Below are 55,063 nucleotides of genomic sequence, written 5' to 3'. Positions count from 1 at the left end.
CGCTTGATCTGGTCGACGGCCGTGTGCCGATGGTTGTCGAGCTGAAAGGTGCTGCCGGGCACGACGAAGGCCTGGTCGAAAGCGTCGGCAAGATGCTCAAGCATTACAAGGGCAAGACCGCGATCATGTCGTTCGACCATTGGCTGATCCGCGAGTTCCCGAAATATGCACCCGGCATACCCGGCGGGTTGACCGCCTACGGCAACGACAACCACCTGATCGAGGCGCATTTCGCCATGCTGGCGCATGACATCGCCTTCACCTCCTACGCTGCCGGCGACCTGCCGAACCGGTTCGTCTCCTTCGTGCGAGAGAGACTCGGTATGCCGGTGATCACCTGGACCGTGCACGACCAGCCTGCCGTCGACCTGACCTTCAAATATGCCGACCAGATGACGTTCGAAGGATTCGAGCCCGATCTGGTACGGCTTGCCTGAGCGGGCTTGTATGGGTCCGCAGCGAGCTTAAGTAAGCCTCATGGATCAAGGGGACGACTGCGAAAGACAAACGGCGAATGCGGAGCTGTCGATCCGCATCGCCGCGGGCATCGGCGCCTTTACCAGCGCTGAATGGGACAGCCTCGGCGGCACTACACGCGGCGATGCAGAATACGGCTACAACCCGCTTGTTTCATTGGCTTTTTTGAGCGCGCTGGAAGATTCCGGCTGCGCTGTTCGGCGCACCGGCTGGCAAGGCCATCACCTCAGGCTGGAAACCGCGCGAGGCAAGTTGCTCGGAGCGGTCCCCTGCTATCTGAAGTCGCACAGCCAGGGCGAATATGTCTTCGACCATGGCTGGTCGGACGCGTTCGAACGCGCCGGCGGGCGCTACTATCCGAAGCTGCAATGCGCGGTGCCGTTCACACCCGTCACCGGCCCTCGCCTGCTGGTCGGCAGGGGCGAGGACAGCCCCACCGTCAAGGCCGGTCTTGCGGCCGGCCTGAAGGCGGTGACGGATAAGCTCGGCGTGTCTTCCGCGCATGTTACTTTCGCGCCGGAGGACGACGTCCAGATATTGGCGGCGGCCGGCTTCCTGCATCGCACCGACCAGCAGTTTCACTTCTTCAACGAAGGCTTCTCGAGCTACGACGATTTTCTCGCAACGTTAGCCTCGCGCAAGCGCAAGGCAATGAAGAAAGAGCGGCGCGAGGCCCTCGCCGACGGCATCTCGATCGACTGGCTGACCGGCAAGGATCTGACCGAAAAGGCCTGGGACGACTTTTTCGCGTTCTACATGGATACCGGCAGCAGGAAATGGGGCCGGCCCTACCTCAACCGCGATTTCTTCTCGCTGATCGGCGAGCGCATGGCCGACGACATCCTGCTGGTCATGGCCAAACGCAACGGGCGCTACATTGCAGGTGCCATCAACTTCATCGGCTCAGACGCGCTCTACGGCCGCAATTGGGGCTGCATCGAGGACCACCCATTCCTGCATTTCGAGGTCTGCTACCATCAGGCAATCGATTTCGCCATCTCGCGCAAGCTGAAGGTGGTTGAAGCCGGTGCGCAGGGCGAGCACAAGCTGGCGCGCGGCTACCGGCCCGTGACGATGCATTCGGCGCACTACATCGCCCATCCAGGTCTGCGCAATGCAGTGGCCGACTACCTCCAGCGCGAGCGGCGCGAAGTCGAGCGGATGAGCGAATATCTGGAAGAGCACACCCCGTTCCGCAAGGACATGGCGGAGTAGGGTAGCGAGCCCAATCGCTCAGCCGAGCGGGCCGGCACGGCCGATGTCGACCGATCGTCTTGCCCGCCCGGAACAGCTTCGCTACACGAGACAGCGAGCCAAGAACCGGAGCGCGCGCCATGGCCGAAGCAACCTATGACAGCAGCAACATCTTCGCCAAAATCCTGCGCGGAGAAATCCCTTCGCACCGCGTCTACGAAGATGACGCGGTCATCGTCTTCATGGATGTGATGCCGCAAGGGCAGGGTCACACGCTAGTGGTGCCGAAAGCGCCGTCGCGCAACCTGCTTGACGCGGATCCGGCGGCGCTTGGCCCGCTCTTCGCTCACGTCCAGAAAATTGCGCGGGCCGTAAAGAAGGCCTTCGATGCCGATGGCGTCACGGTTATGCAGTTCAACGAACCAGCTTCGGGGCAGACTGTCTTTCACCTTCACGTCCATGTCATTCCGCGCTTCGAGGGCATTCCCCTGAAACCGCACAGCGGACAGATGGAAAAGCCTGAAGTCCTGGCCGAGAACGCCGGCAAGATACGGATGGCGCTGGCAAGCTGAACCGGCGCAAACCGCTCCGGCGGGCGCCGGGTGCTTAATCGGAAGGTGTCACAAAAAAAGCCCCGTTTCCGGGGCTTTTTTTGACTTGCGGATTCGTCAGTTCTTACGCGGCAGTTGCGGCACAAGGCTGCGCTTGCCACCATCCTTGCCTTTCGGCTCCGGCTTCTGCGCCACCGCCTTTTTCGCGGCCGGCTTTTTCGCCACCGCCTTCTTGGCCTTCGGCGCGTCGTCCGGCTCTTCCTTCTTCGGCTTCACCGGCGCCTCGTCGGCGAGCGATTCGAGCTTCAGGCCGGTCTCGCCGGTTTCCTTCTTCTCGACAGTGACACGTACTGTGCCGCCCTTCTTGAGCTTGCCGAACAGCACCTCGTCGGCCAGCGGCTTCTTGATGTGCTCCTGGATGACACGGCCAAGCGGCCGGGCGCCCATGCGCTCGTCATAGCCCTTGTCGGCCAGCCATGCGATCGCCTCCTGCGACAGGTCGAATGTCACGCCGCGCTCGGAAAGCTGTGCTTCCAGCTGCATGACGAACTTCTGCACCACCTGATGGATGACCGGCACCGGCAGCGAGCCGAACGGAATGATCGCATCGAGACGGTTGCGGAACTCCGGCGTGAACAGCCGGTTGATCGCCTCGACATCGTCGCCTTCGCGCTTGGTCGAACCGAAACCGATGGCCGCGCGCTGCGCGTCGGACGCGCCCGCATTGGTGGTCATGATCAGGATGACATTGCGGAAGTCGATCTGCTTGCCGTTGTGGTCGGTCAGCTTGCCGTGATCCATGACCTGCAACAGGATGTTGAACAGATCCGGATGCGCCTTCTCCACTTCGTCCAGCAACAGCACGCAATGCGGATGCTGGTCGACGCCGTCGGTCAGAAGGCCGCCCTGGTCGAAGCCGACATAGCCGGGAGGCGCGCCGATCAGCCGTGAAACGGTGTGGCGTTCCATATATTCCGACATGTCGAAGCGGATCAGCTCCACGCCGAGCGAGGCGGCGAGCTGCTTGGCCACTTCCGTCTTGCCGACACCGGTCGGACCCGAGAACAGGTACGAGCCGATCGGCTTTTCCGGTTCCCGCAGGCCGGCCCGCGCCAGCTTGATGGCCGAAGTCAGCGCGGTGATCGCGGTGTCCTGGCCGTAGACGACGCGCTTCAACTCGATGTCGAGACCTTGCAGCACCTTCTCGTCGTCGGCGGAAACCGTCTTCGGCGGGATACGCGCCATCGTGGCGATCGTCGCTTCGATCTCCTTGATGCCGATGGTCTTCTTGCGCTTGGCTTCCGGCACCAGCATCTGCGAGGCGCCGGTCTCGTCGATCACGTCGATCGCCTTGTCCGGCAGCTTGCGGTCGTTGATGTAACGCGCCGAGAGCTCGACCGAAGCCTTGATCGCCTCGCTCGTGTAGCGAACCTTGTGGAACTCCTCGAAATAGGGCTTGAGGCCCTTCATGATCTCGATGGCGTCCTCGACGGTCGGCTCGTTGACGTCGATCTTCTGGAAGCGCCGCACCAGCGCGCGGTCCTTCTCGAAGAACTGACGGAACTCCTTGTAGGTGGTCGAGCCGATGCAGCGGATCGCGCCGGACGACAGCGCCGGCTTCAACAGGTTCGACGCATCCATGGCGCCGCCAGAGGTGGCCCCTGCCCCGATCACGGTGTGGATCTCATCAATGAACAGCACGGCGCCGGGATAATCCTCGAGCTCCTTGACGACCTGCTTCAGCCGCTCCTCGAAATCGCCGCGATAGCGGGTGCCGGCCAGTAGCGTGCCCATGTCGAGCGCGAAGATGGTGGCATTGTGCAGCACTTCGGGAACGTCGCCCTCGACGATACGCTTGGCGAGGCCTTCGGCGATTGCCGTCTTGCCGACGCCGGGATCACCGACATAGAGCGGGTTGTTCTTGGAGCGGCGGCACAGCACCTGGATGGTCCGGTTGATCTCGCTCTCGCGACCGATCAATGGATCGATCTTGCCGGCCTTGGCCTTGTTGTTCAGGTTGACGCAATAGGCAGTCAGCGCGTCCTGCTGCTGCTTCTTCTTGCCGCCTTCCTCTTGCGGCTCGGCCCCGCTCTGGCCGCCTTGCTCGTCGTCGGCGCCGCGCGGCGTCCGCGTCTCGGAAGCGCCGGGGCGCTTGGCGATGCCATGCGAGATATAGTTGACCGCGTCGTAGCGGGTCATCTGCTGTTCCTGCAGGAAGTAAGCGGCGTGGCTCTCGCGCTCAGCGAAGATGGCGACGAGCACGTTGGCGCCGGACACCTCCTCGCGACCTGACGACTGCACATGGATCACCGCGCGCTGGATGACGCGCTGGAAACCGGCAGTCGGCTTGGAATCTTCATCGTAGCCGGTGACGAGGTTGTCGAGCTCGGTGTCGATATAGGTGAGGACCGTCTGCTTCAACTCGTCGAGATCGACGTTGCAGGCACGCATGACGGCCGCCGCCTCGGTGTCGTCGATCAGGGCGAGCAGCAAATGTTCAAGGGTTGCATATTCATGGTGCCGCTCATTGGCGAGCGTCAGCGCTTGGTGAAGCGCCTTTTCCAGGCCTTGGGAGAAAGCCGGCATGTTACCTCACTTCTTCTCCATCACGCATTGCAGCGGATGCTGATTCTGTCGGGCGAAATCCATGACCTGAGCCACTTTGGTCTCGGCCACCTCGAATGTATAGACCCCGCACTCGCCCACCCCATGATTGTGAACATGAAGCATTATGCGTGTGGCGGCTTCGCGGTCCTTCTGGAAAAAGCGCTCCAGCACGTGGACCACGAATTCCATGGGTGTGTAGTCGTCGTTAAGAATGAGGACCCGATACAGACTGGGCTTCTTGGTCTTGGTTTTTGTGCGCGTGATGACGGCCGTGCCGCGACCGGCCTCATTGCCGTTGCTGCCGTTCTGCATTCGCACCACGTAGCTCGTGGCAGTCAAACCTGTAGTCACGTAGTCCTGCCTCTTTCGAATCCTCATGCATGCTCGACATGTAGGTGTTCGATGGACGATTTTAAGCCCTTCTGTTTAGCTGACAATATGGCTAGGTGGCCAAACTTGACCGATTTTTCAAATCGTGAAGACCGCAGGCCCCCGATTTCGAGCTGGCATGAAAAAACCCGGCCGCGCGTTCGCGACCGGGTCTGTCTTTGCAAGCCCAGGGGCCGGCTCGGAATGTTCGTCGAATTTACTTCGCCTTGGCGACGATCGATTCGAACGGCTTGTAGGCTTCCTTGGCGAGTTCGGCATAGAGATCACCAAGCTTGGTGGCTTCGGTGACGAAGCTCTCATAGGACTGCTTGGCATAGTCGGACTGGATATCGATCGCCTTGTCCAGCGACTTGGCGGAAAAGAGCTTCTCAACAGCGGCGCTGCCGGCTTCGAAGCTTTTCTTGGTGTACTCGCCCGCCTCGGCGGCGATAGCCTGCGCACCCTTGGACAGCGAGGCGAAGCTCTTCAATCCGGTGTCCGCAAATTCCTTGCCGTATTTGCTGAAATCTTCATAGGTCTGGGTCATTTCACGCATTCCCTTGAACGGTTGCCTTGGACGATAGACGCGGCTTGTCCGGGCCGCGTTGTGCAATGCGTGTAAATATATTGTGCAGTGCACAAAAGTCAAGATTCCCGCGGCAATGCGGATCGTGAGCTGCCGGCAATCGCTAAGATTCGAATAAAGAGAAGCTCAATCCCACAGAAAATGGTGAACGCGGCGGTTACCATAAACGGATTGGTAACGCTGCCCGCGTTAGCGTGGCCGGAGGTGAGGCAGGACCCTTTGCCGCCTCCAAGGCAACGGAAATTCAAAGGAACTATCAGTGCGTAAGGCGTTGTCGGGCTTCGTTTCCAAATCCGCGTCCCCCCTCAAAACGATCATGATCCTCGCCATGGCGATGAGCTTCGTCGTCGCGGACGCGGCCTCATCCATGGCGGCCAAGTCGGCGGCCATCGTCATCGATGCCAAGACCGGCAAGGTGCTTTATTCGTCGGAGGCCGATGGCCGGCGCTATCCGGCGTCGCTTACCAAGATGATGACGCTCTATCTGACGTTCGAGGCGTTGGCGAAGGGCAGGATCAGCAAGAATTCCCCGGTCGTGTTCTCGGCCAATGCCGCTGCCGAACCGCCGACGAAGCTCGGCGTCAAGCGGGGCGGCTCGGTCACGGTCGAGACCGCGATCCTGTCGATGGTGACCAAATCGGCAAACGATTCCGCAACAGCGCTTGGCGAGATGCTCGGCGGCAACGAAGCCAATTTCGCCCGCATGATGACCGCCAAGGCGCGGGCGCTGGGCATGAGGGGAACCGTTTTCCGCAACGCCAACGGCTTGCCTGATCCCGGCCAGTTCACGACCGCGCGCGACATGGCGATGCTCGGCATCGCCCTGAGAGAGCATTTCCCGCAATATTACGGCTATTTCTCGCAGCGCTCCTTTCTTTACGGGCGGCAGCGCATCAACGGCCACAATCGTCTGCTCGGACGCATCAAGGGCGTCGACGGCATCAAGACCGGTTACACCCGCGCCTCCGGTTACAATCTGGTCTCCTCGGTCTCGGATGGCGATCGGCGCATCGTAGCGGTGGTCATGGGCGGCAGGTCCGGCGGCAGCCGCGACAGCCAGATGGCCGGGTTGATCAATGCCTACATGCCGCAGGCGTCGTCGCGCGGCGGCGGCGTGCTGGTTGCCAAGGCCGGCGGCAATCCGATTTCAGCCTTGGCCAAGGTGCTTCTACCGAAGCATGACGCGCCGACACCGGACAGTAAGCCGGACGACGATGCCGTTGCCTCTCTTGTCGAGGAAAATGCGCCCGTCGTTGAAGAGACCGCTCCGGTCGTTCAGGCCAAGAGGGTCAAGACGACGGCTGTGTCGACGGTGGACGACGTGGCGACAGCCCGGGTCGCCGCAGCCTATGCCGAACCGGCGGCAGAGGTCGATCCGGTCAGCACGGCGTCGGTGCCATCCGGCTGGGCAATACAGGTCGCCTCTTCGCCAAAACAGGCCGAAGCGAAGGCTTTCCTCGACAAGGCGACGAAGCAGGCGCCCTCCGTTCTGACCGATGCCTCCGGTTTCACCGTCGCCTTCGACAAGGACGGTGTCACCTACTACCGCGCCCGGTTCGGTGGTTTCGGTTCGAAGACGGCTGCCCGGAAAGCCTGCAACGCTTTGAAAAAGAAGAAGATCGAGTGCTACGCCGTCCAGCAGTAAGCGGCGCGCGAAACGATATCTTTCCCGAAGTTCTGCGTCGAAGGAGACTAGTTGTGATTGGAGAGCAAGACGTCCTTGGCTTCATTGATCCGCGCCGCCAGGAAAGACGTGCCACCGATATCGGGGTGCAGGCGCTGCATCAGGCGGCGGTGCGCCTTGCGGACATCCGCCGCGGCAGCCCCCGCTTCAAGACCAAGGATCTTGTAGGCCTCCTCCTTAGTCATGGCGCCAGAACCTGGCGCAACACCCAGCCCTTCGCCACCATTCGCATCAGCGTCTTTGCGCCAGATGGGAAATCTGCCGTCAAGATACGTCTCTAGCAATTGGCGGCTCTCCGGATCGCCGGAGAGTTCGCGATAGAGTTGCTGCAATTCGGCAAGCCCCATCGAGCCAAGCATCTTGCCTTCATGGCGCCCAGCCAGCACAAGGCCTTCGAGGCCGCCGGTATCGTGATCGAGTTCCATCTCAAGCGCCGCCGTACGAACTGTGGAACGCTTGCCTGGTGCCAGTTTTGCCGCCGGCCGATTCATGCGCATGGAGCCGTACCAGGCGAGCGCAGCCGACAGGATCAAGCCGCCGATGCCCTCGCGCCCGACCAGCAGCACGGCGACGCCGACCAGCCCGAGCAGCACAGGTCCAAGCGTCCTCATGCCGCCTGCAAGCTTCGCCGGATCGGCGCGCAGGAAGACAGTGACCGTGCCGAGAAACACCAGAAGCAATGCTACGAAAGCGATAATCGCGCCCATCAGTTTCCGCCGCCCCGCATATGCTCGATCATCAGCCGATCCTCCGGCCTGCCCCGGGCCTCCAGTGCTTTCAGCCCGCCGGTCGCAAACACGGCGACAGACGAAAGCAGGCCGGCCAACGTCGCGGCAGCCCGCCGATCGAACCGGAACCAGGCCCCTTTCGACAGCCGCGCAATTTCCTTGAACGCCTTTTCCGCAGCGTCATCATGGCCCTCCTGAAAGACGAAGACAGGAACGCCGTGCAGACCGAGGCTGCCGGCCTTTTCGGCCAGATCATCTATGTTTTCTTCCATCGCGTCGCCGATATAGACCAGCGCGTTGACCTTGGCCGCCGCCGTCTGTTTCAGCGCATGGGCGAGCACCTTGCCGATCTGGGTATGGCCGCTGCGGCAGTCGATGCGCGTCATCAGCTGTTTCAGAGCTTCGGTATCGGTGACGAATGCGGACGAGCGGCACTCGCCAAGGCCGCGAAAATAGACAAGTTGAACCTTGAGCGCCCCGGCCTTGCCGACGGCGTCGAACATCTCGGCCTGCAGCGCACAGGCGAGATCCCAGGTCGGCTGGCGGCTCATCGTCGCGTCGAGGGACAGGATCAGCCTACCTGAACCGGTGGCGGATGCAGCGAGCGTCCTTGCCTGACGGAGAAACGCGTCGATCTCGCCGGTGCTCGATTGAGACTCGACCGGCGCAGGATTGGCCTTTGCAGACACGGGCTGCTTCTTGTCGCTCATGACATTCAAGATGTGGCGTTGTTCCCCGGCTTGCAAGCCCAGATGAGGCGACCTGGAGGACCGGTGATGATGGCACCTGCGGACAACGCTTCGGCTGGTGGTCTTGGCGTTGCGTTTCTTGGCGTCAGAGCAGGCCGAGATCGGCAAGCTCACGCCTGAGCTTCGGCGGCATCTCGATCAGCCCGGCTTTGCCCTTGCCGAGATCGGCCGGCGCGTCCGCCGGCTTCAGGTAGCGCCACCCCTGGAATGCACGGCGCGGTTGCCAGTCAGTGCGCACGACCTCGGGATCGAGGATCAGATGGCAACGGCCGATGCCCTCGTCATCGGTGAAGGGCCGGATTTCGGTGATCAGCTGGCGGCATTGGACATTGCCCTTGATCACCCAGTAGAGCGAGCCGCCGCCGGTAATCTCGGCGCCACGCGTCGGCACCATGCGGGTGGTGTGGTAGTGCTCGGCCGGTTCGCCGGCGCGGCGCCGCTCGTCGAGACGGAAGGCAATCCACTCTTCCAGATCCTCGACGCTGTCACAGCCGACGCAAAGCTTTATGAGATTGAGAGACATCGTTTAAGGTTTAGTCCAGCACGCGAACGCGTCAACGGCCTGATCGACTTCTCCACAGTGGTGGTCCATGCCGCCAGATTGGCGCTCAACACTCCACGACATTGACGGCCAATCCGCCAAGGCTGGTTTCCTTGTACTTTTCGTTCATGTCGAGACCGGTCTGGCGCATCGTCTCGATCGCGGCATCGAGCGGCACGAAATGAACGCCGTCGCCCTTGATGGCCAGCGAAGCGGCGGTCACCGCCTTGACGGCACCAAGCGCGTTGCGCTCGATACACGGCACCTGCACCAGGCCGCCGACCGGATCGCAGGTCATGCCGAGATGATGTTCCAGCGCGATCTCGGCAGCATTCTCGACCTGCTCGGGCGTGCCGCCCATGACGGCGCACAATCCCGCCGCAGCCATTGCCGAAGCCGAACCGACCTCGCCCTGGCAGCCGACTTCCGCCCCCGAGATCGAAGCATTGGTTTTGATGATGCCGCCGACCGCCGCCGCCGTCAGCAGGAAATCGCGGATGCTGGGCTGGTCGGCTTCGGGATGGAAATGCAACCAGTAGCGCAGCACTGCGGGCAGAGTGCCGGCCGCCCCATTGGTTGGCGCGGTGACGACACGGCCGCCGGCAGCGTTCTCCTCATTGACCGCCATCGCATAGATCGACAGCCAGTCGTTGGCGAGCAGCGGGTTGGGCCGGTTCTGCTGCCATTGCTCCTGCAGCTTGTCGTGCAGCATCCGGGCACGGCGGCGCACCTTGAGTCCGCCCGGCATGATGCCGTCTTGCGACAGGCCGCGCTCGATGCAGCCCTTCATGGCGCTCCAGATGCCGTCGAGGCCGGCGTCGAGCTCCCCGCGCGACATCTGCGTCTCCTCGTTGACGCGCTTCATCTCGGCAATGGAAAGCCCGCTTTTCGCTGCCATGGACAGCATTTCGACGGCGTTCTTGAACGGATATGGAACCTTCTTGCCTTCGGTTGTCGCCGAGCCCCTCGCCTTCATCCGCTGCAATTCTTCCTCAGAAACGACAAAGCCGCCGCCGATCGAATAGTAGACGCGCCTCAGCAGCAACCGGTCGCCGGCATCATAGGCAGAGAAGGCCATGCCGTTGGCGTGACCCGGCAGTGGCGTCTTGCGATCCAGCACAAGATCCGTTGCCGGGTCGAAACGGTAGGACGAATGGCCGCGCGGCGAAATCCGCTTCTCGGCGGCGATGCGAGCGACGATGCCGTCTGCTAGGTCGGGATCCACCGTCTGCGGCGTCTGGCCGGCGAGGCCGAGCACCACGGCACGATCGGAGCCATGGCCGATGCCGGTATAGGCGAGCGAGCCATGCAGGCTGGCCGCGATCCGGTCGACCTTGGCGCCGGCCGGGCGCGGCCAGTCGTCTCCCGCAATCTCGTCGAGAAACCGCCGCGCGGCCGTCATCGGCCCCATCGTGTGCGAACTCGATGGGCCGATGCCGATCTTGAACAAGTCGAAAACCGAAAGGAACACGTGGGCGTTTTCTCCTGGGACCCTGTTGAGGTCTACATATAGGAATTCCCATGATGTTTTCCGCTGTTTTAAGGACCGCGGCGCTGCACCTGCCGACCTTGTTTGCTCCGGCAGCGACATTCCAGCTTCGACCATCGAAGCGCCCCCTCCGCCTGTGGTAAAAGCAACGCATGAGCGATTCCTTTCACCTATCGACGGCCGACCTTGCGGCGCTGGGGTTCTTCCTTACCGCGTGGGTGCTGCATACGCTCGCCGCCGACGGAATGCTGGTCAGCCGCATGTCGCTGACGAGGGCTATGAACGCGCAGCGCGAGGCCTGGATGCGGACCATGGCCGAACGCGAGATCCGCATCGTCGACACCGCTATCATGAGCGGGCTGCAACAGGGGACCGCCTTCTTTGCCTCCAGTTCGCTGATTGCGATCGGCGGCTGTTTTGCCCTGCTCGGCGCCTCCGATCAGGTTCTGACCGTGCTGAGCGACCTGCCGTTTGGCGCCACGTCCTCACGCGCGGCCTTCCAGACGAAGGTGTTCGGGCTGGTGCTGATCCTGGCCTTTTCCTTCTTCAAGTTCGGCTGGGCTTACCGGCTGTTCAACTATTGCTCGATCCTGATCGGCGCCGTGCCGATTCCAGATGGCGAGGCGTCGCGCAATCCGGTCACCGAAACGGCGGTGTGGCGTGCCGCGCGCATGAACATGCTGGCCGGAAAGCATTTCAATTCGGGCCTGCGCGGCGTGTTCTTCTCGATCGGCTATCTTGGTTGGTTCGTCGATCCCACCGTCTTCGTGCTATCGACGCTGCTGCTTCTGGCGGTACTGGTGCGCCGCCAGTTTTTCTCGGCGGCGCGGCAGGCGGTGCTCGGTCAGCCGCCCGGTCCGGGGAAAGGCCGATCGATGCGGCCCGACAGCCAATAAGCGGTGAGCCCTATCCATTCGCGGATCGCAACAGTGGTGACCTCCAGCCAGTCGCCGGGATAAGGCAAGGTGCCGATGCTTTCCTTGCCGGAAGTGCGATAGTCGACCGGCCACGGAACGGTCGAAAAGCCGGCTTTGTCGAACAGCGCCTTGGCGCGTGGCATGTGGAAGGCCGAGGTCACCAGCAACCAGGTCTCGCCCGGTTTCGGCGTCACCAGTTCCCTGGTAAAGACAGCGTTCTCGTAGGTGTTGCGGGATTTGTTCTCGAGGATCAGCCGATCGGCCGCCACGCCGAAAGCGGCAAAAAAACGCGGCGCGGTATCTGCATCGCCTTCGCCGCCGCGGAACGTTTCGATGCTGCCACCGGAGATAACGACTTTCGCTGTCGGGAACCGCCGCGCCAGCACGGCCGCCTCGACCATCCGGTCGCCGCTGGAGTTCATTTCATAGCCGCCACGCACCAGATTGACGGCGCCATCCAGACTGCCGCCAAGCACTATGATACCGTCAACCTTTTCCGGCAGCGGCGGCCTGGGGAAGCGTTCCTCCAGCCGATTGAGCATCATGGGGCCGAGCGGGCTCCATATCGAAACCGCCAGAATGAGGAAGGCAAGAGCGCTGCCGGCGGTCGCCAACCGTCGCCGCCCGAACATCGCCGCGATCAGCCCCGCCAGCAGCAGGAAGATCGCGAGATTCAACGGCTCGACGAAGAACCCGAGAACCTTGGAGACATAGAAGAACATCCCTCACCCCCTCAAGATGAGAAACGATCCTACCACCATTTTTCCGGCTGAAATGTGCCCGCCGCCTGTTCGATGACATGGGCGGTCTGGAACAGCGTTTCCTCGTCGAAGGGCCGGCCGATCAGCTGCAGGCCGAGCGGCAGCCCCTTGGCGTCGAGCCCGGCTGGAACCGCTATGCCGGGCAAGCCGGCCATGTTCACCGTCACCGTAAAAATGTCGTTGAGATACATCTTGACCGGGTCGGCGGCCATGTCCTCGTCGGCGATGCCGAAGGCAGCGGAAGGCGTTGCCGGCGTCAGGATGACGTCGACGCCTGCTGCGAACACATTTTCGAAATCGCGCTTGATCAGGTTGCGAACTTTCTGCGCCTGCAGATAGTAGGCATCGTAATAGCCGGCGGAAAGCACATAGGTGCCGATCATGATGCGGCGCTTGACCTCACGCCCGAAGCCGGCGGCGCGGGTCTTTTCATACATGTCGACAATGTCCTTGCCGGGCACGCGCAACCCATAGCGGACGCCGTCGTAACGAGCGAGGTTGGACGAGGCTTCGGCCGGCGCCACGATGTAATAGGCCGGCAGCGCATATTTGGTGTGCGGCAGCGAGATATCGACGATCTCGGCACCAGCATCCCGCAGCCAGGCAATGCCTTTCTGCCACAGCGCCTCAATCTCCGCGGGCATGTCGTCGACACGATATTCCTTGGGAATGCCGACCTTCATGCCCCTGATCGGGCGGCCGATCGCCGCCTCGTAGTCCGGCACCGGCAGGTCAACGGACGTCGTGTCCTTCGGGTCGACCGAAGCCATCGACTTCAACAGGATCGCGGCATCGCGCACGTCGCGCGCGATCGGCCCGGCCTGGTCGAGCGACGAGGCGAAGGCTACGATCCCCCAGCGCGAGCAGCGGCCATAGGTCGGCTTGATGCCGACTGTGCCAGTGAAGGCGGCGGGCTGGCGGATCGAGCCGCCGGTATCGGTGGCGGTGGCGCCGGCGCACAGGAAGGCCGAGACCGCTGATGCGGAGCCACCGGACGAACCGCCCGGCACCAGTTGGGCATTGTCCAACGTGCGCGCGGTCCTGGTGCCGCCCGCCGAAACGAAGCCGCCCTCACCCTGATGCGTCGTCGGCATCACCACCGTGTCGAGGCGCGAACGCCGCCACGGGTTGATGACCGGCCCGTAATACGAGGTCTCGTTGGACGAGCCCATGGCGAACTCGTCCATGTTGAGCTTGCCGAGCATGACGGCGCCATCCGCCCAAAGATTGGCGGTGATAGTCGATTCATAGCGCGGCTTGAAGCCATCCAGCACATGGCTGCAGGCCTGGGTGTGGACACCTTCGGTGCCGAACAAATCCTTGATGCCGAGCGGGATACCCTCGAGCGACTCGCCCTCGCCCTTGGCCAGTTTCGCGTCGGAGGCCTTGGCCATGTCGCGCGCCTTGTCGTCGGTGACCACGACGTAGGCATTGAGCGCCGGATTGGCTCGCTCGACCGCCGATAGATAAGCCTCGGTGATTTCGGTGGCGGTGATCTCCCTGGAGCGCAATTTGGCGCGGGCCTGCGAAATCGTCAGCTGGGTAAGGTCGCTCATCAGGCAAGGCTCTTTTCGTAAAACACCGACCACTCGGAATCGGGATAATCCAGTACCGGGCCGCAACGCGAAAAACCGGCGCGTTCGTAGACGGTCCAGGCGGCGGGATGACGGTCGCCCGTCTCCAGCACCAGACGCTTAAGCCCTTCTTGGCGCGCCAGCGCCTCGATACGCTCGACAATCTTCGCGCCGATCTTGTGGCCGCGATGCGAAGGTCGCGTATACATGCGCTTGACCTCGCCTACGACAGCATCGTGGCGCTTCAGTGCGCCGCAACCGATGGCAAGGCCGTTGTCGCGGGCGATGAAGACGGTCGTGTCGCGGTCCGCCATCTGCTCGACCGTCAAATGGTAGCAATGCTCCGGCGGCGTCAGCTCCAGCAATGTGGCGTTGAGCTCCTCGACCAGCCCACGCACATCGTCCTGCAGCGGCGTCTCCGTGGCGATCTCGATTGCCATCGGCCAGCTACTCCACGACCTTAGGCACAAGGAAGAAATTCTCTTCGGTCGCCGGTGCATTGGCGACGATGTCGGCTGCCTTGCCGCCGTCGGTGACGACGTCCTGGCGCTTTTTCATTGCCATCGGCGTGACCGAGGTCATCGGCTCGACGCCGGAAACATCGACCTCGTTCAACTGCTCGACAAAGCCCAAAATGGCGTTCAATTCGCCGGTCATGCGCTCTGCATCCTCCTCGCTCACCGCAATACGGGCAAGATGCGCGACGCGCTTCACGGTTTTTATATCAACGGACATGTTTGTGCCTCGGGGAAAACCAGCGCTATAGCGGCGCGGCGCGTGCCGCGCAACATGCATCGTGCCTTCAACTGCCCTATGGCATCGCCACGCCGTCGCAGAGGAAATAACTGCCGCCGTTGCCGCTCTGCTCGCCTTCGTCGGCGGCAGGCCGAACCGATACCAAGTCGATCTGCTTCGGGCTCATCTGTGTCAGTGAGAGAACATCGGGAAAGACGTAGCCCGGCTCCTGGCATATAGCGGTCACCGCCCAGCTTGGTGAGCGTGTCGCTTTGGTGATCTGCAGGAATTCACAATTATATTCGATGCTTTCCAGGCCATTTGCCGACAGCACGATATTGCCGCCCTCGATCACCGTCTGCAGCGTATCCTTTTTGGCCTGCGCGCAGAGGTCCTCCGATTGCAGATAGACGCCCTCGATGAAATTTTCCGCGGCCAGCGTCGGCGACGCGGCAACCAGCATGGAAATGCAAAGAGAATTTCTCAAGCGCATCGTATCGTTCCGGACCGGCTTTCTTTACACCGTAATCGTCTCGCCGATCTTCGGCAACGCAACTTTCACACCGGATCCATCCAGCCCGGCCACGAATTTGTCGGCGGTCTGATCGATCATCGGAAATGTGCCGAAGTGAGCGGGAACGACCGTCTCGAACTTGAAGAAACGCTGGCAGGCAAGGGCTGCTACCGCGCCACCAATGGTGAAGCGGTCGCCGATCGGCACGATGCCGATCTTCGGTTCGTGCAACTCGTTGATCAGCGCCATGTCGGAAAAAATGTCGGTGTCGCCCATATGATAAAGCGTCTTGTCCTCGGGAAAGTGCAGGACGAGCCCACCAGGATTGCCGAGATAGGTATTCTGGCCACCCTCGCCCGGAAAGGACGATGAATGCAGAGCCTGAACGAAGGTGGTGGTGAAGCCGCCGCAATCGACGGTGCCGCCGATATTGCCGGGATTGATCTGCTTGTCACCGACGCCCTTGCCGACCAGGTACATGCAAATCTCGAAATTGGCGACCAGCATCGCGCCGCTCTTCTTGAGCACTTCGATGGCGCCGCTGATGTGGTCGCTGTGGCCATGGGTGAGCAACACGTGCGTGATCCCTTCGGCCGGCCCTTCCCAGCCGCCCGTCCATGACGGATTGCCGACCAGATAGGGGTCGATGAGGATTTTCGCGCCTTCGATTTCGATTCGGAATGCCGAATGTCCGTACCAGGTCAGTTTCATCAATGCTTTCCTCGATTTTTGCTTCGGTAGAGGATAGAACGCCGACGGCGAAATTAAAGTGCCGCGCACGCTTTGCGCGTATAGGACGTGCGGCGTCGCGGTCAAAGGAAAAGCGGTTGGGCATCATCACCATCGAGGAGTTGCCGGCCCGGCTTGGCGGCGGCAAGACCCTGGCCGGTCTCGACCTCGGCGACAAGACAATCGGCGTGGCGGTTTCCGACCGCGGCTTGTCGTTCGCCCACCCGCGCCCTGTCATCATGCGCAGGAAATTCTCGCTCGATGCCGCAGTGCTGCTCGCTCTGCTACAGAAGGAAAATGCCGGCGCCGTGGTGATCGGCCTCCCCATCAACATGGACGGCTCCGAAGGCCCGCGCGCCCAAAAATCCCGCGCTTTCGTGCGCAACATGGCTGGATTGACCGATCTGCCCTTCCTCTTTTGGGACGAACGGCTGTCGACGGTGGCGGCCGAGCGGACGCTGATCGAGATGGATTTTTCCCGCAAGAAACGCGCCGGCAAGATCGATTCTGCGGCGGCCGCTTTTATCCTCCAAGGTGTTCTCGACCGGCTTCAGGCGCTCGGCGTCGATGCCTGGTCGAAATAGCGGTTGCGCATCGCCGTGATCCAGCCACCAATCGCCTTGCGGCGGCGAAATGCCCAGAACGCCACCAGCAGCAGCCCATCGAACACGCAAGCTTTCGCCACCATGCCCGGAATAAGCGCCGGATCAACGCCGAGCATCTGTCCATAGAGCTGGAAGACGAGATCGTGTAATTGGCGGCTCAGGATGACATAGCCGAAATTGATGTCGTTGAGCGACAGAAAGAACCAGCCCCAAAACAAGAGGAGCGGAGCCGCCCACAGCGCGAACAAGGTGCGCATCAGCGGTCATCCCTCGAATCCAGCCGGCCGGAAATGCGGGCAAGCGAGGAATTATGCGCCGCTGCCTTGGCCATGACATGCGCGGCCGCTCGGATTTCGCCGGTCCCTGGAACTGCCGCGGCAACGGTCGACCGCCGCTCCGCGAGCATCGCGACATAGGACGCCAGAAGTGCCGCCAATTGCACCGCGACAATCATGAACAGCCCATTGATGCCTTGCGCGGCGCCGCCGATGACGATCAGCGACAGCACGCCCAAGGCGGAAATGGAGGCGATTCGCATGACGCTATCGGCGGGATCCGGGTTGGTCGTGTCGCTGGTCAGTGCTTCAACAAAGGCCCAGCAGAACAGCACCGCGACGACAAGCAGTGCCACGGCGAGCGGCGCCACGACGACGGCGTTTTCGAGATCGGCAGATCGAGTGTTCTGGACGGGAACGCCCAGTACGCCAAGGGCCGTCGCCACGCCTCGATTCCCGTCGATGCAAATGAACGCCAGCAGGGCGAAAACGGTCGCCCAATGCAATGCCAGAAAAGAGCTCAGAATATGCCGCATGACGCTCCTGCTTCGCAGGGCAAAGCCGCTCAAGCTGAACAATCCTTGCCTTAACCATAACACTGGGCTTTGCCACCGGCCGCCGCAATGGAAACCATTCGTTAAGGTTAACGGCCATTCACAGGGTCGCGAGAGCGGCAGCGAATTGGGCGACGGCCCTTAGTTGATCGGCGGGTAGAGCGTATCGATGATCATGCGCGCATCATGGCGGGAATCGATCATGCCATAGGTATTGCGCCACTGGCCGGCGAGGCGCGTTTCGACGAAGGCGTCGGCGATCCGCCCTGCCCCCAGCCTGCGAAGCTCTGCCGCCGCCGCCGACAATGCCAATTGCTCGGTCAAGAGCCGCGCCGAGCCCTCGTCGGTTGCTGCGACCTGCATTGCTGCCTTGAGCACGCCGACGGTGCCGCGTCCGCCGGCGCCGAGATCGCGGTCGATGCCGGCCAGCACGTCGTCGAACAGGCCTGGCGCGCGGCCGAGCACGCGCAACACGTCGAGCGCCATGACGTTGCCTGAACCTTCCCAGATCGCGTTGACCGGAGCTTCGCGATAGTAGCGGGCGAGCGGCCCCTCCTCGACATAGCCATTGCCGCCGAGGCACTCCATCGCTTCATAGAGCAGCGGCGGCGCAATCTTGCAGACCCAGTATTTGACGACCGGCGTCATGGCGCGGGCGAAGGCCGCCTCGCCGCGGTCGCCGGCCGCCTCGTCGAAGGAGCGCGCCAGCCGGAACGACAGCGCGGTAGCGGCGGCAACGTCGAGCGCCATATCGGCCAGCACACGCTGCATCAGCGGCTGCTCGATCAGATTGGTTCCGAACACCTTGCGGTGGCGCGTGTGGTGGACAGCCTCGGCCAGTCCGGCCCGCATGATCGCTGACGAGGCGACGGCGCAGTCGAGCCGCGTCAGGGTCACCATGTCCATGATCGTCTTCACGCCCGCGCCGGGCTCGCCGACCATCTCGCCGATGGCATTGACGAATTCCACCTCCGACGAGGCATTGGATCGATTGCCGAGCTTGTCCTTCAGCCGTTGAAAACGGAAGCCGTTGCCGGATCCGTCGCCGAGCAAGCGGGGCACGAGAAAGCACGATAGTCCCTCCGGCACCTGTCCGAGCACCAGGAAGGCATCCGACATCGGCGCCGACATGAACCATTTGTGGCCGGTCAGGCGATAAAACCCGCTGCCCGCGCGCTCGGCCCTGGTGACGTTGGCACGGACATCGGTGCCGCCTTGCTTCTCGGTCATGCCCATGCCGAGTGTCAGCCCGGCTTTTTCGACCGGAGGCTTTTGGCTTTGATCGTATTTGCGCGTCGTCACCCGAGGCGCCCATTCGCGAAACAGCTTCGGGCTGGCCATCAGTGCTGCCAGCGAAGCGCTGGTCATGGTGATCGGGCAGAGATGTCCGGTTTCGAGCTCAGCCGTGAGGTAAAAGCGTGCAGCGCGCACCTGGTGGCGGCGGCCGATCTCGGCGTCGCCATTCTCCCAGACCGACGAATGCAGCCCGTTGGCAACAGAGCGGCGCATGAGCGCGTGATAGGCGGGATGGAACTCGACCTGGTCGATGCGCCGGCCCTGGCGGTCATGGGTCCTGAGCTTCGGCATCTCGACATTGGCAAGACGGGCCAGTTCCTGCGCCTCATGGGTCAGAACGAAACGGCCAAGCCCGTCGAGGTCCTTGCGCACTGGATCGGAAAAGCGCTCGGCAAGCTGGATCAGCAACGGATCGCCCCGCCAGGCGTTGCCGCCGGCCAGCGGCGGCGGCTGGTTGGTCACGTCGTCAGTCACGCTTCGTCCTTATCACCTGAAGGCTGCGAATCCAAAGCCAAGGCGGTTTATAGCCTATGGCCAGCGGCGCGCGACGAAAATACCGGGGAGAACCAATCCAATCCCAAGCCGGTGCTTGCAGCCGCGGAGCCTCCCCCCTATAGCAGCGACTTGAGATGACCGACGCATCGTCCCTGCCGCTTTATCCCCACCGCCATCTTCTGGGCATCCGCGATCTTTCCCCTGCCGACATCGAGCTTCTGCTCGACCGGGCGGACAGGGCCGTTGCCATCTCGCGGCAGTCGGACAAGAAGACATCGACGCTGCGCGGCCGCACCCAGATCAATCTCTTCTACGAAGCCTCGACCCGTACGCAATCGTCATTCGAGCTGGCCGGCAAACGGCTCGGCGCCGATGTCATGAACATGTCCGTAGCGAGTTCGTCGGTGAAAAAGGGCGAGACGCTGATCGATACGGCGATGACGCTGAATGCCATGCGTCCCGACATATTGATCATCCGCCATCAATCGGCCGGCGCGGCAGCACTTCTCGCCCAAAAAGTCGGCTGTTCGGTGGTCAATGCCGGCGACGGCGCCCATGAGCACCCTACCCAGGCGCTGCTCGACGCACTAACCATCCGCCGCGTCAAGGGTCCGTTGTCGAAGCTGATCGTGGCGATCTGCGGCGACATCCTGCATTCGCGCGTGGCCCGCTCCAACATCATCCTGCTCAACGCGCTTGGTGCCCAGGTCAGGGTCGTCGCCCCTTCGACGCTTTTGCCCGCCGGCATCGAGAAGATGGGCGTCATCGTCACCCGTTCCATGGCCGAGGGTCTGAAGGACGCCGACGTGGTGATGATGCTGCGCCTGCAGCGCGAACGCATGGAAGGCGCTTTCGTACCGTCGGTGCGCGAATATTTCCGCTATTTCGGCCTCGACGCGGAGAAGCTGAAGGCGGCCAAGGACGGTGCGCTGGTCATGCATCCCGGCCCGATGAACCGCGGCGTCGAGATCGCCTCCGAGATCGCCGACGGCCCGCAAAGCGTTATCCAGGAACAGGTTGAGATGGGCGTCGCCGTGCGCATGGCGGTTATGGAAGCGCTGCTCGACCCCCGTCGAAACCACGAGGGCCGCGCCAGATGAGCATAACGGTCTTCAGCCGGGCCCACATCGTCGACCCGTCGCGCGGCATCGATGAGGTCGGCACCGTCATCGTCGAAGGCCGCAAAATCGTTGCCGCCGGCAAGGCGGCTTTGAACCAGGGCGCGCCCGAAGGCGCCACCATCATCGACTGCGCCGGCAAGACTATCATTCCTGGATTGATCGACGCGCGCGTCTTCATCGGCGAACCCGGCGGCGAACACCGGGAGACCATTGCTTCGGCGAGCATCGCTGCGGCGGCCGGCGGCGTCACCTCAATCGTCATGATGCCCGATACCGACCCGGTGATCGACAATGTCGCACTGGTCGAGTTCGTGCTGCGCACCGCCAAGGACACCGCAATCGTCAACATCTTGCCGGCAGCAGCGATCACCAAGGGGCTGGAAGGCCGCGAGATGACCGAATTCGGCCTGCTGCGCGAGGCCGGCGCGGTCGCCTTCACCGATGGCCGGCATTCTATTGCCAGCGCGCTGGTGATGCGCCGCGCGCTGACCTATGCGCGCGATTTCGGTGGCGTCATCGCGCATGAAACCCAAGACGCCGACCTCGCTTCGGCCGGCGTGATGAACGAAGGCCTTTACGCAAGCTGGCTTGGCCTTGCCGGCATTCCGCGCGAAGCCGAATCGATCCCCCTGGAGCGCGATCTCGCGTTGGCTCGGCTGACCGGCGGCGCCTATCACGCTGCCAAGATTTCGACGGCTATGGCGGCAAACGCGGTAGCGCGCGCAAAAGCCGATGGCGCCAACGTCACATCAGGCGTGTCGATCCACAATCTGTCGCTCAACGAGAATGATGTCGGCGAGTACCGCACCTTCTTCCGGCTGACGCCGCCGCTGCGCGCCGAGGAAGACCGGCTGGCGATGATCGAAGCGATCAAGGACGGCACCATCGATCTCATCGTCTCCTCGCACGACCCGCAGGACGTCGACACCAAGCGCCTTCCCTTTGCCGATGCCGCGGCCGGCGCCATCGGCCTGGAAACGCTGCTAGGCGCAGCGCTGCGGCTCTATCACAATGGCGACGTGACGCTGCTCCGGCTGGTCGAGACACTGTCGACCGCGCCGGCAAGATTGTTCGGCCTGCCCGGCGGCACGCTGAAACCGGGGGTATTGGCCGACCTTTCGCTCGTCGATCTGGACGAGCCATGGGTCGTCAGCGAGAGCGGCATCCGCTCACGCTCGAAAAACACCTGTTTCGAAGGCGCACGACTGCAAGGCAAGGTCTTGCAAACGATGGTGGCGGGCCGCACAGTGTTTTCGGCCTAGGACGAAAACAGGCGTCACGGCTTAAAATCCGCTCAGCCAAGGAAAGTTCGGGGGAACAATGGCTTACAGTCCCGTCTTGGCATTGGTGTTCGGCTATCTTCTCGGCTCGATCCCGTTTGGCCTGCTGATCACCCGTGCCGCCGGCCTCGGCGACGTGCGCAACATCGGCTCCGGCAACATCGGCGCCACCAATGTGCTGCGCACCGGCAACAAGAGCTTGGCCGCGGCCACGCTTCTGCTCGACGCCCTTAAAGGCACCGCGGCGGTGCTGATCGCAGGCCGCTTTGCGCCCGAGCTCGGACTTTGGGCCGGCTTCGGCGCGTTTTTAGGTCATCTCTTTCCGGTCTGGCTCGGCTTCAAGGGGGGCAAGGGTGTCGCCACTTACCTTGGCGTGCTGATCGGCCTTGCCTGGCAGGCGGCGCTGATCTTCGCCGTCGTCTGGCTGGCGGTGGCCTTCCTGTTCCGCTTCTCCTCGCTTGCGGCACTGACGGCATCAGTCGTGGTGCCCATGGCGCTGTATTTCCTGAGCACGCCGCAGATTGCCGGGCTTTTCGCGGCGATGAGCCTAATCGTCATCGTAAAGCACCGCGCCAACATTGCGCGGCTGCTTGCCGGCACCGAGGGTAAGATCGGGGCCAAGGAGTGAGCGAGCCCGACGCCGGGCCGCGCCTCAGCGACCGGCAGCGGCTGAGCTGGCTTCGTCTGATCCGCACGCCGAATGTCGGCCCGGCTTCCTTTCGCGACCTGATCAACCGGTTCGGTTCGGCCGAAGCAGCGCTATCGATGCTGCCCGAGCTGATGATTTCGGGTGGCGCCAAAAAAATCGTCCGCATCCCGTCCATTGCCGAGACCGAGGCGGAGCTGGAGACCGCCCGGCGGGCTGGCGCCCGCTTCGTCGGCATCGGCGAAGCGGATTATCCGCCGCTGATGAAAAGCATGGATCATCCGCCGCCGCTGCTCGCGGTCAGGGGCAATAGCGCGGTGTTCCGCTTGCCAGCGGTCGCCATCGTCGGCGCTCGCAACGCATCGCTGGCCGGCATCAAGATGGCGCGGATGCTGGCGGCGGATCTCGGCCGCGACGGCTATGGCATCGTCTCCGGCCTAGCGCGCGGCATCGATACGGCCGCGCACCAGGGCAGCCTTGCGACTGGCACAATCGGCGTGCTCGCCGGCGGCCTCGATTTGCCCTACCCGCCCGAAAATGCCGGCCTGTGCGACGAGATCGCCGAGCGCGGCGGCGCCATCATTTCCGAAATGCCGTTTGGCTGGCAGCCGCGCGCACAGGATTTTCCGCGCCGCAACCGGCTCGTCGCCGGTGCTGCATTGGGATTGGTGGTGGTCGAGGCCGCACAGCGCTCCGGCTCACTGATCAGCGCCCGGCTTGCCGGCGAGATGGGCCGGCTGGTCTTTGCCGTTCCCGGTTCGCCGCTCGATCCGCGCGCCGCCGGCACCAATGGCCTGCTCAAGGACGGCGCAACCCTTGTCACCGAGGCCGCCGATATCACCAGCGCGGTCGCGCCGCTGGTCGGCGCCTGGGCCCCAAGGACATCGCCGCTTGAGGAGCCGCCCGACTTTTCGGCAACGCCGCCGCCGCGCGAGGACGACCGCGACCGCGTCGTCGAGGCGCTCGGCCCGACGCCAGTGGCGGTAGACGAGATCATCCGCCACACCGGCCTGCATCCCGCCCAAGTGTTCATGGTGCTGCTGGAGCTCGACCTCGCCGGACGGCTCGAGCGCCATGCCGGCGGTAATGTCTCGCTGATTTGACCGAGAGCTTGCGCATGTCCCGGCACGCAATTCCGACGTGATTCCATGACTGATCTAGGTGAGAAGCCAAAGCAGACGCTGTTCACTCGTACGACGGCCCTCGTTTGGGCAGCGTTGAGCGTCATGCTGGCGCTGAAATGGTCGATGGATCTCGGCATGCTGGGTTTTCCCGACGGCTACATAACGCCCTTCGCAAGAGCGACCAGCACGCTTTTGGGCATTCTGACCGCAGCCTGCATGGCCCAGGGTCTCTACTTTTCTTGGCCGGTGTGTTGGGCAGGAAGGTAAGCACTGCCCGTCTCGGTGTACAAATCCTTGCCGCAGCAGTTCTCACCGTGGCGCTAGTGCTTATCGTGAAGGATTGTCCGCATTCACAGCTGTGCAGCAGAGCCTATGAGGCGCTCACCGGCACGATGATGGACGATGGAGCGGGCGGCTAAAGCCACTGCATGCGTTCGGCACGAGGTTGTCACCCATGTCTTAGGTACAAACTGTTACCCATGTCTCCGGGCCGTACAATCTTGATTTTGGTGAGCGCGATGGGATTCGAACCCATGACCTACTGATTAAAAGTCAGTTGCTCTACCGGCTGAGCTACGCGCTCCCGCGGGCTCAGAAAGGCCGCCCTCGAAATTGCGCGGAACATAGGGAGAGTGCCTCTGCCGGTCAACCGGAAAAAGACGGCTCTCAATTCCGGACTGTCCTGCAGTGTCATCATGCCTTGCGGAGCGCTTCGGCGTCGACGGAACGGCCTCGTTCTCGCGCAAGACCGAAGCTCGCCCTCTATGCCGACAAAGGCAAGCAGCAAATCGGAAGAACCTTTGCGGATCAGCAACTTGGGATTTTTGGCGGAACAATTTGCGCAGCCTGCCCGTTTCCCGCGATAAGGGACATGCGTTTCAAGGAGAAGACCATGAATAGGATCATGTCGGGCCTGCTGGCGACCACTCTTTCGATCTCATTCGCTGCCGCGGAGATCGTGCCAGTCAACGCTCAGCCCAGCTATGCGCCCCCGGCCCAGGGGCTCACCTCGAATGTCCAGACCGTCCAGTACGAGCCGTGGCGGAGGCACCGGAGTTTCAATCGCGATTTCTCGCGTCGCGATTTCTCCCGGCGCAGTTTTGCGCGTAACGACGGCATGTATTGGCGCGGCCATCGCGGCTATCGCGAATATCGTCGCGGCTATCGCCGTCACGGCGATTTCTGGTTCCCGCTGGCTGCGTTTGCTACCGGAGCGCTGATTACCGGCGCGATCGTCAACCAGAATCGTGTCTATCGTGGCGATGCCCACGTGCAGTGGTGCTATGACCGTTATCGGAGCTATCGCGCTTCTGACAACACTTACCAGCCCAACTACGGTCCGCGCCGGCAGTGCCGGTCGCCTTACTGAGTCCTAGATTAGAGGCTGCAAGCCCGCGCCCGAAACGGCGCGGGTTTTTCATTACTGCGAATCCCGGGGCATCGGGGCATCCCTGCCTATTGCGTACTTAGCGTCCTGCGCACAGCGTGGCGCCAACCGGCCAGCTTGGCGGCACGTGTCGAAGCATCCATGTCCGGCTTGAACCGGCGCTCGAGCGCCCAACTCCTGGCGAATTCCCGCGCCTTCGGCCAGACACCGGCCTTCGAGCCGGCCAGCCATGCCGCACCAAGCGCAGTCGTCTCGAGAATTGTCGGCCGGTCTACCGGCGCATCGAGAATGTCGGCCAGCCGCTGCATGGTCCAGTCCGACGCCACCATGCCGCCATCGACCCTAAGCACGGTCTTGGCCGAGGCGGCCTTCCAGTCCTTGCGCATGGCGTCAAGCAGGTCGCGTGTTTGGAACGCAACGGATTCCAGTGCCGCGCGGGCAAATTCCGCCGGCCCCGAATTGCGGGTCAGCCCGAAGATGGCGCCGCGCGCTCCGGCATCCCAGTGCGGTGCCCCGAGCCCGACGAAAGCCGGCACAAGATAGACGTTCTGCGTCGGATCGGCTTCCGCTGCCAATTTGCCGCTATGCTCGGCCTTGCCGATTACCTTGATGCCGTCGCGCAGCCATTGCACGGCGGCGCCCGCGATAAAGATCGAGCCTTCCAGAGCGTAGGTGGTCTTGCCGTTCAGCCTGTAGGCGATGGTGGTCAAAAGCCGGTTCTTCGAACGCACCAGATCGCTGCCGGTGTTGAGCAGCGCGAAGCAACCGGTGCCGTAGGTGGATTTCATCATGCCTGGCTCGAAACAGGCTTGGCCGATCGCCGCCGCATGCTGGTCGCCGGCCACACCGAGGATTCTGATCTCTGCACCAAACAGGCTTTTGTCGGTGATTCCAAAATCATCGGCACAATCTTTCACCTGCGGCAGCATTCTTGCAGGTATGCCGAAAATGGCCAGCAGCTCGTCGTCCCAAGCGTTTTGTTCGATGTTGTAGACCAGTGTGCGCGAGGCATTGGTGGCGTCAGTGGCGTGGACCTTGCCGCCAGTCAGGCGCCAAATCAGGAAACTGTCGATGGTGCCAGCCAGCAGTTCGCCCTTCTCGGCACGTTTTCTGGCGCCCTTCACCTTGTCCAGCATCCAGGCGATCTTGGTGCCGGAGAAATAGGGATCGAGCAGCAGGCCGGTCTTTTTCGTGAATTTCTTCTCCAGCCCCAGCTTCTTCAGTTTCTGGCACAGCGGCGCGGTGCGGCGGTCCTGCCAGACAATCGCGTTGTGGATCGGCTTGCCGGTCTCCTTGTCCCAGATGACGACCGTTTCGCGCTGGTTGGTGATGCCGATCGCGGCGACTTCCGCTGCGTTGCGGCCGGCTGTCTTCAGCGCGGCTTTCACCGTTTCCACGACGCTTGCCCATATCTCCTCGGGATCGTGCTCGACCCAGCCGGAGGCCGGATAATATTGGGTGAATTCCTTTTGCCCGCTGCCGACGACCTTCATCTTGTCGTCGAACAGGATCGCCCGGCTCGATGTCGTCCCCTGGTCGATTGCAAGGATATATCCGGTCATTCTCTCTCCCGTCGAAGCGAGTTCAAAGGTGCTGCGATGTCTCGACCCCGGATGGCGCGGAGCCGTTCACGCAAACAGGGGAGACGGCAACATGCCGCCTCCCCTGAGCATGGCGATGCGGGCGCGGACGCCCGCATCAAACGGTCCTATTGCTGCCAGCTCTTCACCAGCTCGTCGTAGTTGATGGTGACCGGCTTTTCCTTCTCGTTCTCGATCTTGAGCTGAGGAGCGAGATTGCCCTTCTTGACCGCGTCCGTATTCCAGTAGGCGAGGTCATGCTCTTCGGCCATCTTCGGGCCAATATCGCCCTGGACGCCCGACTTCTCGATGCGGCTCATCACCTTTTCCTGCTCGGCGCAGAGCGAGTCCATCGCTTCCTGCGCGCTCTTGGCACCCGACGAAGCATCGCCGATCGCCTGCCACCAGAGCTGTGCCAGCTTCGGATAGTCCGGCACGTTGGTGCCGGTCGGCGACCACTGGACGCGCGCTGGCGAGCGGTAGAACTCGATCAAGCCGCCGAGCTTTGGCGCACGTTCGGTGAAGCTCTTATCGTGGATCGTGCTCTCGCGGATGAAGGTCAGGCCGACATGGCTCTTCTTCACGTCGACCGTCTTCGAGGTGACGAACTGCGCGTAGAGCCAGGCGGCCTTGGCGCGGTCGGTCGGCGTCGACTTCATCAGCGTCCAGGAACCGACGTCCTGATAGCCAAGCTTCATGCCGTCCTTCCAGTAGACGCCATGCGGCGACGGCGCCATGCGCCACTTCGGCGTGCCGTCGTCGTTCAGCACCGCCTTGGCGCTGGCGTCGACCATGCTAGCGGTGAAGGCGGTATACCAGAAGATCTGCTGGGCAACCGCGCCCTGCGCCGGCACCGGCCCCGATTCGGAGAAGGTCATGCCTTGGGCTTCCGCCGGTGCATAGGCCTTCAGCCAATCGAGGTACTTCTGGATGGCGTAGACGGAAGCCGGGCCATTGGTGTCGCCGCCGCGCGCCGTGCAGGAACCGACCGGACCCGAATTCTCGTCGACCTTGATGCCCCATTCGTCGACGGGCAGACCGTTCGGAATGCCCTTGTCGCCATTGCCGGCCATCGACAGCCAGGCGTCGGTGAACCGCCAGCCGAGCGACGGGTCCTTCTTGCCATAATCCATATGGCCGTAGACCTTCTTGCCATCGATCTCACGCCCGGTGAAGAACTCGGCGATGTCCTCATAGGCCGACCAATTGACCGGCACGCCGAGGTCGTAGCCGTATTTGGCCTTGAAGTCCGCCTTGTTCTTCTCGTCGTTGAACCAGTCGTACCGGAACCAGTAGAGGTTCGCGAACTGCTGGTCGGGAAGCTGGTAGAGCTTCTTGTCGGGCGCGGTGGTGAACGAAGTGCCGATGAAATCCTTCAGGTCGAGATTCGGGTTGGTGACATCCTTGCCGTCGCCTGCCATCCAGTCGGTCAGGTTGCGCACCTGCTGGTAGCGCCAGTGCGTGCCGATCAGATCGGAATCGTTGACCCAGCCGTCATAGAGGTTCTGGCCGGTCTGCATCTGGGTCTGGATCTTCTCGACGACGTCGCCTTCCTGGATGACGTCATGCGTAACCTTGATGCCGGTGATGGCCGTAAAGGCCGGCGCCAGCACCTGCGATTCATACTGATGCGTGGCGATGGTTTCGGAAACCACCTTGATATCCATGCCGGCGAAAGGTTTCGCGGCATCGATGAACCATTGCATCTCGGCTTCCTGGTCGGCGCGCGAAAGCGTCGAAAGGGGCCCGATTTCCTTATCGAGGAAGGCCTTGGCCTCGTCCATTCCGGCATAGGCATTGCTTGCCCCGAGCAACAGGACAAGCGCAGTTGTTGATGTCAAGAATTGCCGTCGCATGTATTTCCTCCACTGTTAAAGTTCAAAGTGCGATCTGGATCGGCGGCCGGCACGCCGCCGTTCCAACAGTTTCCCCCTCTATACGTAGCGGAACACGCCGACGGCGTAGACCACGGAGAGAGCGAGAGCCCACCACAGATTGGGTCCGACTAGACCCAGCCAAGCGAGATGGATAAAGGCGCTGCCAAGCAGCGACAGGAACAGGCGGTCGCCACGCGTCGTTTCGAACCGCAGCACGCCGACGCGCGGATTGCCGCCCGGCGAGACGTATTCCCACGCAGCCATGCCGCAAAGCAGCAGAAAGATGGTTCCAAAGAAGGCCGCGGTCGGCCACGTCCAGGCCATCCACGAAAAATCGAGGTTGGACGAGAGGTTAAATCCCCACAGGCGGATATTGGCCGGATCGCTGAAGCCCACCGTTATTGCCACGAAATCGATTTGAAGTGCCACCCAGGCCACGACGACCAGGGCGAGAAGCAGCACGGCCCACCACCATGGGCTTCTGTCGACCTGCTCCATCATACCCTCCCCAGGGCAAAGCCCTTGGCGATGTAGTTGCGCACAAACCAGATGACGAGCGCGCCGGGAATCAGCGTCAGCACGCCGGCTGCGGCGAGCAGCCCCCAATCCATGCCGGCGGCCGAAACGGTGCGGGTCATGGTCGCGGCGATCGGCTTGGCATCGGTTGTCGTCAGCGTACGGGCGATCAAGAGCTCCACCCACGAGAACATGAAGCAGAAGAAGCACGCCACGCCGATGCCGCTCGCAATCAGCGGCATGAAGATCTTGATGAAGAAGCGTGGGAACGAATAGCCGTCAATATAGGCGGTCTCGTCGATCTCCTTGGGTACGCCCGACATGAAGCCTTCGAGGATCCACACCGCCAGCGGCACGTTGAACAGGCAATGCGCCAGAGCCACGGCGATGTGGGTGTCGATAAGGCCGAAGGCCGAATAAAGCTGGAAGAATGGCAGCGCGAACACCGCCGGCGGCGCCATACGGTTGGTCAGCAGCCAGAAGAACAGATGCTTGTCGCCGAGGAAGCGATAGCGCGAAAAGGCATAGGCAGCAGGCAGTGCCGCAGCCACCGAAATCACCATGTTCATAACCACATAGGTGATCGAGTTGATGTAGCCAGAGTACCAGGACGCGTCGGTGAAGATGGTGCGGTAATTCGCCAATGTCGGTGCGTGCGGGTAGAGCGTCAGCGACGAGACGATCTCGCCATTGGTCTTGAAGCTCATATTGATGAGCCAGTAGATCGGCAAAAGCAGAACGATGATGTAGAGCGTCGGCACGATCCACCACCAGCGCGACTCCTCGCCGCGACGGCGCATCAGCCGTGCGATCTCGTCCTGCCGTAGCGTGCTGGCAAGCCCTTCCGAAGCTGTCGTCTCGCTCACTCTGTCGGCTCTTTCGTCAGCGCGGCTCATCTCAGCGCTCCGCGTCGTAATTGGTCATCACGGTGTAGAACACCCATGACAACAACAGGACGATAAGGAAGTAGACCAGCGACATCGCCGCCGCCGGGCCGAGGTCGAACTGGCCGAGCGCCGTCTTGACGAGATCGATCGAAAGAAAGGTCGTCGAGTTGCCGGGTCCGCCGCCGGTCACCACGAACGGTTCGGTGTAGATCATGAAGCTATCCATAAAGCGCAGCAGCACGGCGATCAGCAGCACGCGGTTCATCTTCGGCAGCTGGATGTAACGGAACACCGCCCAGCGCGAGGCACCGTCGATCTTGGCCGCCTGATAAAAGGCATCCGGGATCGAGACCAGGCCGGCATAGCAGAGCAGAACGACGAGGCTGGTCCAATGCCAGACGTCCATGATGATGACCGTGACCCAGGCGTCATATGGGTCTTGCACATAATTATAGTCGATGCCGAGCGCGTTGACGTAATAGCCGAGCAGGCCAATGTCGTTGCGCCCGAACACCTGCCAGATGGTGCCGACGACGTTCCACGGGATCAGCAGCGGCAACGCCATCAAAACAAGGCAAACAGGCACGCCCCAACCCTTCTTCGGCATATTGAGCGCAATGAAGATGCCGAGCGGCACTTCGATCGCCAGGATGATGAAGGAGAAGACAAGGTTGCGGATCATCGCCTGCCAGAAGCGGCTGGAGGAAAGCAGTTCCTCGAACCATTCCGTGCCGGCCCAGAAGAAGACGTTATTGCCGAAAGTGTCCTGCACCGAATAATTGACGACCGTCATCAGCGGTATGACCGCCGAGAACGCCACCAGCAGCAGCACCGGCAGCACCAGGAACCAGGCTCTGTTGTTCCAGGTCTTTTCCACTTCAGGCTCCCATCTCGACGCGCCAGGAATCGGCATAGATGTTGATGCCGGCCGGGTCGAACCGCACCTTCGGATCAGCCGGAACTGTCTCGTCCTCGCCGATGACGGCGGCGATCTCGCGTCCTTCGAGATTGGCACGGACCACCTTGTGGCGGCCGACGTCCTCGACCTTGCTGACCCGGACGGCCATGCCCTGGCTGCCCAGGCGCACATATTCGGGACGGATGCCGAGCTCGATGGCGCCGCCGCCCGCCTTGGGCACGCCCGGCAGTTCGATCTGCTGCGAGCCCAGCTTCGCTGTCTTGCCGTCGATCGCCACCGGCATGACATTCATGCCGGGCGAGCCGATGAAATAGCCGACAAAGGTGTGGCGCGGGCGCTCGAACAGCTCCGCCGGTGTGCCGATCTGCACGATTTCGCCGTCATACATGACGACCACCCTGTCGGCGAAGGTCAACGCCTCGGTCTGGTCGTGCGTGACATAGACCATGGTGTAGCCGAAGCGGCGGTGAAGCTGCTTCAACTGCGAGCGCAGCACCCATTTCATATGCGGGTCGATGACGGTCAAAGGCTCGTCGAACAGGATGGCATTGACGTCGGAGCGCACCAGCCCGCGTCCGAGCGAGATTTTCTGCTTCTGGTCGGCGGTCAGTCCGCGCGCCTTTCGTTTGGCCATATCGGCCAGCCCGGTCATCTCCAGCGTCTCGCGCACCTTGCGGTCGACGTCGGCCTCCGGCACGCCGCGATTGCGCAGCGGGAATGCCAGATTGTCGTAGACGGTCATCGTGTCGTAGATCACCGGGAACTGGAAGACCTGCGCAATGTTGCGCTCTTGGGTCGACAGATTGGTCACGTCCCTGCCGTTGAACAGCAGCTGGCCATGCGAGGGATGCAGCAATCCCGAAATGATGTTGAGCAGCGTGGTCTTGCCGCAGCCGGATGGGCCGAGCAGCGCATAAGCGCCGCCATCCTCGAACGTGTGGTGCACTTCCTTCAGCGCGAAATCGGCATCCGTGCGCGGGTTCTGCAGATAGGAGTGGCGGATATGATTGACATCGATGCGCGCCATCGCTTCCTCCTAGGCCGCCAGCTTCGGCGCGGCCACGGCGCGGCCGTGCTCGTCGAAGACCATGATGTGGCGCGGGTCGATGAACACCTCGACCTCCTCGTCCGGCTCGAAGTCGCGAATGCCGTGGGTCAGCATGACCCAGCGCGCATCGGCAAAATCGAGATGGATGAAGCTTTCCGATCCGGTGATCTCAGTGATCGTCACCTTTGCGCGCACCGGCACTGCGGCGGCGTTGGGCCGATCGAGGGACAGATGATGCGGCTGGAAGCCGATCGTATAGATCGCATCGGCAATGCCGAAGAGTTCCGCCGGCACCGGCAATTTCACGCCGCCCTCGAGCAGGAAATCCAGGCCCTTCTTGGCAAGCACGATGGTGTTGAGCGGCGGATCGGCGAAGGTTCTCGCCGTCACCAGATCGACCGGTTTGCGGAACACTTCGATGGTCGGCCCGAACTGGGTGATGCTGCCCTCGGAAAGCGTTGCCGTGTTGCCGCCGAGCAGCAAAGCCTCGTGCGGCTCGGTCGTGGCATAAACAAAGATTGTACCGGCGGCCGCGAAGACTTTCGGCAGTTCCGCGCGTAATTCTTCACGCAGCTTGTAGTCGAGATTGGCGAGCGGCTCGTCGAGCAGCACGAGGCTGGCATTCTTGACGATGGCGCGGGCCAGCGCGGTGCGCTGCTGCTGGCCGCCCGACAGACTGAGAGGCGTCCGGTCGAGATAGGGCGTTAGTTTGAGAAGGGCGGCGGCATTGCGCACCTCCCTGTCGATCGTTGCCTGATCCGTGCCGGCCACCCGCAGCGGTGAGGCGATGTTTTCGTAGACCGTCATCGCCGGATAATTGATGAATTGCTGGTAGACCATGGCGACGTTGCGCTTTTGCACCGGCATGCCGGTGACATCCTTGCCATCGAACCAGACCGAGCCCGAGGTCGGCACGTCGAGGCCCGCCATCAGCCGCATCAGGCTGGTCTTGCCGGAGAGCGTCGGCCCGAGCAGGACGTTGAGCGAGCCGTGCTGAAGCGTCAGCGAGACGTCGCGGATATGTTCCGCTGCACCCACCGTCTTCGTCACGTTTCTCAGTTCAAGCATGATGCCTCCTCCCAGGCTTTCTGCATCAGTCGGCCGTTCCTATTCGGCAGCCGCTACGTGCTGCCGGCTTATTCCGCGCATGAACTCGTCGAGCACTGCCGCCTGCTCACGGCTGAGACGCAGGCCGCGCTTGGTCCGGCGCCACAATACATCCTCGGCAGTCATCGCCCATTCGTTTTCGACGAGGTAGCGCACCTCGGCTTCGTAGAGATCGGCGCCGAAGTTGCGGCCAAGATCGACGTTCGACTTGGCGAGGCCCAGCAGCTTCCTTGCGCGGGTGCCGTAGAGCCGGGTCAACCGGCGGGCCAGCCGGGCGTCGAGGAACGGGTACGCCGTTTTCAGTTTCGCCACCTCGGCATCGAAGCCGGTGACGGGAAAGTCACCGCCGGGCAGCGGCGCGTTTGCCGTCCATGGTTTGCCGCGCTTGCCGAGAAAACCCTCGATCTTCTCGAGCATCGATTCCGACAATCGGCGGTAGGTCGTGATCTTGCCGCCAAAGGCGTTGACGATCGGGGCGGCACCCTCGCCTCCATCGGCCTTCAGCACATAGTCTCGGGTGGCTTCCTGCGCCTTTGAGGCGCCATCGTCGTAGAGCGGTCGCACCGCGGAATAGGTCCAGACGATATCCGACGGCTTGACCGGCTGCGCGAAATATTCGCTTGCCGCAGCGCAGAGATAGTCGATCTCGGCGTCATTGATCCTGACGTTGTGCGGATCGCCGGGATAGTCACGGTCGGTGGTGCCGATGAGCGTGAACTCGTCCTCGTAAGGGATGGCGAAAATGATGCGCCCGTCCTTGTTCTGAAAGAAATAGGCGCGTGGGTCGTCGAATTTCTTGCCCACGACGATATGGCTGCCTTGTACGAGGCGGACATTGTGCACGTCGTTCAAGCCGACGGTGGCCGACAGCACCTGATCGACCCACGGGCCGGCGGCATTGACCAGCAGCCGCGCCTTGACCTCCTCGGTATCGCCGGTCCGCACATTTTCAAGCCTGACCGTCCAGAGATTGCCTTCGCGGCGTGCGCTGACGACCTTTGTTCGGGTTCGAATGGTTGCGCCGCGCTCGGCAGCGTCGCGGGCGTTCAACACAACCAGCCGGGCATCGTTGACCCAACCGTCCGAATATTCGAACGCCTTTCGAAACAGCGGCTTCAGCGGCTTGCCGGCCGGATCCTTGGCCATGTCCAGCGTTTTCGTCGGCGGCAGCAATTTGCGCCCGCCAATATGGTCGTAGAGGAAAAGCCCGAGCCGGATGAGCCAGGCCGGACGCAGTCCCTTGGCGTATGGCAGCACGAAGCGCATCGGCCAGATGATATGCGGCGCGTTCTTCCACAGGACCTCGCGTTCCATCAACGCTTCGCGCACCAGACGGAATTCGTAGAATTCGAGATAGCGCAAGCCGCCATGGATCAGTTTGGTCGAGCCGGAAGAGGTCCCGCTGGCCAGATCGTTCATCTCGGCAAGAAAAACCGAAAAGCCACGTCCAACGGCATCGCGGGCGATGCCGCAGCCATTGATGCCGCCACCGATGACGAAAATGTCATGAATCGGTGATGCGCTCAAAGAATCCTCCCTCGATTTCGCATTGCAGCATTTTTGGGTTCTTGCGAAACCGTAGAGGAATTATTTCGAAATGATAACGAATGTCAAACGAAATATGATAGGCGGAAGATGCCGCAACGGCATCTCTAGGATAGCGACGTTTCGATCAGCTGAACTTCTGCCTCCTGGCAGATCTTACGCACCGACGGGATGTCGCAACGATCGGTGATAAAGGTGTTGACCTGCGACAGATGGCCGATGCGGACGGGCGCGGTGCGCTCGAATTTGGTCTGGTCCGACACCAGGATCACATGTCGGGCGTTGGCGATGATCGCCTGAGCCACCTTCACCTCGCGAAAATCGAAGTCGAGCAGTGCGCCGTCATGGTCGATGGCCGAGGCGCCGATCACCGCAAAATCGACCTTGAACTGCCTGATGAAATCGACCGCGGCCTCGCCGACCACACCGCCGTCGGAACCGCGCACGACACCGCCAGCGATCACCACCTCGATCGAAGGATATATGCGCATCCTGTTGGCAACATTGATGTTATTGGTGATGACCATCAGGCCGCTGTGATCGAGCAGCGACTTGCTGACAGCTTCCGTCGTTGTCCCGATATTGATGAACAGAGACGCGTTGTCGGGGATCAGCCGGGCTGCTGCGCGGCCGATCGCCTCCTTCTCCTCGGCGGCGATCTTGCGCCGAGCCTCATATTCCATGTTCTCGATGCCGGAGGGGAACAATGCCCCGCCATGGATGCGGGACAAGAGCCGCTGGTCGCAGAGATCGTTGAGATCCTTGCGGATCGTCTGCGGCGTCACGTTGAAATGCGTCGCCAGTTCCTCGACCAGTACGCGGCCATGGTCCTTGGCCATCTGGATGATTTCGGAATGACGCGGCGACAGATACATCTAGCAACCTCTCATTTTCGTTTTTCTCGTCTATAGCTGAAAACGAAAGCCATGAACAGGTATGGGCCGGCTAATGAAAATCGGGCGACTGCAGAGAGAAAAGCTCCGGCGCAATCTCGACGAGGGTATCAACTCAGCCCTCGCGCGATCTCAGTGATGACCTCGAAAGCAGTATCGACGTCCGCCGCAGTCGTTTCGAACTGCCCGACCTGAAAGCGGATCGCCACCTGCCCGTCCACCCGGGTCTGCGTCAGGTAAATGCGGCCGTCATCGTTGATCGCGCTGACCAACCGCAAATTGCGCTCGTCAGAGTCGATGGCCGCAGCCGCGAGATGGCGGAATGAGAATAGCGACAGCATCGGTTCCGTGACGATCTCGAAATCCGGTTCCCGAGCCAGCCGCGCGGCGAGGCTCTCGCTCCAGGCGACATGGTTGCGGATCATGGTCCGCAGATTTTCCAAGCCATGCGCACGCAGCAGGAACCAAAGTTTCAGCGCGCGGAATCTTCGGCCGAGCGGCACCGACCATTCGGAGTAGTTGATGACCCCGTCGCGGCCATGCGTCTTGAGGAATTCGGGCTTGATCGCCAGCGTGCGGACCAGGTCTTCCGGCTGGCGGATGAACTGCATCGAGCAATCGAACTGTGCCCCCAACCATTTATGCGGGTTGAAGACGATGGAATCGGCATTTTCGGCGCCGGTCCAGAAATGCCGGAACTCGGGGCAGATCATGGCGGAGCCGGCCCATGCGGCATCGACATGCAGGTAGAGCCCGTGCCGCTTCGCCACCTCGGCAACAGCCGCCACATTGTCGGTGCCGCCGGTACTTGTGCCGCCGACGCTGGCGATGATGCCCGCCGGCAGCATGCCGTTTTCGCGGTCGGTAACGATCGCGGCTTCCAGAGCCGCCGTCTGCATGGCGCGGAAGCGTCCGGCGACCGGAATGCGCACGAGGTTCGCCTCGCCGATCCCCGACACCCAGATCGCCCGGTCGATGGAAGTATGGACCTGGTCGGAAGAATAGATCCGCACGACCGGCTGCCCTTGCAAGCCGTTCTTGTTGCCTTGCCAGTCGAGCGCGCGCTCGCGCATGGTCAGCACGGCGGCAAGCGTCGCCGATGAAGCCGAATCCTGCATGACGCCGGAAAATCCCTCCGGCAAACCAAGCGCCTGCCGCATCCAGTCGACGACCCGCGTCTCGAGCTCGGTTGCCGCCGGCGAGGTCTGCCAGAGCATGCATTGCGCGGCCATCGCGGAAACCAGATACTCGGCCACGACTGAGACCGGTGCCGCATTGGCCGGGAAATATGCGAAGAAACGCGGATGCTGCCAGTGCGTCATGCCAGGCAGGATCTTTTGTTCGAAATCGGCGAAGATTGCCTGCATCGTTTCACCGTCTTCCGGCGGCGCGGCATCGACGCTTTTGAAGATTTCGCCCGGCTCGACAAGCGGCCGCACCGGTCTCTCGCGAAGGCTGTTTCTGTAGTCGACGCCCCATTCAGCCGCTCGCAGCGACCACTCGCGGAATTCGTTGCTATTCATCTTCTTCGCCTCCGTGGCGCCTCATCGAGCCGCGATCAAAGAGCACGAAAAACGAAGGTTTTCATTCGGGAAAATCAGGCAGACTGGCAAAGGCGGTCTTCAGCGCGTTCGACCAGCTATCCGAGATCGTACGATAATATTGATCGTCCTGGGTTATTCGCTTTTTGAGGCCGACCTTGAAAGTGTCCTTTTCATAGAACAGCAGGTCGAGCGGCAGGCCGACCGACAGGTTCGACTTCAGCGTCGAGTCGAACGACACTAGCAGCAATTTCACCGTCTCGGCGAAACTCATCGTCCTTTCATAAGCGCGGATAATGATCGGCTTGCCGTATTTGGTCTCACCGATCTGGAAGAACGGCGTGTCGTCGGTCGATTCGATGAAATTGCCTTCCGGATAGATCATGAACAGGCGCGGCGCGCTGCCCTTGATCTGACCGCCGAGGATGAAGGAGGCGTTGAAGTAGGAATCCGCCTTTTCGCCAGCCGGCGACGAACTGGCGATGACCTCCTTGACGGTGTCTCCGACCAACCGGACTGTCTGGTACATGGAGGGCGTTTCGAGCAGCGTGGCACGGCGCTCCGCCACTGCCTTGGTGCGTTCGTCGAGCAGGCTGACCACGGCCTGCGTCGTCGCCAGATTGCCGGCCGACATCAAAACGATGACGCGCTCGCCCGGCTCTTCCCAGACATGCATCTTCCTGAAGGTCGAGATCGAATCCATGCCGGCGTTGGTGCGCGTGTCCGACATGAACACGAGCCCGCGATCGATCTTCAGGCCGACGCAATAGGTCATCGAATCTCTTTGGCAACAATCTTGCCGGGGATTACTGCTCCACGGTGACGGTGACCGCAAGCTGTTCTTCCGCCTGTCCCAGCCGAATTCCAGATACCGGCGTGGCGTCGCGATAATCGCGGCCGGTCGCCACCTTCACATAACGCTCGTCCGGAGAAATGCCGTTGGCGACATCGAAGGCGACCCAGCCGAGGCCCGAGACATGCGCCTCGGCCCAAGCGTGGCTTGCCGCCTGCTCGATGGCCGCATCCATCATCAGGTAGCCGCTGATATAGCGGGCCGGAAAATCCATGGCACGCGCCGCGGCAACGAAGATGTGGCTGTGGTCCTGGCAAACGCCGGTCTTGAGCGCCAGGGCCTCTTCGGCCGGCGTCGTCACGTTGGTGGTGTCCGGCGTATAAGCGACGCGCTCGCCGATCACCGCCATCAACCGGTGCAGCCTTTCGATGTCGGTACCCTTGCCGACGGAGGCAGCAAGCTCGCGAATGCCGCTGCCGATCGTCGTCAGCGGCGTTTCCTGGCCGAACAGCCAGAGCGGCGCGAAACCCTGGTGCGGTCCGCAGACGCCAGCGGTGTCGCGCGTCACCACTTCGCCGGCTGCTTCGACGGTGATGAAGTCGCGCTCGCCCTCGACGCTCAACAGCCGGGTATCATTGCCGAAATGGTCGGTGAAGCGCACTTCCTCGCGTGCGCCTTCGATCTTCAGCGCCCAGGACAGTACCGTCTGGGTGCGCCCGTTCACCGGGAGCAGCCGCAAACGCTGCAACAGATAGTGCACCGGCGCATCGTAGCGGTATTCGGTTCGGTGGGTGATCTTCAGCCGCATCGCTCTCGTCCCTGGAGCATGAGCTTTTCCGAAAACCGATCTCCGCTTTTTTGGATCATGCTCAATAGAACCTGTAATCCTGCGCGATCTCGTCGCCGAGCCTGGTGTTGTCGCGGATGAAATTGGCCAGGAATTCGTGCAGGCCGGCGTCGAAAATATCCTTGATCGACCCGGCCGTCAGCATGGCCTGAGTCTTGGAAGCCGTTGCATGACAGGCGTGGCGCTCCCCATAGTCGTCACCCAGGAATTTGAGATGCTCCGTCAGGAAGCGGTAGCAAAAGGTCAGCGAGCGCGGCATGCGGACGTTGAGGATCAGATAATCGGCGATGTTGCTCGGCTTGTAGTCGGCATCATAGACCCAGCGATAGGAACGGTGCGCCGACACCGAGCGCAGGATCGATTCCCACTGGTAGTTGTCGAGCGTCGAGCCGACCCAGGAGATCGACGGCAACAGCACGTAGTATTTCACATCCAGGATACGCGCGGTGTTGTCGGCGCGTTCGACATAAGTGCCGAGCTGCGAGAAATCGAAAATCTCGTTGCGCAGCATCGTGCCGTAGAACGAGCCGCGGATCAGCGCCGTCTCGCGCTTGATTGCGTCGAGTGCGTTGGGCAGGTCGCGCTCGTCGATCGGCTTGGCCAGCATCCGCTTCAGCGACATCCAGGCTTCGTTGATGCTTTCCCAGGTTTCACGCGTCAGTGCCGTGCGCACCATGCGGGCATTGTTACGGGCCGTTTCGATAGACGACATCGTGCTCGACGGGTTCGATGTGTCGCGCAGCAGATAGTCGGCGACATTGGCGGCGGTGTAGTCGGAATATTTCTGCGTGAAGCTGGCGTCTGAACCGGCGCTGAGCAGCACCGAATTCCACTCCTCCGAAGCGTTCTGGGTACGAGTCAGCGCCATGCGCAGGCCGGCATCCACCAATCGCGCCATGTTTTCCGCCCGCTCGATGTAGCGGTTCATCCAGTAGAGCCCGTTGGCGGTGCGGCCGAGAAGCATGTCAGGCGGTCCTGTGGTGAATAGTGAAAGGTGAATGGTGAATGGTGACTATCCAGATTCCAGGGCACGATTCCGCGCGCTTCACTTCAGGGCATTTCACCAACATCAACGACCCCATATCCTTATCTATTCACTATTCACTATTCACTATTCACTATTCACTATTCACTATTCACTATTCACTATTCGCTATTCCCTACTCGCTACTTCCACTCTAATCATCCAACACCCACGTATCCTTCGTGCCCCCGCCTTGCGAGGAATTGACGACCAGCGAGCCTTCCTTGAGCGCTACTCGGGTCAGCCCGCCGGGCACGATCTGGATACGGTCGGAAACCAGCACATAGGGGCGCAGATCGACATGGCGCGGCGCCAGCCCCTTGTCCGTCAGGATCGGACAGGTCGACAGCGCCAGCGTCGGCTGAGCAATGTAGTTCGACGGTTTCGCCGCGAGCTTTTTGGAAAAATCCTCGCATTCCTTCTTGGTCGCCGCCGGACCGACCAGCATGCCGTAACCGCCGGACCCGTGGACCTCCTTGATAACCAATTCATCGATGTGCTCGAGCACGTATTTCAGGCTGTCCGGCTCCGAGCAGCGCCAGGTCGGGATGTTGCCGAGCATCGCCTTGCGGCCGGTGTAGAATTCGACGATCTCGGGCATGTACGAATAGATCGCCTTGTCGTCGGCGATGCCGGTTCCCGGCGCATTGGCGATCGTGATGTTGCCGGCGCGGTAGACGTCCATAATGCCCGGTACGCCAAGTGCCGAGTCGGGGCGGAAGGTCAGCGGATCGAGGAACGAGTCGTCGACACGACGGTAAAGCACGTCGATCTGCTTGTAGCCCTCGGTGGTGCGCATCGCGACATGGCCATCGACGACGCGCAGATCCTGCCCCTCGACAAGCTGCACGCCCATCTGGTCGGCAAGGAAAGCATGTTCGAAATAGGCTGAGTTGAAGCTGCCCGGCGTCAGCACGGCAATGGTCGGCGCGCCCTTGGTGCTTTGCGGCCGCACTGCCGCCAGCGACTGGCGCAACAGCTGCGGGTAATTCTCAACCGGCCGCACCTTGATCTGCTGGAACAGCTCGGGGAAGAGCTGCATCATCGTCTCGCGATTCTCCAGCATGTAGGAGACGCCGGACGGCGTGCGCGCGTTGTCCTCCAGCACGTAGAACTCGTTCTCGCTGATGCGTACGATGTCGACGCCGATGATGTGGGTATAGACGCCGGCCGGCGGCCGCACCCCGATCATCTCGGGCAGGAACGCCTCGTTCTTGGCGATCAACTCCTTCGGCACCCGGCCGGCGCGCAAGATCTCCTGGCGGTGGTAGATGTCGTCGAGAAAGGCGTTCAGCGCCTGGACGCGCTGCTCGATGCCTTGCGTCAGCCGTCGCCATTCATTGCCCGAAATGATGCGCGGAACGATATCGAAGGGTATCAGCCGCTCCGATGCTTCCTGCTCGCCGTAGACGGCGAAAGTGATGCCTGTCTTGCGAAAGACGCGTTCGGCGTCCTGCATCTTCTCGGTAAGTCTGGCCGGGTCCTGTTCCTTCAGCCAGCGATCGTAAGCCGAATACGGTTTTCTCAGCCCGGAAACTTCCGGAAGCATTTCATCGAACGCTGCCAATCGCATACTCCCCTGTGGCGCCATTTCACTGGCCTCGCTGGAGAAAATCAAGCGCAATCGGTGATTTGTTGGGCGCCGGCGATCAGTATATCGCACTTGCCTAAAATTAAGGCAGCACCAATAGGGCCTTGATCAGGCTTTGCCTGGTGTCCGGGCAGATGCCGGATGCGGATCAAAACGCGCGAAAGGTGACGACCGTGAACGTGTCCTTGATGCCCGGGAGAATCTGCACTTTCTCGTTGACGAAGTGGCCGATGTCTTCCTCGTCGTCGACATAGAATTTGGCGAGCAGGTCGTAGTTTCCGGCTGTCGAGTAGATTTCCGAAGCAATCTCGGCATCGGCCAGGGCGCTGGCAACGTCGTAGGCCTTGCCCAGATCGCACTTTATCTGCACGAAAAATGCCTTCATTGCCTGGTCCTGCTCACATCGCACGCTCTAGGTATAATCGAGCGGCCCTTGTGGCAGACTGCCGTTCGCCTTTCAAGCATCGGCAATCGCTCAGGCTGTTCTCGCCTCGACAATGCTTTCTCGGCTCGGACACGGACTGCCACGCCGAATGTTTGCGCTCGGCTGAAACCCTGAAGCACTGCAAAGCGTATGGTATCATGTACCTTCAGGCAGCGATTTCTCAGGGACAACGGAGACAGGCCATGCGCCGCGCGTTTTTCGCATTCGCAGTCGTTCCATTCATTTTCGCATCCCAGGCCTTTGCTGGCGACGCCGAAGTCAAAGCGGCGCAGACGGTCATCGATGGGCAGTTGAGGGCCTTCATCGCCAATGACGGAATGACGGCCTACAGCTTTGCCGCACCGAATGTGAAACGCATCTTTCCGACCGTCGATACCTTCATGAACATGGTGACAAAAGGCTATCCGCCGGTGCGCCAACCGCAGACCTACTCCTTCGGCAAGGTTCGCGAGACGAGCCCGACGTCGATCATCCAGCAAGTGCTGATCGTCGGCCCGGATGGCAAGGACTACGAGGCGGTCTACACGCTCGAACTACAGCCTGACGGCAGCTTTCGGATCACCGGCTGCAGCCTGCGTGCGTCCACGTCGCTCAGCACCTGAAGGGCGCTTGAGGAGGGGCAGAGCTGTTTCAATCCTGTCGCCGGTAGAGCGTCCAGCTCAGGCCTGAAAACCCCCAATGCCTCGACGCATCGGCCCGTTCATACGCCAGAGCGCATGCGGCCGTCGGTTCGACATGTTCGGCTTGTTTGTCCATGTCCCCCTCGAGGACCAGCCAGGCGGGCCGTTCGATGCACATCCCGTCGTCTGGAACCAGCAATGCCCGACGATCCATTCGCGCCGCAAAATAGTTGACGACAATGGGGGTGCGGAAATTACCGTCGCTGGCATAGGTGGTTGCGCCGTTCCTGGTCATTTCATCGACGATAGCGGCGTAGGAGCCGCGTCCATATTGATAGAACTGAAGCAGCGACGAAATGCTGCCACTCACCACGATCACCAGCGCTCCCATCGCAAGCAGCCTGGCAGTCCCGCGAGCATCCAGGCCGCGGCCAATCATCTCGCCGGCCCAGAGCAGCAGCAATGTTCCGCTGATGATGAAATAGCGCGGGAACTCAAGGTTGGGCAGATGCGCCGCCGCCATGAGCAAAGGCAGTCCGATAATCCCGATCGCATAAAGGCTGGCTCGACGACCGCGCCAGACACCGGCGGAGAGGCCGACAAGACAGCAGGCGGCAACGATGTAGGGCCCGTCGCCGAACCAGGGTGGCAGCCCGAACAGAGAGCGGATCATCCCGCCATAGCCCTGCGCGAAGGCGGCAATCGAGAACGGCGAAACACCACCGACACTGAAGCCGAACAGCCTGCCGCCGACAAACACGCCGACAGCCAGCGGCAGCACGGCAAGCAAGCCCGGCAGGAAGATCGACGCCAGGTCCGCAACGACACGGCCGACCTTCGCCGTACGCTGCCAGGCGAGCCAGGCGGTCCATATTGCGAGGACCGCCACCATTCCGATCATGGTGAGGTGGCACAGGAAGCCGAAAAAGATCGCCGCTGCCAAGGCCACGCCAGACCACCGTCTACTGTCGAGCCGGCGCTCCAGAAAAACGACCGACAGCAGCGTGAACAGCACAAGGCCGGCATAGCCGCGCGCCTCCGAGCCGTAATGGATCATTGGGTAGCTCACGGCAAACAACAGGCTTGTGGCAATCATCGCCTGTCGTCCGCGCGATGCGGCGCTCACTGCCGCCGCACCGATCGTGGCAACACCTAATGCTATCGACAGACCTCGCTGGATCAGCGGCGAAGCATCGGGGCCAATGAGATAGAGATAGACCGAGTTGAGGAAATGATTGTTGTCGTGATTGACGCGCCAGAATATCTGGTCGATCGAGGTCAGCGGCTCGATCAGCGCAAAGCTCCAGATCTCGTCCAGCCAAAGGTCGCCGCGCGCGCCAAGCAAGCGCAAGACCAGGCCGGTCACTGCGATCGCCAGAATCGCAAGCAACGACCCAGCCGTCCATCGCTGAACCGCGATGGGGGTCGAAGGCGAAAGCTCGGCGATGCCGTTCGTCCGCACCGTCGTGCCAGGAACTGAAACTTGCCCCGAAACGAACAGGTTCTTGATCCTCGCCCGATGTCGTCCGGCAATGCTTATTAGGCAGTCGTTTCAAAACAGTTCATGGCAGGGGCAACTCTTCCCTGGAGCCGGATTCCTGGCGAGCATGCCTACCGGACGGCGAGGTCACCGTTTGCCCATTGCTGCGTGATGATCTCGGCTTGTTCGGCGAACCTGCCAGCCTCGATCGCTTCACGAATGTCGCGCATCAGCTGCTGGTAATAGGACAGATTGTTCCAGGTCAGGAGCATCGCCCCAAGCGCCTCTTGCGAGCGCACCAGATGGTGCAGATAGGCCCGCGAATAGTCGCGTGCGGCCGGGCAGTCGCTTTCCTCATCGAGCGGACGCGGATCGTCGGCATGGCGGGCGTTGCGCAGATTGACCTTGCCGCGCCGTGTGTATGCAAGGCCGTGGCGCCCTGCCCGCGTCGGCATCACGCAGTCGAACATGTCGATGCCGCGCGCAACCGACTTCAAGATGTCGTCCGGGGTGCCGACGCCCATCAGGTAGCGCGGCCGGTCAGCCGGCAGCTCCGGGCAAGTGATGTCGAGCATCTCCAGCATCACCGCTTGCGGCTCGCCGACAGCCAGCCCGCCGATCGCATAGCCCTTCAGCTCCATTGCCTTCAGCGCCTGCGCCGAGCGCAGCCGCAGATCCGGCACGTCGCCGCCTTGCACAATGCCGAACATCGCCTTGCCGGGCTGCTCGCCGAATGCCGTCTTGCAACGCTCGGCCCAGCGCAACGACAACTCCGTGGCGCGCTCGATCTCGTTCTGCTTGGCCGGCAGCGCCGTGCATTCGTCGAGCTGCATCTGGATGTCGGAATCGAGCAGCCCCTGGATCTCTATCGAACGCTCCGGCGACATCTCGTAGGCGCCGCCGTCGATATGCGAACGGAAGGTCACGCCGTTCTCGGTCAGTTTCCGCAGCTTCGACAGCGACATCACCTGGAAGCCGCCGCTGTCGGTCAGGATTGGATGCGGCCAGCGGGCGAATTCATGCAGGCCGCCGAGCCGCGCCACGCGCTCGGCGCCGGGTCTTAGCATCAGGTGGTAGGTGTTGCCGAGGATAATGTCCGAGCCGACGCCGCGCACCTGATCCATATACATGGCCTTCACCGTGCCGCCGGTACCGACTGGCATGAAGGCAGGCGTGCGGATTTCCCCGCGCGGCATGGTGATTGCACCACGCCGCGCCCTGCCGTCGGTCGCCAGCACCTTGAAGGTGAATGCGTCAGTCATTGAATTCCCTAACCATCGAACTCCTTGTCGAATACCGGCGCGTCCGGGGCCTGCTTGTCGAGTGATTGCCGGTAGCGGATGCAGCCGCGCATGAATTTCGGCCACGGCGGCACGGCAATCGCCGGCTCGGTCTTTTCGGGCAAAAGTGACCAGAGGTCGGGATGATGCCAGCACAGATCATGGCCGGTGGCGTCGCGGTGTTGGCGGATTCCGGCGCGCAGTTTCCTGACCTCGGCAATCAAGGCTTCGCGGCCGAAGGTTTCCAGGTCATCGTCCATCGGTATCCTCCCTGAACAGAAGACTTGCGTCTCCATAGGAATAAAACCTGTAGCGGTTCTCGATCGCATGCGCATAGGCCGCGCGCATCGTCTGCAAACCGCAGAAGGCCGAAACCAGCATGAACAGAGTCGAACGCGGCAGATGGAAATTGGTCATCAGCATGTCTGCGGTCTTGAAGCGATAGCCGGGCGTGATGAAGATGTCGGTTGGGCCTGACCATGCTGCCAGCCTGCCGTCCTCGCCAGCCGCGCTCTCCAACAAGCGCAGCGATGTCGTACCGACGGCGATAATGCGCCCTCCTTTTGCTTTCGCCGCATTCAGCGCCTCGGCGGTTTCCGGGCTGACCGAACCGGCTTCGGCGTGCATCTTGTGGTCGGCGGTGTCGTCCGCCTTCACCGGCAGGAACGTGCCGGCGCCGACATGCAGCGTGACGAAACGGCGCTCTATGCCCTTGGCGTCGAGCGTCGCAAACAGCTCCGGCGTGAAATGCAGCCCTGCCGTCGGCGCGGCCACGGCGCCCTCCTCCTTGGCATAAATGGTCTGGTAATCGCTGCGGTCGCGTTCGTCGTCGTCACGCTTGGAAGCGATGTAGGGCGGCAGCGGGATGTGGCCGACGGCATGCAGCGCCTCGTCGAGGAACGGACCTGACAGGTCGAAGCCGAGCAGCACCTCGCCACCTTCTCCCTTCTCGACAACTGTCGCGTCGAGCTGGCCGAGAAAACAGGAATTGGCGTCATGACCGAAATGGATGCGATCGCCGGCGGCGATGCGCTTGCCCGGACGCATGAAGGCGAGCCACCGGTCGGGCGCCATCCGCATATGCAGCGTGGCTTCGACCTGCGCTGCTGCTTCGCCGCGCCGCCTGATGCCTTTCAGCTGCGCCGGAATGACCTTGGTGTCGTTGAAGACCAGCACATCACCGGACTTGAGCAGGGCCGGCAGGTCGCGCACCGTCCGGTCCTCGAGCCCCTCACCCGGCCTGACCACCAGCATTCTGGCGCTGTCGCGCGGTTCGGCTGGGCGAAGCGCGACGCGCTCTTCCGGCAGATCGAAGTCGAAAAGATCGACGCGCAAGAAATCCCCGCCTCAAGGTTCCGGGCAGGTCACCGCCCAGGCGCCGACACCGTCTATGCTCAATGTGCCGCCCATCGCGAAACTGGACTGCTCGCTGGCCTTGACCAGCCGCAATCTGGCGACGATCGAGCTGATGCCTTCGTCGGTGAGGTCGATAAGCATACGCTCGTCGTCTTCGAATGCCTGTCCAACGATGACTTTCGTTGAGCCTGGCTGTCCGTCCGTGGTCCATGTCTTGCCGCCGGCATCCAGCCACACACGCGCGACCGCAATGACGGCCGTGTGTCCCATCAAAACGTCAATCGATGCCGCGCCGCCGTCGGCGCTGCAGACGATCGATTCCGTTGCCAGCGCCGGAGTGGCCGCCGCGACGAGCACAAATGCGATGGCCGCGACAGCCCGGCCGGTCATTTCACGTCGGCCGCGACCTTGAGCGACACGATCTTGTCAGGATCCTGCACCGGTTCGCCGCGCTTGATCTTGTCGACGTTGTCCATGCCTTCGACGACCTGGCCCCATACCGTGTACTGGCGGTTGAGGAAGGCGGCATCGTCGAAGCAGATGAAGAACTGCGAATTGGCCGAGTTCGGGTTCTGCGAGCGCGCCATCGAGCAGGTGCCGCGGCCGTGGTTGGCGTTGGAGAACTCGGCCTTCAGATCGGGTTTGTCGGAACCGCCAGTGCCGGCGCGCGATGGCGCGAAAGACGGCTTGTTGGAATTGCCGAACTTCACGTCGCCGGTCTGCGCCATGAAGCCGTCGATGACGCGGTGGAAGACCACGCCGTCATAGGCGCCTTCGCGTGCCAGTTCCTTGATACGGCCGACATGGCCGGGCGCCAGATCTGGAAACAATTCGATGACGACCTTGCCCTTGGTCGTGTCCATGATAAGCGCGTTCTCGCGGTCCTTGATTTCGGCCATGTCAGAAATATCCTTTTGAACAATTGGGGTTACTTGCCGTCCGCGGCGATGCGCACCTTGATCATGCGATCGGGGTCGGTCACCGTCCCGTTCTGCGCCTCGTCGCCTTTCTTGATGTGGTCCACCAGCTCCATGCCGCTGACGACATTGCCAACGATGGTGTACTGGCCATCGAGCGGCGGTGCCGGCGCGAACATGATGAAGAATTGCGAATTGGCGGAATTCGGATCGTCGGAGCGGGCCATGCCGACCACGCCGCGCTGGTAGTGCTCGGTGCTGGAGAATTCGGCCGGCAGGTCAGGAAGATCGGAGCCGCCGGTGCCGACAGCGTCGGCATTGAAGCCGCTCTTCATGTTGCCGAACTTGACGTCGCCGGTCTGCGCCATGAAGCCGTCGATGACGCGGTGAAAGGCGACGTTGTCGTAGGCGCCCTGGCGCACCAGCTTTTTGATCTGCGCGACGTGCTTCGGCGCAAGGTCGGGCCTCAGCGCGATGGTCACGTCGCCGTCCTTCAGCGTTACGATCATGGTGTTTTCCGGATCGGCGGCAAAGGCCGACACGGATGCGGTCACAAGACCGGCAAGCACGGCAAGCAAGAAGGCAAGCTTTTTCAGCTGCATGGGATCTTTCTCCGAATATCTTCGTTCATGCATGTCGTTACCCAAAGCCGGGTTCCACTTTTGGGTGACATGCATTTATTTCGCGAATTTGGCGGTGAGCGCGCCGGCCACGGCCGCCGGCACGAAGGGGCGGATGTCGCCTCCCATCGAAGCTATCTGGCGCACAAGTGTGGCGGTAATGGTGCGCACTGAAGGGCTGGCGGGCAGGAACACGGTCTGCAGCTCCGGCGCCATGGTCTCGTTCATGCCGGCCATCTGCATCTCATAGTCAAGATCGGTGCCGTCGCGCAGGCCGCGGATGATGATCGAGGCGCCATGCTTCCTGGCCGCATCGATCACCAACCCGTCGAAGGCGACTACTTTGATACGCGCACCGTCGCTGCCGAATTCCGCCTTCGCGGCCGTTTCGATCAGGCCAACCCGTTCCTCGAAGGAAAACAACGGCTTCTTGCCGGGATGGATGCCGATCGCCGCATAGATTGTATCCGCCACGGCCAGCGACGCCTTCAGCACGTCGAGATGGCCGTTGGTCAGCGGGTCGAAAGAGCCGGCATAAAGGGCGATGCGTTCGGTCATGGCAGGTGCTTCTAGCGAGCCTCTCCCCTAAAGGCAAATCCGATCGCCAGCCCGCCCCGTGAACCTTTTGGCCGACGTGAACGACAGATGAATGTGCCGCTCACAACAGCTTCACGCAGTGTTCACTAAGTTGCCGCTGCAGAAGATGAAACCAAACACCCATCTAATCGTTGTTAGGCGCAGGAGAACATGCACATGCTGATCTACATCCTCGCCACCGCAATGACCGTCGCCATGCTGATCGCTACCGTATTCGGGTTGCATCAGGAAGCACAGCGCGTCCGCGCCAAGGCCAATACCAAGCGGTTCGAAGGCTTCGGCAACCGCAAGCCTTATCGCCACTTCTAGATTGCGGGGTGTCTTCACACGCCGGCCCATAGGGCTGGCGCCGTCGTGGCAAACTCACTCGACGGTAGTATCAGGCTCCCCACCTTCGGCATCGGTGGAAGCGCCACCTTCAGCATCGACACTCTCTTCGATCTCCTCGTCGGCTTGCGGTTCTGAAATCCGCTCCACCGAAACGACCTTCTCGCCCTCTGCGGTATTGAAGATAGTAACGCCCTTGGTGGCGCGGCTGGCGAAACGAATGCCGTTGACCGGGACGCGAATGACGGTGCCGCCATCCGAAACCAGCATGATCTGATCGTCGTTGCCGACCGGGAAGGTCGCCACCAGGCGGCCGATTTCGGCCGTTTTCGAGACGTCGGTGGCGCGAATACCCTTGCCGCCACGGCCAGTCAGGCGGAAATCGTAGGACGATGAACGCTTGCCGTAGCCATATTCCGTCACCGTCAACACGAACTGCTCGTGCGCCTTGAGGAACTCATAGCGGTCGTCGGAAAGCTCCGCCTCTTCGCCGACCTCTTCATTGGTGAGCTGGATTTCTTCCTCCTCGCCGGCCGCAATGTCAGCAGCGAGCCGGCGTTCGGCCACCACCCGCTTGAGGTAGGCGGCACGTTCCGCCGGCGGCGCATCGACATGCTCGATCACCGCCATCGAGATCACCCGGTCGCCATCGGCCATCGCAATGCCGCGCACGCCGACCGAATTGCGGCTCTGGAAGACGCGTACGTCGCTGACCGGAAAGCGGATGCACTGGCCGGAACTTGCCGTCAAAAGCACGTCGTCATTGTCGGTGCAGGTCTCGACGCCGAGGATCTCGTCGCCTTCCTCGTCCAGCTTCATGGCGATCTTGCCGTTGCGGTTGACCTGGACGAAGTCCGACAGCTTGTTGCGACGTACGGTGCCGCGCGTGGTGGCAAACATGACGTCGAGCTCGCCCCAACTCGTCTCATCCTCCGGCAGCGGCATGATCGTGGTGATGCGCTCGCCCTGTTCGAGCGGCAGCATATTGATCAGCGCCTTGCCGCGCGATTGCGGGTTGCCGATCGGCAGGCGCCAGACCTTTTCCTTGTAGACGATGCCGCGCGAGGAGAAGAACAGCACCGGCGTGTGCGTGTTGGCGACGAACAGCCGGGTGACGAAATCCTCTTCCTTGGTCGACATGCCGGAGCGGCCCTTGCCGCCGCGGCGCTGCGCCCGGTAGAGCGACAGCGGCACGCGCTTGATGTAGCCGGAATGGCTGACCGTGACGACCATGTCCTCGCGCTGGATCAGGTCCTCGTCTTCCATGTCCGCCCCGCCCTCGGCGAGCTCGGTGCGGCGCGGCGTGCCGAACTCGTCGCGCACGGCGATGAGCTCGTCCTTGACGATCTGCTGGACGCGGGCGCGGGACGAGAGGATGTCGAGGTAGTCCTTGATCTCGTCGCCGATCGTGTTCAGCTCGTCGGCGATCTCGTCGCGGCCGAGCGCGGTCAGGCGCTGCAGGCGCAGTTCGAGGATGGCGCGCGCCTGCTCCTCGGAGAGATTGTAGGTACCGTCCTCGTTGATGCGATGGCGCGGGTCGTCGATCAGAAGAATCAGCGATTCCACGTCGCCCGAAGGCCAGCGCCGCTCCATCAACTGCTCGCGCGCCGTCTGCGGGTCCGGAGCGCTGCGGATCAGCTTGATGACTTCATCGATGTTGGCAACAGCGATGGCAAGGCCGACCAGCACATGGGCGCGGTCGCGCGCCTTGCGCAGCAGGAATTTTGTGCGCCGGCTGATCACCTCCTCACGGAAGGCGACGAACGCCTTCAGCATGTCGGTCAGAGTCAGCAATTCCGGCTTGCCGCCGTTCAGTGCCACCATGTTGGCGCCGAAGGATGTCTGCAGCGGGGTGAAGCGGTAAAGCTGGTTGAGAATGACATCGGCGACCGCGTCGCGCTTCAGTTCGATGACGACGCGGTAGCCCTGCCGGTCGCTCTCGTCGCGAATGTCGGAAATGCCCTCGATGCGCTTGTCGCGCACCAGCTCGGCCATCTTCTCGATCATCGACGCCTTGTTCACCTGATAGGGAACCTCGGTGATGACGATCGATTCCCGATCGTTGCCGCGCGCCTCGACGTTGACGCGGCCGCGCATGACGATGGAGCCGCGGCCGGTCGAATAGGCGCTGTAGATACCGGAACGGCCAAGCACGATGCCGCCGGTCGGGAAATCCGGTCCCGGAATGATCTCCATCAGCGCCGGAAGGTCGATCGCCGGATTATCGATGAGGGCAATGGCGCCGTTGCAGACCTCGCCCAGATTGTGCGGCGGGATGTTGGTGGCCATGCCGACGGCGATACCGCCGGAGCCGTTGACCAACAGGTTCGGGAAGCGCGCCGGCAGGACTTTCGGTTCGCTGCCGGACGCATCGTAAGTGTCCTGGAAATCGACTGTGTCCTTGTCGATGTCTTCCAGCAACTCATGCGCGACCTTGGTCAGCCGCGATTCCGTGTAGCGCATCGCCGCCGGCGGATCGCCGTCGATCGAGCCGAAATTGCCCTGCCCGTCGATCAGCGGCACGCGCAGCGACCAATCCTGCGCCATGCGCACCAAAGCGTCGTAGATCGAGGCGTCGCCATGCGGATGGTATTTACCCATCACGTCGGCGACCGGGCGTGCCGATTTCACATATTTGCGGTTCCAGTGATAGCCGCTCTCATAGGCGGCGTAGAGGATGCGGCGATGCACCGGCTTGAGGCCATCGCGCACGTCCGGCAGCGCGCGGCTGACGATCACGCTCATGGCGTAATCGAGATAGGAGCGCTGCATCTCCTCGATGATGGATATCGGCTCGATGCCGGTGGGGCCGCCGTCGGCGCCGCGCGGTGTCTTTTGGTCGGTCAAATCGGATCACAATCTAATCAGGAATCACTTGGTGCTTATATAGGAAGCCAGCCTGAAACTCCAACAATCGCGGCAGTTTTCCAGTGTGGTTTTTAGCGGCAAATTCAAAAGGATAAACCAATTGCGACGATATGGCCGTGGCACCCTTTCACGGGCGTCGCCGGCGGGCGCGATAAGTACCCGGCGCCTCGCCCATCAGCCGCCGGAAACGACGATTGAAGGTTGATAGATCGTTGAATCCCGCCGAAAAGGCAATCGCCGAAATCGTCTGATCCGACGTCCGGAGCCGCACGGCTGCCCTGTGCAGCCGCGCTCTCAGCAGGAATTGGTAGGGCGTCATACCGGCGACGTGCCGGAAGGTGCGCAGGAAATGGTAAGGGCTGGTGGCGGTCTCGTCGGCGAGTTCGGCAAGCGAGATCGGCCGGTCGGCATCGACTTCGATGCGCCGCACCGCTTCGGCAACACGCTTCTGGTCACGGCGGCTCGGCGTCCGTCCCCGATCCGTGGCGCTACAAGCCGCTGTCACCGCGGCACCGGCAATGCGCAGGGCGAGTTCCTCGAACGCGCCGGTGTCGGCCATCTCGCGCGCCGCCTCCGCTTCGGCAAGCAGCGGCACCAGCGCCGGCAAGGGCGGCAGGCGCGGCGTGCCGAAATCGAGCGTCTTCGTGCCCGGCACGTCGGCGACGATCCGCTCCATATAGGCCGGTCCGAAATGGAAGGAGAGGCAGCGGTCGCCGGCGCCATGCTCGTGACCGCATTCATAGCATGTGCCGGGATTGCCGAGCAGGAGCGCGCCCGGCGCCAGCATCGCCGTGCCCTCGCGCGCACGATAGCGGAAGGTGCCGTTGGTTACGGCGGCAACGCAGAAATCCCGATGCTCCTCCTCGAATGGCCTGTCGGCGGCGCTGGCGGTGCAGATGACATCCGACACCTGCCAGCCTCGGCCCGACGCCAGCCTGTGCGCGCTCGTCGTCATCGCCGAAACATAGCAACTTTTCCCAAGCACAGAACCCCTGTCGGCCTCTATGCTTGCCCTCCTGACAAGATGAGAGCGAAGCCATGTCCAATTCCTTTGCCAAGGCCCTGCATAGCGAAGGGCCCGTACCGGCCCTTGCCGAGAAACTGGATCTTTATGGCCGCTTCGTCGGCGCCTGGACGTTCGACGCCACGCGCCATCTCGAGGACGGTCAGGTGCTGACCGGGCGCGGCGAAGTGCATTTCGGCTGGGCGCTCGAAGGCCGCGCGATCCAGGACGTATGGATCCTGCCTGCCCGTGACGCCGGCCCCTCGCCCTCGCTCGGCAAATGGACCTTCTATGGCACAACGTTGCGCGTCTACGATCCCGGCGTTGACGCCTGGCACATCTTCTGGAGCGATCCGCGCAATCAGTACTACAGCCGCCAGCTCGGCCGTGCCGAGGGCGACACCATCATCCAGCAAGGCGCAGACGGCACCGGATCTGCTGTGCGCTGGAGCTTTTCGCGCATCACCGAAAATTCGTTCCGCTGGCTGGGCGAACGCTCACAGGACGACGGCGCCACCTGGCGTCTCGAAGTCGAGTTTCTGGCGCGCCGGGCCGTCAGCCCCTGATCCGCACGGTTTCCACTGGCTCCGCTTTGCTTTACCAATCCCGTTATCCGGCTTTGCCGGCGGGGAGGGCCAGCATGCCGAGCTTCGACAGCCTGTTCAACGCCTTCGTCACCATACTGGTGACGATCGATCCGCCCGGCCTGGCGCCGCTCTTCCTCGCCGTGACCCGCGGCATGAACCGCGAGGAGCGCAACCAGGTCTCCGTGCGCGCCTCGGTCATCGCCTTCCTGGTAATGGCGTTGTTCGCAATCGCCGGCGCGTCGATCCTGTCAGTCTTCGGCATCACTCTGCCGGCCTTCCGCGTCGCCGGCGGCTTTCTGCTGTTCTTCATCGCCTTCGAAATGGTGTTCGAGCGCCGGCAGGACCGCAAGGAGAAGATCGGCGACGTCGCCATCACCAGGGACATGATCCACAACATCGCCGCCTTTCCGCTGGCGATCCCGCTTATTGCCGGTCCCGGCGCGATTTCGGCGACCGTCCTGCTCTCAAGCTCGTTTCAGGGTTTGGGCGCGCAGACAGCCCTTGTCGGCATCATCGCCATCTGCCTCGTCATCACCTACCTGGTGTTCGTGCTGTCAGAGCGCATCGACCGTATCCTCGGCCAAACCGGCCGTTCGATCCTGACAAGGCTGCTCGGCGTCATCCTGGCGGCGCTCGCCGTACAGTTCGTCGCCGACGGCATCAAGGCGCTGATGGCGACGTAGGAACAGCCCTACTTCGCTGTCGTTTCAATGACTTCGAAGTCGTGGGTAATCTCGGCAGTCTTGGCCATCATTGCCGAGGCCGAGCAGTATTTCTCGATCGAAAGCCCGATCGCCCGCTTCACCTTGTCATGTGATAGCGCCCGGCCCTTGACGACAAAATGCATGTGAATGCGGGTGAACACCCTGGGATCGGCTTCTGCACGGTCGGCATCGAGTTCGACCACGCAATCTTCGACCGCCTCGCGCCCCTTTTCGAGGATATGGACCACGTCATAGGCCGAGCAGCCGCCAGTGCCGATCAGCACCAGTTCCATTGGGCTCGGCCCCGGCGTCTTGCCCTCCGGCCCGAACGCAGTGCCTAGCACCAGCTTGTGCCCACTGGCGGACTCGCCAACGAAAGTGCGCTCCTCGACCCATTTGACCCTTGCCTTCACCTGATACGTCCTTTCACCGCTCAAACGCACAACGTCCCGAAAATCCAAGACAGATTTTCGGGACGCCATTTCGTGGCCAAGGTGCCGGCGCTTTTCGCCGCAAGGGCAGTCCGCCCCGAAAAATCAGAACGGGATTTCGTCGTCCAGCTCGCGCGACGAACCACCGCCGCCGCCCTTGTTGGCGCCACCGCGATTGAAACTTTCGCCCGGGCCGGACTGGCCGAAATCGGAACCGCGGCTCGCACCACCACCGGCATAGTTGCCGACCTGGCCGCCGCCCTCGCCCCGCGCATCGAGCATCTGCAGCTCGCCGCGGAATTTCTGCAACACGATTTCGGTCGTATAGCGGTCATTGCCGGTCTGGTCCTGCCATTTGCGCGTCTGCAGCTGGCCCTCGACATAGACCTTCATGCCCTTCTTCAGATACTGCTCGGCCACCTTGGCAATCTGGTCGTTGAAGATCACGACATTGTGCCACTCGGTCTTTTCCTTGCGCTCTCCGGATGTCTTGTCGCGCCAGCTTTCCGACGTCGCGATGCGGATGTTGACAACCGGGTCACCCGAATTCAGACGGCGGATTTCAGGGTCCGCCCCGAGGTTGCCCACCAGAATGACCTTGTTGACGCTACCCGCCATGACACTTCTCCGCGCTCATCCGAAACCAAATTTTTGTCGCCGCACCTTACAGGC

59 protein-coding genes and 1 tRNA gene (1 of these 60 only partly in view) are annotated in these 55,063 nt (G+C 62.0%); 16 read left to right on the top strand and 44 right to left on the bottom strand.

Translation table 11 applies throughout. The features are described 5' to 3' along the window. The 3 genes from NKI58_RS21115 to NKI58_RS21105 all read left to right on the top strand — a co-directional run. A protein-coding gene (locus NKI58_RS21115) for a glycerophosphodiester phosphodiesterase (RefSeq protein ID WP_023674925.1) crosses the window boundary here: on the top strand, positions 1-437 show its 3' portion. The gene continues 292 nt to the left of window position 1, outside the view; only the last 437 of its 729 coding nucleotides appear in the window; its start codon lies off the left edge, out of view; it ends in the stop codon at positions 435-437. Positions 438-477: 40 nt separating this feature from the next. Continuing rightward, entirely contained in the window at positions 478-1,692 is a 1,215-nt protein-coding gene (locus NKI58_RS21110) for a GNAT family N-acetyltransferase (RefSeq protein ID WP_352636757.1), read from the top strand. Positions 1,693-1,811: 119 nt separating this feature from the next. Continuing rightward, on the top strand, positions 1,812-2,243 hold the full coding sequence (locus tag NKI58_RS21105) for an HIT family protein (protein ID WP_352593442.1): 432 nt from the start codon (positions 1,812-1,814) through the stop codon (positions 2,241-2,243). Positions 2,244-2,339: 96 nt separating this feature from the next. Here the strand turns inward: NKI58_RS21105 and clpA are convergent, their stop codons facing one another. The 3 genes from clpA to NKI58_RS21090 form a co-directional block, all read right to left on the bottom strand. Beyond that, positions 2,340-4,808 carry an ATP-dependent Clp protease ATP-binding subunit ClpA gene (gene clpA / locus NKI58_RS21100; RefSeq protein ID WP_352785231.1) on the bottom strand — a complete coding sequence of 823 codons (2,469 nt, stop codon included), beginning with the start codon at positions 4,806-4,808 and terminating at the stop codon, positions 2,340-2,342. 6 nt (positions 4,809-4,814) lie between these two features. Further along, positions 4,815-5,141, bottom strand: coding sequence for an ATP-dependent Clp protease adapter ClpS (gene clpS, locus NKI58_RS21095; RefSeq protein WP_023674921.1), 327 nt, complete (start codon positions 5,139-5,141; stop codon positions 4,815-4,817). 274 nt (positions 5,142-5,415) lie between these two features. Beyond that, the gene (locus NKI58_RS21090; protein WP_352471661.1) at positions 5,416-5,745 is read right to left on the bottom strand and encodes a phasin family protein; all 330 of its coding nucleotides are present in this window, start codon (positions 5,743-5,745) and stop codon (positions 5,416-5,418) included. A 298-nt stretch (positions 5,746-6,043) separates the two neighbouring features. On the opposite strand from NKI58_RS21090, the gene NKI58_RS21085 reads away from it, so the two are divergent. Next, complete coding sequence (locus tag NKI58_RS21085; protein ID WP_352785234.1) at positions 6,044-7,429, top strand: D-alanyl-D-alanine carboxypeptidase; 1,386 nt, start codon at positions 6,044-6,046, stop codon at positions 7,427-7,429. Between the two features lie 47 nt (positions 7,430-7,476). On the opposite strand, the gene NKI58_RS21080 is transcribed toward NKI58_RS21085, so the two are convergent. From NKI58_RS21080 to NKI58_RS21065, 4 genes are all read right to left on the bottom strand, one after another. Then, positions 7,477-8,175: a DnaJ domain-containing protein gene (locus tag NKI58_RS21080; RefSeq protein WP_352593451.1), complete on the bottom strand. Its 699-nt coding sequence runs from the start codon at positions 8,173-8,175 to the stop codon at positions 7,477-7,479. After that, the gene (locus tag NKI58_RS21075; RefSeq protein WP_352785237.1) at positions 8,175-8,906 is read right to left on the bottom strand and encodes a vWA domain-containing protein; all 732 of its coding nucleotides are present in this window, start codon (positions 8,904-8,906) and stop codon (positions 8,175-8,177) included. The genes NKI58_RS21080 and NKI58_RS21075 overlap by 1 nt, the downstream gene beginning before the upstream one ends. Positions 8,907-9,030: 124 nt before the next feature. After that, positions 9,031-9,468 (bottom strand): DUF1489 family protein, encoded by a 438-nt coding sequence (locus tag NKI58_RS21070; protein WP_023674916.1) that lies wholly within the window; start codon positions 9,466-9,468, stop codon positions 9,031-9,033. Between the two features lie 85 nt (positions 9,469-9,553). Next, positions 9,554-10,957, bottom strand: coding sequence for an L-serine ammonia-lyase (locus NKI58_RS21065; protein WP_352624899.1), 1,404 nt, complete (start codon positions 10,955-10,957; stop codon positions 9,554-9,556). A 170-nt stretch (positions 10,958-11,127) separates the two neighbouring features. Here NKI58_RS21065 and NKI58_RS21060 point away from each other — a divergent pair, with 170 nt between their 5' ends. Beyond that, on the top strand, positions 11,128-11,871 hold the full coding sequence (locus tag NKI58_RS21060) for a DUF599 domain-containing protein (protein WP_352853727.1): 744 nt from the start codon (positions 11,128-11,130) through the stop codon (positions 11,869-11,871). Here the strand turns inward: NKI58_RS21060 and NKI58_RS21055 are convergent. The 6 genes from NKI58_RS21055 to NKI58_RS21030 form a co-directional block, all read right to left on the bottom strand. Further along, on the bottom strand, positions 11,820-12,614 hold the full coding sequence (locus tag NKI58_RS21055; RefSeq protein WP_023674913.1) for a YdcF family protein: 795 nt from the start codon (positions 12,612-12,614) through the stop codon (positions 11,820-11,822). The genes NKI58_RS21060 and NKI58_RS21055 overlap by 52 nt on opposite strands. 29 nt (positions 12,615-12,643) lie before the next feature. Then, on the bottom strand, positions 12,644-14,209 hold the full coding sequence (locus NKI58_RS21050) for an amidase (RefSeq protein ID WP_352624901.1): 1,566 nt from the start codon (positions 14,207-14,209) through the stop codon (positions 12,644-12,646). Further along, the gene (locus NKI58_RS21045; RefSeq protein WP_352620059.1) at positions 14,209-14,667 is read right to left on the bottom strand and encodes a GNAT family N-acetyltransferase; all 459 of its coding nucleotides are present in this window, start codon (positions 14,665-14,667) and stop codon (positions 14,209-14,211) included. The genes NKI58_RS21050 and NKI58_RS21045 overlap by 1 nt, the downstream gene beginning before the upstream one ends. A 7-nt stretch (positions 14,668-14,674) precedes the next feature. Next, entirely contained in the window at positions 14,675-14,962 is a 288-nt protein-coding gene (gatC, locus tag NKI58_RS21040) for an Asp-tRNA(Asn)/Glu-tRNA(Gln) amidotransferase subunit GatC (protein ID WP_023674910.1), read from the bottom strand. A 76-nt stretch (positions 14,963-15,038) separates the two neighbouring features. Then, entirely contained in the window at positions 15,039-15,455 is a 417-nt protein-coding gene (locus NKI58_RS21035; protein WP_352471669.1) for a hypothetical protein, read from the bottom strand. Between the two features lie 24 nt (positions 15,456-15,479). Next, positions 15,480-16,187 carry a metal-dependent hydrolase gene (locus NKI58_RS21030; protein WP_352785243.1) on the bottom strand — a complete coding sequence of 236 codons (708 nt, stop codon included), beginning with the start codon at positions 16,185-16,187 and terminating at the stop codon, positions 15,480-15,482. A gap of 116 nt (positions 16,188-16,303) precedes the next feature. Between NKI58_RS21030 and ruvX the strand changes: the two genes are divergently transcribed. After that, positions 16,304-16,789, top strand: a complete 486-nt coding sequence (gene ruvX, locus NKI58_RS21025; RefSeq protein WP_023674907.1) for a Holliday junction resolvase RuvX — start codon at positions 16,304-16,306, stop codon at positions 16,787-16,789. Here the strand turns inward: ruvX and NKI58_RS21020 are convergent. From NKI58_RS21020 to NKI58_RS21010, 3 genes are all read right to left on the bottom strand, one after another. Continuing rightward, entirely contained in the window at positions 16,756-17,067 is a 312-nt protein-coding gene (locus tag NKI58_RS21020; RefSeq protein ID WP_352448794.1) for a DUF6105 family protein, read from the bottom strand. The genes ruvX and NKI58_RS21020 overlap by 34 nt on opposite strands. Then, a complete protein-coding gene (locus tag NKI58_RS21015; protein ID WP_352785246.1) occupies positions 17,067-17,621 on the bottom strand; it encodes a hypothetical protein in 555 nt (184 codons plus the stop codon). The genes NKI58_RS21020 and NKI58_RS21015 overlap by 1 nt, the downstream gene beginning before the upstream one ends. Positions 17,622-17,780: 159 nt before the next feature. Beyond that, entirely contained in the window at positions 17,781-19,409 is a 1,629-nt protein-coding gene (locus NKI58_RS21010; RefSeq protein ID WP_352455730.1) for a DNA alkylation response protein, read from the bottom strand. Between the two features lie 155 nt (positions 19,410-19,564). On the opposite strand from NKI58_RS21010, the gene NKI58_RS21005 reads away from it, so the two are divergent. The 5 genes from NKI58_RS21005 to NKI58_RS20985 are packed head-to-tail and all read left to right on the top strand — an operon-like array spanning position 19,565 to position 23,868. After that, positions 19,565-20,530: an aspartate carbamoyltransferase catalytic subunit gene (locus tag NKI58_RS21005; protein ID WP_352620063.1), complete on the top strand. Its 966-nt coding sequence runs from the start codon at positions 19,565-19,567 to the stop codon at positions 20,528-20,530. Next, positions 20,527-21,813 carry a dihydroorotase gene (locus NKI58_RS21000; protein WP_352785249.1) on the top strand — a complete coding sequence of 429 codons (1,287 nt, stop codon included), beginning with the start codon at positions 20,527-20,529 and terminating at the stop codon, positions 21,811-21,813. Before NKI58_RS21005 ends, NKI58_RS21000 begins: the two co-directional genes overlap by 4 nt. A 58-nt stretch (positions 21,814-21,871) precedes the next feature. Beyond that, a complete protein-coding gene (gene plsY, locus NKI58_RS20995) occupies positions 21,872-22,459 on the top strand; it encodes a glycerol-3-phosphate 1-O-acyltransferase PlsY (RefSeq protein ID WP_352620065.1) in 588 nt (195 codons plus the stop codon). Continuing rightward, positions 22,456-23,580, top strand: a complete 1,125-nt coding sequence (gene dprA / locus NKI58_RS20990; RefSeq protein ID WP_352620066.1) for a DNA-processing protein DprA — start codon at positions 22,456-22,458, stop codon at positions 23,578-23,580. Before plsY ends, dprA begins: the two co-directional genes overlap by 4 nt. A gap of 45 nt (positions 23,581-23,625) precedes the next feature. Further along, the gene (locus NKI58_RS20985) at positions 23,626-23,868 is read left to right on the top strand and encodes a hypothetical protein (RefSeq protein WP_352620067.1); all 243 of its coding nucleotides are present in this window, start codon (positions 23,626-23,628) and stop codon (positions 23,866-23,868) included. A 240-nt stretch (positions 23,869-24,108) separates the two neighbouring features. On the opposite strand, the gene NKI58_RS20980 is transcribed toward NKI58_RS20985, so the two are convergent. Beyond that, positions 24,109-24,184, bottom strand: a tRNA-Lys gene (locus NKI58_RS20980). Positions 24,185-24,493: 309 nt separating this feature from the next. Between NKI58_RS20980 and NKI58_RS20975 the strand changes: the two genes are divergently transcribed. Next, entirely contained in the window at positions 24,494-24,970 is a 477-nt protein-coding gene (locus NKI58_RS20975; protein ID WP_352568814.1) for a BA14K family protein, read from the top strand. Positions 24,971-25,056: 86 nt separating this feature from the next. On the opposite strand, the gene glpK is transcribed toward NKI58_RS20975, so the two are convergent. The 15 genes from glpK to NKI58_RS20900 form a co-directional block, all read right to left on the bottom strand. Further along, positions 25,057-26,550, bottom strand: a complete 1,494-nt coding sequence (glpK, locus tag NKI58_RS20970; protein ID WP_352593470.1) for a glycerol kinase GlpK — start codon at positions 26,548-26,550, stop codon at positions 25,057-25,059. A 146-nt stretch (positions 26,551-26,696) separates the two neighbouring features. Continuing rightward, positions 26,697-28,424 (bottom strand): ABC transporter substrate-binding protein, encoded by a 1,728-nt coding sequence (locus NKI58_RS20965; protein ID WP_352785254.1) that lies wholly within the window; start codon positions 28,422-28,424, stop codon positions 26,697-26,699. Between the two features lie 78 nt (positions 28,425-28,502). Next, positions 28,503-28,769, bottom strand: coding sequence for a DUF2160 domain-containing protein (locus tag NKI58_RS20960; protein ID WP_031211283.1), 267 nt, complete (start codon positions 28,767-28,769; stop codon positions 28,503-28,505). Positions 28,770-28,942: 173 nt separating this feature from the next. Next, entirely contained in the window at positions 28,943-29,857 is a 915-nt protein-coding gene (locus NKI58_RS20955) for a carbohydrate ABC transporter permease (protein ID WP_352523506.1), read from the bottom strand. Position 29,858: 1 nt separating this feature from the next. Next, a complete protein-coding gene (locus tag NKI58_RS20950) occupies positions 29,859-30,725 on the bottom strand; it encodes a carbohydrate ABC transporter permease (RefSeq protein WP_023674893.1) in 867 nt (288 codons plus the stop codon). A gap of 1 nt (position 30,726) precedes the next feature. Then, a complete protein-coding gene (locus NKI58_RS20945; RefSeq protein WP_352455722.1) occupies positions 30,727-31,794 on the bottom strand; it encodes an ABC transporter ATP-binding protein in 1,068 nt (355 codons plus the stop codon). 9 nt (positions 31,795-31,803) lie between these two features. After that, positions 31,804-32,883, bottom strand: a complete 1,080-nt coding sequence (locus NKI58_RS20940; protein ID WP_254817350.1) for an ABC transporter ATP-binding protein — start codon at positions 32,881-32,883, stop codon at positions 31,804-31,806. Positions 32,884-32,922: 39 nt separating this feature from the next. After that, positions 32,923-34,449 carry a glycerol-3-phosphate dehydrogenase gene (glpD, locus tag NKI58_RS20935; protein ID WP_352697699.1) on the bottom strand — a complete coding sequence of 509 codons (1,527 nt, stop codon included), beginning with the start codon at positions 34,447-34,449 and terminating at the stop codon, positions 32,923-32,925. A gap of 125 nt (positions 34,450-34,574) precedes the next feature. Further along, complete coding sequence (locus tag NKI58_RS20930) at positions 34,575-35,342, bottom strand: DeoR/GlpR family DNA-binding transcription regulator (RefSeq protein ID WP_023674889.1); 768 nt, start codon at positions 35,340-35,342, stop codon at positions 34,575-34,577. A 128-nt stretch (positions 35,343-35,470) separates the two neighbouring features. Then, positions 35,471-36,883, bottom strand: coding sequence for a pyridoxal phosphate-dependent decarboxylase family protein (locus NKI58_RS20925; protein WP_352455719.1), 1,413 nt, complete (start codon positions 36,881-36,883; stop codon positions 35,471-35,473). 61 nt (positions 36,884-36,944) lie between these two features. Further along, entirely contained in the window at positions 36,945-37,676 is a 732-nt protein-coding gene (locus NKI58_RS20920) for a proteasome-type protease (protein ID WP_254817354.1), read from the bottom strand. A 31-nt stretch (positions 37,677-37,707) separates the two neighbouring features. Further along, the gene (locus NKI58_RS20915; RefSeq protein WP_352455718.1) at positions 37,708-38,502 is read right to left on the bottom strand and encodes a transglutaminase family protein; all 795 of its coding nucleotides are present in this window, start codon (positions 38,500-38,502) and stop codon (positions 37,708-37,710) included. A gap of 61 nt (positions 38,503-38,563) precedes the next feature. Next, positions 38,564-39,505: an alpha-E domain-containing protein gene (locus tag NKI58_RS20910; protein ID WP_352593481.1), complete on the bottom strand. Its 942-nt coding sequence runs from the start codon at positions 39,503-39,505 to the stop codon at positions 38,564-38,566. 214 nt (positions 39,506-39,719) lie between these two features. After that, positions 39,720-41,132 (bottom strand): circularly permuted type 2 ATP-grasp protein, encoded by a 1,413-nt coding sequence (locus tag NKI58_RS20905; protein ID WP_352448777.1) that lies wholly within the window; start codon positions 41,130-41,132, stop codon positions 39,720-39,722. Between the two features lie 172 nt (positions 41,133-41,304). Then, positions 41,305-41,541 carry an Lrp/AsnC ligand binding domain-containing protein gene (locus NKI58_RS20900; protein ID WP_023674883.1) on the bottom strand — a complete coding sequence of 79 codons (237 nt, stop codon included), beginning with the start codon at positions 41,539-41,541 and terminating at the stop codon, positions 41,305-41,307. Between the two features lie 242 nt (positions 41,542-41,783). Here NKI58_RS20900 and NKI58_RS20895 point away from each other — a divergent pair, with 242 nt between their 5' ends. Beyond that, complete coding sequence (locus NKI58_RS20895; RefSeq protein ID WP_352455762.1) at positions 41,784-42,203, top strand: DUF4864 domain-containing protein; 420 nt, start codon at positions 41,784-41,786, stop codon at positions 42,201-42,203. Between the two features lie 28 nt (positions 42,204-42,231). Here NKI58_RS20895 and NKI58_RS20890 read toward each other — a convergent pair whose 3' ends face one another. The 8 genes from NKI58_RS20890 to coaD all read right to left on the bottom strand — a co-directional run bounded on the left by NKI58_RS20890 (position 42,232) and on the right by coaD (position 48,432). Beyond that, positions 42,232-43,611: a glycosyltransferase family protein gene (locus NKI58_RS20890; protein ID WP_352785261.1), complete on the bottom strand. Its 1,380-nt coding sequence runs from the start codon at positions 43,609-43,611 to the stop codon at positions 42,232-42,234. Between the two features lie 221 nt (positions 43,612-43,832). Further along, positions 43,833-44,963 carry a tRNA guanosine(34) transglycosylase Tgt gene (gene tgt, locus NKI58_RS20885; protein ID WP_352593488.1) on the bottom strand — a complete coding sequence of 377 codons (1,131 nt, stop codon included), beginning with the start codon at positions 44,961-44,963 and terminating at the stop codon, positions 43,833-43,835. An 8-nt stretch (positions 44,964-44,971) separates the two neighbouring features. Continuing rightward, on the bottom strand, positions 44,972-45,241 hold the full coding sequence (locus NKI58_RS20880) for a hypothetical protein (RefSeq protein ID WP_023674879.1): 270 nt from the start codon (positions 45,239-45,241) through the stop codon (positions 44,972-44,974). After that, entirely contained in the window at positions 45,231-46,316 is a 1,086-nt protein-coding gene (queA, locus tag NKI58_RS20875; protein ID WP_352785265.1) for a tRNA preQ1(34) S-adenosylmethionine ribosyltransferase-isomerase QueA, read from the bottom strand. Before queA ends, NKI58_RS20880 begins: the two co-directional genes overlap by 11 nt. A 12-nt stretch (positions 46,317-46,328) precedes the next feature. After that, on the bottom strand, positions 46,329-46,727 hold the full coding sequence (locus tag NKI58_RS20870; protein WP_352455713.1) for a hypothetical protein: 399 nt from the start codon (positions 46,725-46,727) through the stop codon (positions 46,329-46,331). Continuing rightward, a complete protein-coding gene (locus NKI58_RS20865; protein WP_352455712.1) occupies positions 46,724-47,236 on the bottom strand; it encodes a peptidylprolyl isomerase in 513 nt (170 codons plus the stop codon). The genes NKI58_RS20870 and NKI58_RS20865 overlap by 4 nt, the downstream gene beginning before the upstream one ends. A gap of 29 nt (positions 47,237-47,265) precedes the next feature. Further along, positions 47,266-47,856, bottom strand: coding sequence for a peptidylprolyl isomerase (locus NKI58_RS20860; protein ID WP_352471695.1), 591 nt, complete (start codon positions 47,854-47,856; stop codon positions 47,266-47,268). 75 nt (positions 47,857-47,931) lie between these two features. After that, a complete protein-coding gene (coaD, locus tag NKI58_RS20855; RefSeq protein WP_023674874.1) occupies positions 47,932-48,432 on the bottom strand; it encodes a pantetheine-phosphate adenylyltransferase in 501 nt (166 codons plus the stop codon). 195 nt (positions 48,433-48,627) lie between these two features. Between coaD and NKI58_RS20850 the strand changes: the two genes are divergently transcribed. Further along, positions 48,628-48,780: a hypothetical protein gene (locus NKI58_RS20850; protein ID WP_352455711.1), complete on the top strand. Its 153-nt coding sequence runs from the start codon at positions 48,628-48,630 to the stop codon at positions 48,778-48,780. Between the two features lie 54 nt (positions 48,781-48,834). Here NKI58_RS20850 and gyrA read toward each other — a convergent pair whose 3' ends face one another. Next, positions 48,835-51,645: a DNA gyrase subunit A gene (gene gyrA / locus NKI58_RS20845; protein WP_023674872.1), complete on the bottom strand. Its 2,811-nt coding sequence runs from the start codon at positions 51,643-51,645 to the stop codon at positions 48,835-48,837. Between the two features lie 148 nt (positions 51,646-51,793). Then, a complete protein-coding gene (locus NKI58_RS20840) occupies positions 51,794-52,621 on the bottom strand; it encodes a helix-turn-helix transcriptional regulator (protein WP_352593499.1) in 828 nt (275 codons plus the stop codon). Positions 52,622-52,704: 83 nt separating this feature from the next. Between NKI58_RS20840 and NKI58_RS20835 the strand changes: the two genes are divergently transcribed. Next, positions 52,705-53,235, top strand: coding sequence for a hypothetical protein (locus NKI58_RS20835; protein WP_352593502.1), 531 nt, complete (start codon positions 52,705-52,707; stop codon positions 53,233-53,235). A 74-nt stretch (positions 53,236-53,309) separates the two neighbouring features. Continuing rightward, entirely contained in the window at positions 53,310-53,939 is a 630-nt protein-coding gene (locus NKI58_RS20830) for a MarC family protein (RefSeq protein WP_023674869.1), read from the top strand. 8 nt (positions 53,940-53,947) lie between these two features. On the opposite strand, the gene NKI58_RS20825 is transcribed toward NKI58_RS20830, so the two are convergent. Continuing rightward, the gene (locus NKI58_RS20825) at positions 53,948-54,373 is read right to left on the bottom strand and encodes an OsmC family protein (RefSeq protein ID WP_352455706.1); all 426 of its coding nucleotides are present in this window, start codon (positions 54,371-54,373) and stop codon (positions 53,948-53,950) included. Positions 54,374-54,496: 123 nt separating this feature from the next. Then, positions 54,497-55,009: a single-stranded DNA-binding protein gene (locus NKI58_RS20820; RefSeq protein WP_352448761.1), complete on the bottom strand. Its 513-nt coding sequence runs from the start codon at positions 55,007-55,009 to the stop codon at positions 54,497-54,499. Positions 55,010-55,063 lie beyond the last annotated feature (54 nt).

Origin of the sequence: Mesorhizobium sp. M0522 (assembly GCF_040321085.1) — a bacterium.
Taxonomy (GTDB): Bacteria; Pseudomonadota; Alphaproteobacteria; order Rhizobiales; family Rhizobiaceae; genus Mesorhizobium.
This window is presented reverse-complemented; position numbering and strand designations above follow the sequence as displayed.

What these genes read in the sequence shown, in the direction of transcription:
- NKI58_RS21050 (WP_352624901.1), bottom strand. Translation starts at nt 14,209, where the DNA reads ATGAGCGACCTTACCCAGCTGACGATTTCGCAGGCCCGCGCCAAATTG.
- tgt (WP_352593488.1), bottom strand. Translation starts at nt 44,963, where the DNA reads ATGACTGACGCATTCACCTTCAAGGTGCTGGCGACCGACGGCAGGGCG.
- NKI58_RS20910 (WP_352593481.1), bottom strand. Translation starts at nt 39,505, where the DNA reads ATGCTTCTCGGCCGCACCGCCAACGGGCTCTACTGGATGAACCGCTAC.
- NKI58_RS20945 (WP_352455722.1), bottom strand. Translation starts at nt 31,794, where the DNA reads ATGGCGCGCATCGATGTCAATCATATCCGCCACTCCTATCTGCAGAAC.
- NKI58_RS21020 (WP_352448794.1), bottom strand. Translation starts at nt 17,067, where the DNA reads ATGCGCACCTTGTTCGCGCTGTGGGCGGCTCCGCTCCTCTTGTTTTGG.
- NKI58_RS20985 (WP_352620067.1), top strand. Translation starts at nt 23,626, where the DNA reads ATGACTGATCTAGGTGAGAAGCCAAAGCAGACGCTGTTCACTCGTACG.
- glpK (WP_352593470.1), bottom strand. Translation starts at nt 26,550, where the DNA reads ATGACCGGATATATCCTTGCAATCGACCAGGGGACGACATCGAGCCGG.
- NKI58_RS20925 (WP_352455719.1), bottom strand. Translation starts at nt 36,883, where the DNA reads ATGAATAGCAACGAATTCCGCGAGTGGTCGCTGCGAGCGGCTGAATGG.
- NKI58_RS21030 (WP_352785243.1), bottom strand. Translation starts at nt 16,187, where the DNA reads ATGAAACTGACCTGGTACGGACATTCGGCATTCCGAATCGAAATCGAA.
- NKI58_RS20975 (WP_352568814.1), top strand. Translation starts at nt 24,494, where the DNA reads ATGAATAGGATCATGTCGGGCCTGCTGGCGACCACTCTTTCGATCTCA.
- NKI58_RS20850 (WP_352455711.1), top strand. Translation starts at nt 48,628, where the DNA reads ATGCTGATCTACATCCTCGCCACCGCAATGACCGTCGCCATGCTGATC.
- NKI58_RS21090 (WP_352471661.1), bottom strand. Translation starts at nt 5,745, where the DNA reads ATGACCCAGACCTATGAAGATTTCAGCAAATACGGCAAGGAATTTGCG.
- NKI58_RS21080 (WP_352593451.1), bottom strand. Translation starts at nt 8,175, where the DNA reads ATGGGCGCGATTATCGCTTTCGTAGCATTGCTTCTGGTGTTTCTCGGC.
- clpS (WP_023674921.1), bottom strand. Translation starts at nt 5,141, where the DNA reads ATGCAGAACGGCAGCAACGGCAATGAGGCCGGTCGCGGCACGGCCGTC.
- NKI58_RS20960 (WP_031211283.1), bottom strand. Translation starts at nt 28,769, where the DNA reads ATGGCCTGGACGTGGCCGACCGCGGCCTTCTTTGGAACCATCTTTCTG.
- NKI58_RS20920 (WP_254817354.1), bottom strand. Translation starts at nt 37,676, where the DNA reads ATGACCTATTGCGTCGGCCTGAAGATCGATCGCGGGCTCGTGTTCATG.
- NKI58_RS20915 (WP_352455718.1), bottom strand. Translation starts at nt 38,502, where the DNA reads ATGCGGCTGAAGATCACCCACCGAACCGAATACCGCTACGATGCGCCG.
- NKI58_RS21070 (WP_023674916.1), bottom strand. Translation starts at nt 9,468, where the DNA reads ATGTCTCTCAATCTCATAAAGCTTTGCGTCGGCTGTGACAGCGTCGAG.
- NKI58_RS20865 (WP_352455712.1), bottom strand. Translation starts at nt 47,236, where the DNA reads ATGGCCGAAATCAAGGACCGCGAGAACGCGCTTATCATGGACACGACC.
- clpA (WP_352785231.1), bottom strand. Translation starts at nt 4,808, where the DNA reads ATGCCGGCTTTCTCCCAAGGCCTGGAAAAGGCGCTTCACCAAGCGCTG.
- NKI58_RS21060 (WP_352853727.1), top strand. Translation starts at nt 11,128, where the DNA reads ATGAGCGATTCCTTTCACCTATCGACGGCCGACCTTGCGGCGCTGGGG.
- NKI58_RS21045 (WP_352620059.1), bottom strand. Translation starts at nt 14,667, where the DNA reads ATGGCAATCGAGATCGCCACGGAGACGCCGCTGCAGGACGATGTGCGT.
- NKI58_RS20955 (WP_352523506.1), bottom strand. Translation starts at nt 29,857, where the DNA reads ATGAGCCGCGCTGACGAAAGAGCCGACAGAGTGAGCGAGACGACAGCT.
- NKI58_RS20900 (WP_023674883.1), bottom strand. Translation starts at nt 41,541, where the DNA reads ATGAAGGCATTTTTCGTGCAGATAAAGTGCGATCTGGGCAAGGCCTAC.
- NKI58_RS21035 (WP_352471669.1), bottom strand. Translation starts at nt 15,455, where the DNA reads ATGCGCTTGAGAAATTCTCTTTGCATTTCCATGCTGGTTGCCGCGTCG.
- NKI58_RS20860 (WP_352471695.1), bottom strand. Translation starts at nt 47,856, where the DNA reads ATGCAGCTGAAAAAGCTTGCCTTCTTGCTTGCCGTGCTTGCCGGTCTT.
- NKI58_RS20840 (WP_352593499.1), bottom strand. Translation starts at nt 52,621, where the DNA reads ATGACGACGAGCGCGCACAGGCTGGCGTCGGGCCGAGGCTGGCAGGTG.
- NKI58_RS20870 (WP_352455713.1), bottom strand. Translation starts at nt 46,727, where the DNA reads ATGACCGGCCGGGCTGTCGCGGCCATCGCATTTGTGCTCGTCGCGGCG.
- coaD (WP_023674874.1), bottom strand. Translation starts at nt 48,432, where the DNA reads ATGACCGAACGCATCGCCCTTTATGCCGGCTCTTTCGACCCGCTGACC.
- plsY (WP_352620065.1), top strand. Translation starts at nt 21,872, where the DNA reads ATGGCTTACAGTCCCGTCTTGGCATTGGTGTTCGGCTATCTTCTCGGC.
- NKI58_RS21015 (WP_352785246.1), bottom strand. Translation starts at nt 17,621, where the DNA reads ATGCGGCATATTCTGAGCTCTTTTCTGGCATTGCATTGGGCGACCGTT.
- NKI58_RS20930 (WP_023674889.1), bottom strand. Translation starts at nt 35,342, where the DNA reads ATGTATCTGTCGCCGCGTCATTCCGAAATCATCCAGATGGCCAAGGAC.
- NKI58_RS20830 (WP_023674869.1), top strand. Translation starts at nt 53,310, where the DNA reads ATGCCGAGCTTCGACAGCCTGTTCAACGCCTTCGTCACCATACTGGTG.
- NKI58_RS20940 (WP_254817350.1), bottom strand. Translation starts at nt 32,883, where the DNA reads ATGCTTGAACTGAGAAACGTGACGAAGACGGTGGGTGCAGCGGAACAT.
- NKI58_RS21000 (WP_352785249.1), top strand. Translation starts at nt 20,527, where the DNA reads ATGAGCATAACGGTCTTCAGCCGGGCCCACATCGTCGACCCGTCGCGC.
- NKI58_RS21075 (WP_352785237.1), bottom strand. Translation starts at nt 8,906, where the DNA reads ATGAGCGACAAGAAGCAGCCCGTGTCTGCAAAGGCCAATCCTGCGCCG.
- NKI58_RS21005 (WP_352620063.1), top strand. Translation starts at nt 19,565, where the DNA reads ATGACCGACGCATCGTCCCTGCCGCTTTATCCCCACCGCCATCTTCTG.
- gatC (WP_023674910.1), bottom strand. Translation starts at nt 14,962, where the DNA reads ATGTCCGTTGATATAAAAACCGTGAAGCGCGTCGCGCATCTTGCCCGT.
- NKI58_RS20895 (WP_352455762.1), top strand. Translation starts at nt 41,784, where the DNA reads ATGCGCCGCGCGTTTTTCGCATTCGCAGTCGTTCCATTCATTTTCGCA.
- NKI58_RS20835 (WP_352593502.1), top strand. Translation starts at nt 52,705, where the DNA reads ATGTCCAATTCCTTTGCCAAGGCCCTGCATAGCGAAGGGCCCGTACCG.
- NKI58_RS21110 (WP_352636757.1), top strand. Translation starts at nt 478, where the DNA reads ATGGATCAAGGGGACGACTGCGAAAGACAAACGGCGAATGCGGAGCTG.
- NKI58_RS20820 (WP_352448761.1), bottom strand. Translation starts at nt 55,009, where the DNA reads ATGGCGGGTAGCGTCAACAAGGTCATTCTGGTGGGCAACCTCGGGGCG.
- NKI58_RS20965 (WP_352785254.1), bottom strand. Translation starts at nt 28,424, where the DNA reads ATGCGACGGCAATTCTTGACATCAACAACTGCGCTTGTCCTGTTGCTC.
- NKI58_RS21105 (WP_352593442.1), top strand. Translation starts at nt 1,812, where the DNA reads ATGGCCGAAGCAACCTATGACAGCAGCAACATCTTCGCCAAAATCCTG.
- NKI58_RS21055 (WP_023674913.1), bottom strand. Translation starts at nt 12,614, where the DNA reads ATGTTCTTCTATGTCTCCAAGGTTCTCGGGTTCTTCGTCGAGCCGTTG.
- NKI58_RS20880 (WP_023674879.1), bottom strand. Translation starts at nt 45,241, where the DNA reads ATGGACGATGACCTGGAAACCTTCGGCCGCGAAGCCTTGATTGCCGAG.